We start from the raw sequence: 54,671 nt of genomic DNA, 5'->3' as shown, positions 1-54,671 counted from the left end.
GCTCCTGATCCGTCGACCGAGCCCCCGCTTCATCCATGGCCCTCCCCACGCTCCCCACGCTGTTCGGCATCGGCATGCTCGCCGTCGGCCTCGCCGTCACCCTCGTCAGCCTGCGGTACGTCTGGCGGTCGAGCGCGCTCGTGCGCGCCGACGCGGTGTCGCGGGTCGACGGCGTCGCCGAGGGGTCGCTCGTTCGGCTCTCGGGCACCGTCGACGCCGCCGGCGACACCCTCGACGCGCCGTTCAGCGGCGTCGACTGCGTCGCCCTCCGACCCTCGGTCGAGGAACGGCGGATCGGCGCCTTCCTCCTGCCGACGTACGTGACCATCCACGACCCCGCCCGGAGCCGACCGTTCGCGGTGCGGACGGCCCACGCGACGGTCCCCGTGGACGCGCCGCTCCGGACGGTCGCCCTCGACTCGACGGTCGTCGCGACGGTGGGGCCGGGCGAGTCTCCGCCGGAACGGATCGGCCGATACGAGCGGGAGACCGAGGGACTCCCGCGAGAGACGCCCTACCGCCCGCCGCCGTCGATCCTGGCACCCGTCGCGAACGCCCTCTCGATCGGCGCGCGCCGCTACGCCGAGCGCCGGGCCTCGCCGGGCGACGCGGTGACGGTGGTCGGCCGGGTCGCCGACGGCCGGATCGACCCCCTCGTCGTCGCCGACGGCCCGCCGATCCGGACCCTGCTCCGCCTCTCGAAGACGTCGCTCGCCGGCCTCCTCGTCGGTGCCGCGGGCATCGCGCTCGGTGCCGGCCTCCTGCTCGCCGGCTAGGCCTCGCCGTCCGCGGGCGGTTCGGCTGCCACCGGTCCGTCGAGGGGTTCGTCCCGGCGGGCCCGGAGGTCGGTCTTCGCGAACTTCCCGGTCGCGGTCTTGGGGATCGACTCGACGAACTCGAAGCGGTCGGGCACCCACCAGTCGGGGTAGGAGTCCCGGAGGCGATCCGACACCGCCTCGATCAGCGCGTCGCGGTCGGCGTCGCCGGCGACGACGTAGGCGACGGGGCGTTCTCCCCACCGCTCGTGGGGGACGCCCACCACCGCCGCCTCGCTCACGGCCTCGTGGCCCATGATGGCGTTCTCGACGGCCTGCGAGGAGATCCACTCCCCGCCGGACTTGATCACGTCGGCGGCGCGGTCGACGAGTTCGACGTAGCCGTCCGGGTCGACGGTGACCACGTCGCCGGTGCGGAGCCAGCCGTCCTCGAAGGCGTCGTCGTCGCCGTCGAGGTAGCCGTCGGCGACCCACGGGCCGCGAACCCGGAGTTCGCCCATCGACTCGCCGTCGTGGGGCACCCGCTCGCCCGCGTCGTCGACCACCTCGAACTCCAGCCCGGGGAGGATCAACCCCTGTTTCGTGCGCTTCTCCAGCCGCGTCTCGTAGTCCGCGTCCCGGAGCTCGGGTTTGAGGTGGGAGACGGCGCCGACGGGCGCGGTTTCGGTCATCCCCCACCCGTGGACCACCTCGACGCCCAGGTCGTCGAACGCGCGGATCAGGCGCTCGGGCGGCGCTGCACCGCCGATGACGATTCGGTCGAGCGTCGAGAGGTCGGCGTCGTGATCCTGCAGGTAGTCGAGGACGCCCAGCCACACCGTCGGGACGCCCGCGGTGAGCGTGACGCCCTCGCGCTCGATCAGCGCGACCAGGTCCGCGGGGTCGGGTGAGGGGCCGGGGTAGACGTGTTTCGCCCCCGCCGCCGTCGCCGCGTAGGGGAGCCCCCAGGCGTTGATGTGGAACATCGGGACGACGGGCATCACGACGTCCGCGTCCGCGATGTCCAGCCCCATCGGCGTCATGATCGCCATCGTGTGACTCCAGAGCATCCGCTGGGTGTACTCGACGCCCTTCGGATCGCCGGTCGTCCCCGAGGAGTAACAGAGGCCGGCGGGGTCGTCGCCGTCGAGGGCCGGCGGGTCGTAGTCGCCGCCGTGGCCCGCGACGAACTCCTCGAAACTCGTGACCGAGTCGACGGGGAGGTCGGGCACCGCACCCATCACGACGACCTCCGCGACGCTCTCGAAGGCCTCGGGGTCGTAGGCCGCGGTGAGCGCGTCGGTCAGCGACGGGTCGACGAAGAGGAGCCGGTCGCCCGCGCTCTCGACGATGCCCCGGACGTCGTCCGCGGGGAGCAGCGGGTTGATCGTGTGGAGCTGTGCCCCGACGTCGGGGACCGCGAAGTAGGCCTCGAAGTGCCGGTCGTGATTCCAGCACAGCGTCGCCACGCGGTCGCCGCGGCCGACCCCCGCCGCCCGGAGGGCGGCAGCCAGCCGGGTCACGCGGTCGGCGGTCTCCGCGTAGGTCCGTCGTTTCGTCCCGTCGGCCGTGCGCGCCACGACCTCACGGTCGGGATACAGCTGTGTCGCCCGCCGCAGGAACGGCCGGAGCGTCTGGCCCGTCATACGATGTCGTCCACCACGGGACGAATAAAGCCTGTCGCCACGCCGCCGTCAGGCCAGTTCGGACAGCGCGAGCAGGATGCTCGGCGCGACGAGCAAGACGAGCCCCACGACGATCAGCAGCGCGGGCACGACGAGCAGGCCCATCTCGGTGAACAGCCAGAGGCCGACGCCGGCGAGTATGGCCAGTAGCCCGAGGATGCGCAGGAGCCACGTGACGACCCCTTCGAGCCCCGAGTCGGCGACCACGTCGACGACTTCGAGTGCTTCGTCCATGCCCCCGGATTCCGCCCTGAGCCACTTAGGGACTGTGGCCCGGCGCGTACCCGGAACGTTTTGGGCCGCCCCGCCGATGTGACCGCATGGCCCGCCCTCCCGACACCGGCGCCCTCGACGAGTACGACGGGGTCCGGGAGTTCGTCCGGCAGGCGTTCGTCACCGGCGCCGCGGTGACGCTCCCGCTGATCGTCACCCTCCTCGTCCTCGGTGTCGTCGTCGACTTCGTCTCCAAGCAACTCGACCCACTCGTCGGGCTGGTCACCCGCCTCACGGGGGTTCAGCCCGCGTCCGAGGGGGCGCTCAAGCTCCTCGCGTTGCTCACCCTCCTCGCGCTCATCTTCGGTATCGGCGTCTGGACCGAACGCCGCCCCGAGCGCTCCGGGTTCGGCGCCTTCTTCGATACGCTCATCTCCCGCATCCCGGGCGTCGGCTCGCTCTACCAGAGCATCGACGAGATGAGCGGTCTCCTCCTCGACAGCGACACCGACAGCTTTCAGGAGGTGAAACTGGTCGAGTTTCCCGAGCGGGGCTCGTACGCCTTCGCCTTCCTGACGGCGGACACGCCCGACGTCGTCCGGGACGCCGCCGGCGAGGAGGAGATGCTGACGCTCTTTCTCCCGCTGGCACCCAATCCGGTCATGGGTGGGTACGTCCTCCACGTCTCCGAGGAACACGTCTTCGACGTCGACATGACCGTCGAGGAGGGCATCCAGTCCATCGTCACCAGCGGCGTCGCGACCGGCCGGCGCTCCGAGGAGGAGCTCACCGAGGGGATGCTCGAACGGTTCAACCGCCGACTGGAGGCCGCGGACACCGTCGTCGGCATCGACGAACTGGAGGCGTACGCCGCCGACGCCTCGGAACAACTGGAGGAGACGGCCCGCGAGACGATGCAGGCCGCACGCTCGAAGACCGGGGGCGACGAAAACGAGGACGACGAGGGGGCCGGCGACGGAGCGGCGGACGGCCGCCGTCGCTGACTCGTCCCCGTCGGTCGGTTAACGGAGCCACGAGAGGAATCCCCCGCCATCGTCGTCGTCGTCGCCGTCCCGGTCGGCCGGCGGGACGACGCCACGCCGCCGCCCCTCCGCGGCCAGTTCGGCGTCGATGTCCGACTGCGTGAAATCGAAGAAGGCCTCGTCGGGCAGGTCGACGTCGATGACGTCGAGCGTCGTTCGCTCGCCCTGGTTGTCGAAGGCGCGCCAGTCGTCCCGGCCGTACGGCGCCCCGACGATGATGTGGACCGTCCCCTGCCCGAAGGTGGCGAGGTCGGCGTCGCTCGGCCGGAGGACGCCGTTCGGGTGGGAGTGGACGGATCCGACCGACGACACGTCGTTCGGCTTCATGGTCGTCTTCACCGTCGCACTCACCGGGTTCGAGGTCGTTCCGGGGATGACGAGGACGTCAGTGATAACCTGCCCCGAGCGGTCGAGGCCGAGTTTGCGGGCGTCGTCGGCGCGGAGAAAGCCCATGTACTCGTCGGGATGGGTCTCCTCGCAGGCCTCGAGGACGAACTCCAGGGTTTCGCGCGCGATGCCCAGGAGTTCGCTCGACCGGAACAGTCGCATACCCCAAGTGGGGGCCGTCTCCTTCTAAGGATTCCGGGTGACGACCACAGTTCGGGACGAACGTACCGGTGGAGGGTCCGGCGTGGCGTCCGACCGAGCGGACCGCCGGCGGCCGCCTCGCCCGGACGCCGCTGGCCGCCCCGCTGACCGTCGTCGCGGTCCGCTCCCCGGGGCGGGGAGCGGGCACGACCGGCCTGCTCGCCCTCGGCTTCGGACTCGACGCCGTGACCCGCGCCCGCGGACCGAACGCGGCGCTCGGCGCCGACGCGACGGACGGGTGACCCCTCGGCCAGCCCCGTAGTCGGGTCGGACGCCACGCGCTCGCGGTGCTGGTCGACATCGTCGACGTCGCCGGCGCCAACGCACCGGCCCGCCCGGACTACGCGCCGAGTCCTCGGAGGGTCGTGCCGACGACGAACCCGAGCGTCCCGAGCGTGAGGGCCGCGAGCGTCCCCCCGGCGAGCCCGACTGCCAGCGTCGCCACCGGCCCCGGCGGCGGCCCGACGACGCCCACGCCGCCGCGGTTCACCAGCAGTCCGAAGACGGCCGCGAACGCCGACCCCCAACTCACGGCCAGGGCGGCGGTGGCGTACGCCTGGCCGGCGACGAGCGCCCCGAGCAGTACCGCGTAGCCCTCCCACCAGAGCGCCACGTGGAGGGGCCAGCCGTAGCCAGCGACCGCGTTCAGCGCCCCGAAGTACAGCAGCGATCCGCCGAGGAGGACGCCAACGAGCACGCTCCATCGCTTCGTCTTGCTCTCGTCGGTCCCCAGGAGGAGGGTGCGGGTCGACGTCGGGAACACGCGTCACCGTCCGGGCGCGAGGACAAAAAACGCCGGTCGGGGACGGTGCCGCGGCGTTCTCGGCCGCCGGGAACCGACCGCTCGAATTATGTATTCTGAACGATATCTTCGGGTATGGCGAAGGATTCCACGGCGACCGGATCGGAGAAGACCATCGAAATCGCAGGCCACGGCCGGGGACCCAAGCGCACCCGCGTCGAGACCGACGCCGCCGAGTTCGTCGTCGGCGAGGAGGCCAGTCCGCTGGAGCATCTCCTCGGGTCGCTGGCGGCGTGTATCAACGTCATCGGTCACCTCGTCGCGACGGATCACGGCATCGACGTCCGCGACATCGACGTCCACGTCGCGGGCGACATCGACACGGCGAAGTACAGGGGCGAGGCGACGGCGCCCCGTGCGGGCTTTCGGTCGATTCGCGTCGACGTGACCGTCGACGCCGACGCCGGCGACGAGGCCCTGGAGCGGTGGCTGGCCGACGTCGAGGAGCGGTGCCCCGTCGCCGACAACCTCTCCAACGACACGGCGCTGGAGTCGAGCGTGGGGCGGGCCTGATCCCGCCGCCCGACCCCAGTTCGGGGCGGTCGCCGTCACGGGGTGGCGACCGCTCGTCTGGACCCCCGGCCGACGGTGCGGGCCGCCCGTATCGCCGCTGGGGGCTCGTCGGGGCCGGCGCCGACGGCCGACCACGCGGGGGCGTCGAGCCGTGAGGCTGTTCGCCTCGGCGCGGGAGCGCCGCCGGGTTCTCGTCCACCTGCTGGTCGGCAGCCTCCTGTTTCTGGGCGCGATGGCTGCGCTCCGCGAGCAGTTGTCGTTCGTAACCGACGCCGCGGCGATGCGGGCGTACGTCCGCGGCTTCGGCGTGTGGGCGCCGCTCGCCCTGATCGCCCTCCAGGCGCTGCAGGTTGTGCTGGCGCCCGTCCCCGGGCAGGTGCTCGCGGCCGTCGCCGGCTACCTCTTCGGGCCGTGGTGGGGGACGCTGTTCAACGTGATCGGGATCGGACTGGGGAGTGCGGTCGCCTTCTGGCTGTCGCGTCGCTTCGGCCGCGCATACGTCGAGCGGACGGTCCACGCCGACGTGCTGGAGCGCTTCGACGCCCTCGTCGAACGCCGCGGGCTCCCCGCGCTGTTCGTCCTCTTCCTGATTCCGGGGCTGCCGGACGACGCGCTCTGTTTTCTCGGCGGACTGACGCCGATTCCCCTCCGGCGGCTGGTCGTCGTCGCCGTGGTCGGGCGGGCGCCGGCCTTCTTCCTCGTCAACGTGTTCGGCGCCCGCCTCGCCGCCGGCGACCCCCTCGGGGCGGGCGTCCTGTTCGGCGCCGTCACGGTCCTCGCGGTCCTGGGGTACCTGTACCGCGAGCGGATCGTCGACGCGCTCGACGGCTGGCTCGGGTGAGCCGGCGACGCTCGGACCGAGACGTTTTGCCCCTGGAGCGGGTCGAACAGGGAGATGCGCTCCCGGCGGCGGGCCCTGGCGGTCATCGCGGTGGCGGAGCTGTTGGCGATGTCGCTGTGGTTCAGCGCGACGGCCGCGGCGCCGGAACTCGCCGCGGCGTGGGGACTGACGCCGAGCGAGACGGCGTGGCTCACCGTCGCCGTCCAGTTGGGGTTCGTCGCCGGCGCCTTCCTCTCCTCCGCGCTCACCCTCTCCGACACCCTCCGTCCTCGCTCCCTCCTCGCCGGGTCGGCGTTCGCCGGGGCGGCCTGTACGGCGACCATCGCCGGCGTCGTCGACACGGCGGCGCCGGCCATCGCCCTTCGATTTCTCACCGGCGTCGCCCTCGCCGGCGTCTACCCGCCGGGCATGAAGATCGTCGCGGGCTGGTTCCGGGGGGGCCGCGGGTTCGCCATCGGCGTCCTCGTCGGCTCCCTGACCGTCGGCTCGGCCCTGCCACACCTCCTCCGGGCACTCGGCGGCGTCGGCCGTCCGCGGGTCGTCCTCTACGGCGCGGCCGGCCTCGCGGTCCTCGGAGGGTTGCTCGCCCTGTTCGTCGAACCGGGGCCCCACCAGGCGCCCGCGGCCCCGTTCGATCCCGGGGCAGTCGGTCGCATCCTCCGCGATCGGCCCACGATGCTCGCCAACGGCGGCTACTTCGGGCACATGTGGGAGCTGTACGCAGTCTGGACGTGGATCCCCGCGTACCTCGTCGCGAGCATGGCCACGAACGGCGGCAGCGGCGGATCGTCGGGAGTGGCTTCGCTGCTGGCCTTCGGAACCATCGCCATCGGCGGCGCGGGCGCGGTGGCCGCGGGGGCGGCAGCCGATCGGGTCGGCCGGACGACCGTCACCAGCGTGAGCATGGCCGTCAGCGGCCTCTCCTGTCTCGCGGCCGGGCTCCTGTTCGGTTCCTCGTTGGTCCTGCTCGTTCCGTTCGTCCTCGTCTGGGGCTTCGCCATCGTCGCCGACTCCGCGCAGTTCTCCGCGGCCGTCTCCGAACTGGCGGAGGAGTCCTACGTGGGCACCGCCCTCACCCTGCAAACCGCCATCGGCTTCCTCCTCACCACGATCTCGATCCAGCTGGTCCCGATGGTGGTCGAGACGGTGGGGTGGCGGTGGGCGTTCGCGCCGCTGGCGGTCGGGCCGCTGCTGGGCACGCTGTCGATGCTCCGGCTCCGGGGGTTGCCGGAAGCCGCGAAACTCGCCGGCGGGCGCGGGTAGGGCTACTCCTCGGACAGGCGCCCGGGGTTCCACTCGCCCTCGAACTCCTCGTGGAGGAAGGGCTTCGCGCTCTCGCCGGCGTAGGTGGCGACGAGTTGGCCGTCGCCCTCCAGGTGGTACTTGTAGGTGGTGAGGCCTTCGAGGCCGACGGGGCCACGGGCGTGGATCTTGCCCGTGCTGATGCCGACTTCGGCGCCGAGGCCGAAGCGGTAGCCGTCGGCGAACCGCGTCGACGCGTTGTGGAAGACGCTCGCTGCGTCGACGCTCCGCATGAAGTCGCCGGCGCGGTCGGCGTCCTCGGTCACGATGGACTCCGTGTGCTTCGAGCCGTGGGCGTTGACGTGATCGATGGCGTCGGCCAGCGAGTCGACGACCTTGATCGAGAGTTCGAGGTCGCCGTACTCCGTCTCCCAGTCCTCGTCGGTGGCGGGGTCGACGTCGACCACCTCGCGGGTCGCGGCGTCGCCGCGGAGGGTGACGCCCGCCTCGCGGTAGCGGTCCACCATCGCGGGCAGGAAGTCGTCGGCCACCGACTCGTGGACCAGCAGCGTCTCGACGGCGTTGCAGACCGCGGGGTACTGCACCTTCGCGTCGAAGGCGACGTCCTCGGCCATCGAGCGGTCCGCCTCGCGGTCGACGAAGACGTGACACACCCCCTCGGTGTGGCCGAGGACGGGAATGCTCGTGTTGTCCTGGATGTAGCTCACGAACGCCGAACTCCCGCGGGGCATGAGGAGGTCGATGGAGTCGTCCATATCGAGCATCGTGTCGACGTCCTCGCGGGCCTCGATGAGCTGTGCCCAGCCGTCGGGCACGTCGCTCGTCGCCTCGACGACGAGTTCGTACAGCACGCGGTTGGAGTGGCTGGCCTCGCTCCCGCCCTTCAGGATCACCGCGTTGCCGGACTTGAGGCTGAGCGCGGCGATCTGGACCAGCGCGTCCGGTCGGGACTCGAACACCGTGCCGATGACGCCGATGGGGACGCCCACCTTGTAGAGTTCGAGGCCGTCGTCGAGACGCCGGGCCGAGAGCGTCTTGCCGAGCGGGTCGTCCTGTTCGGCGACGCTGCGGACCATCTCGGCGATGTCGTCGAGTTTCGACGGCGAGAGTTCGAGCCGGTCGACCAGCGCACGGCTGTACTCCCCGGCTTCGAGGAGTTCCTCGGCCTCCTCGACGTCCGTCGCGTTGGCGTCGAGGATCCGCTCGTGGTTCGCCTCGATGGCGTCGGCGACGTCGTGGAGCGCGGTGCGTCGCTCCTCGTCGGACAGTTTCGCCAGGTCGAGGGCGGCGGTCCGTGCTTCCGCAACCTTCCGCTCGGTGGCTCGTTCAGTCATCGATGACTCCGTTCACGGGGACGAATAGCGTCCCCACGGGTTTCTCGGTGGCGATTCTCTCCAGCACGTCCGGTTCGGCCGACCCCGCGATGATCGCGGGGATGCCGTGTTCGCTCGCGTCCCGGGCGCCCTGGACCTTCGTCCGGATGCCGCCGAACTCGCCTTTCGAACTCGCGTCGATGAGTTCCTGCACCTCGGCGTAGTTGCGGCCGACGGCCTCGATGAGCTGGGCGGAGTCGTCCTCCTTCGGGTTGCCGGTGTAGACGCCCCCCACGTCCGTGAGCGTCACCAGCAGGTCAACGTCGATGCCGACCGCGACCGACGAGGAGAGCATGTCGTTGTCGCCGATCCGGATCTCCTCGGTGGCGACGGCGTCGTTCTCGTTGATGATGGGGACGACGCCCCAGTCCAGCAGCGTCTCGATGGTGTTCCGGAAGTTGGTGAACCGCTCGGGGTTCTCCAGGTCGTGATCCGTCAGGAGGATCTGCGCGACCGTCCGGTCGTAGCGCTCGAAGCTCTCGGTGTAGCGGCGCATCAGGTGGCTCTGCCCCACCGTCGAGAGCGCCTGTGACTCCTCGACCGTCTCGGTGGGGTGGTCGATCCGCCCCTTGCCGGCGCCGATGGCACCCGACGAGACGAGGATCACCTCCTTCCCCCGGGAGCGGAGGTCCTCGATGTCGTCGACGAGTTTGTCGAGTTTCCCGTCGTCGAGGTTGGACTCGTCGTCGGTCAGGGAGTTCGTGCCGGCCTTGACGACGACGCGGTCGGCGTCGGCGGCGAGTCGACGGGTCCGCTCGACCGCCTCGCCCTCGACGGCTTCACTCATCGTCGAACCCGCCGGCCAGTTCGCGGGAGCGGTCGGCCGCCGCGTGCAGGGCCTCGCCCACCGCGGCGTCCGCGTCGCTGTCCCAGAGGACTCGCATGCCCTCGATGGTCGTGCCGCCCTCGGTGGCGACGGCGTCGATCAACTCGTCGAGGCTCTCCTCGGATCGCAGGACCGTCTCCGCCGCCCCCTTGAAGGTCTGTGCCGCGAGCGTCCGGGCGTCGGCCGGGTCCATGCCCTCGGCGGCGGCGCCGTCCTGCATCGCCTTGATGAGGTAGTAGACGAAGGCCGGGCCGCTTCCGTTGAGCGCCGTCGCCACGTCCATCAGATTCTCGTCGACCACGACGAACTCGCCGAGTTCGTCGAGGAGGGCGCGGACGTCCTCGTCGACCTCGTCCCAGGTGACCGCCGCGGCCATGGTCCGCGTCTCGGCCGCCAGGTTGGGCATGATCCGGACGACCGTCGCGTCCGTGTGTTCCGCCACGAAGTCCGTCGGGACGCCCGCGGCGATGGTGACCAGCGTCTGCGCCGGCGCGAGGTCGAGTTCGTCGAGGACGGCCCCCACCACGTCGGGCTTGAGGGCGACGAACACCACGTCCGCGCCGGCCGTCGCCTCGGCGACGTCCGTCGTCGTCTCCGCGCAGTACGGCTCGATGGCTTCGAGGGCGCTCGTGTCCAGGTCACACGCGGTCACCCTGTGGGTGCCGGCCTCGGAGAGCCCCTTCACCAGGGCGCTCCCCATGTGGCCACACCCGATGACGCTCACGGTAGTCATGTCGTATCCCCCTATAGACGCCGACTCCGATATACGGGCTTTGATTCGCTCCGTCCGAACCGCCGGGGTTCAGGCGCCGTCGGCGCCGACGAACTCGGCCGCGCGACGCTCGCCGAGGGCCATGAGTTCGTCGATGAAGCCGGGGGTCCGGTCCACCTTCGTCGCGGCGGTGTAGGTCCGATCCATCTCGATGCGGCGGATCTCGGTCCGCTGGAAGTCGCTCTCAGGCAGGTGGCCCTCCTCGATCCAGTCGTTGACCCGTTCGACGACGCGGAGTTCCTGGTTCAGGGAGAGGTTACCGGCGAGTTCGTTCCGGCGGTCGGCGATCTCCTCGACCGACGTGGGTTCACCAGCCCGTTCCTGCGGGTTGATCTGGATCACCCAGAGCTCCTCGGGCTTGCGTCCGGCGTCGACGGTCAGCAGGTCGTCGACCGGCGGGTTCTGCGAGAACAGGCCGTCCCAGTGGTAGTGATCGTCGATCTCCACGGCGGGAAAGAGCGTCGGGAGGGCCGACGACGCCAACACCGCCTCGGGCGTCACGTCCTCGTTGGTGAACGTCTCGAAGACGCCGGCGTTGATGTCGACCGTCCCGACGACCAGTTCGGGCGCCGTCCGCTCACAGAGGTCGGGGACCGCCTCGAAGTCGATGTGACGCTCCAGAACCCGTCGGATGCGTTCCTGTCCCATCCGCGCCCCCGGGGCGAGGTAGGGACTGACCCGAGGGATCGGGACGCCCGTCCGCTCGACCCGCGACAGCCAGACGGTCCAGTCGTTGAGCAGGCGATCGAGGGCGGTGTCGGCCGCCAGGTCGGCCCAGAGGGCGTCGAGCAGTTCGATGGCCCGGCGCTCGTCGGCGGTGACCAGCCCGTACCACGCGGCGAGGGCGTTGAACGCGCCGCCGGAGGTGCCGCTGATCCCGACCAGTCGGTAGTCGTCGTCCCACTCGCGGAGGAGTCGCTTCAGCACCCCCGCGGTGAAGGCGGTGTGGCTCCCGCCGCCCTGACAGGCGATGGCGACCCGCGTCCGCTCACTCATACGTCGTCGAGTAGCCCCCGTCGAAGAGCAGGTCGCCGCCGTTGAGGTGTTTGGCGTGCCTCGAGAAGCCGAAGACGAACAGGTTCGCGACCTCGGCGGGAGTCATCAGCTCCTTCGTTCGCGCCTGTCCCAGCATCACGTCCTCGACGACCTCGCGTTCGGAGATGCCCCGCTCCGCGGCCGTGTCCGCGATCTGGTTCACCATCAGCGGCGTCAGCACGTAGCCGACGCTGACCGAGAACCCCCGGAGCGACCCGTCGCCCTCGGCGGCGATGGAACGCGTCAGCCCGTTCAGCCCGTGTTTGGCCGTGATGTACGCCGCCTTGTCCTGCGTGGCGTAGTGGCCGTGGACCGACGACATGTTGCCGATGGCGCCCCGGCCGTCCGCCTCGCGGATGTGCGGCATCGCGAGTTTCGCGACGAGGAAGGGCGCCCGGAGCATGATATCGAGCAGGAGGTCGTACTTCTCCATCGGGAACTCGGGGATGGAGGCGATGTGTTGCATCCCGGCGACGTTGGCGACGTACCGGAGGTCGCCGCGCTCGGCGGCCGCGTCGACCATCGCCGCCACGTCGTCGTCGTCGGTGAGGTCGGTCCGAACCGGCAGGACCTCCCCCTCGGCCCCGACGTCGGCCGCGAGATCCTCCGTCCCCGCCAACCCCTCGTCGTCGACGTCTGCACCGACGACGGTCAGGCCGTTGGCCGCGAGGGCGACGGCCGTCGCTCGCCCGATGCCCGACGCCGCGCCCGTCACGACGGCGACGGTCTCGGCGGTGAACCGCTCGTCGTCGAGGACGAGGAGGTCGTCGGCGGTCAGTTCAGGTTCGCTGAGGTCGAACTCGTCGGCGGACATGTGCGTCCGGTTGGCCGCCGGGGCGTATAACGGTGGGTGTGGGATCGCGGCCGCGGCGACCCCGTCGCCCGCGCCGAGTACCCCCGGTCGGGGAGCGCGTACCGCGTGTCGGGGCAACTGGCCGAAAACGGGATGGGAGCGGCGCCAGCGGGGACGGCCGACGCGTCTCCACCCACGTGCCGGGCGGGAATAACCCTAATCCGAACGAAGTTTCTGTACGGTAGTTGGTAGTTGACGTCGGCCGGACTTTTGGTGGCCGCGACGAACGGGGAGGCATGTCGATCGCCGAGGCGACACGCGAGGCCGTGAGGGAGCGACCGTTCCTGCTCGACGCGCTCCGGGCGGGCGTCGTCAACTACCGCGCGGCGGCGGCGACGCTCGACCTCGACGCGAGCGACGAGACGGTCGCCGCCGCGCTCCGCCGGTTCGCCGACGACCTGCCCGACCGCGACCCCGAGTCCCGCGACGCGCGGGTGACCGTCGAACGGGGGGTGGGCGTCGGCGACGGCGCCGACGGCGACGCCCTGGCGACCGTCGGTGACCGCGCCGTCGTCCCCGACGCGGGGTCGGCGACGGCGCTCGTCGCGACCGGCGACGTGAACGCCCGGGCGCTGACGGCGATCCTCGGGCGGTTGGACGCCGCGGGAGTCGAGGTGACGGCCGCCGCCGTCGGGGGCGCGTGTCTGGTCGTCGTCGTCGACGGGCGGGCGGGCGGCCGGGCACTCCGCGTCGTCGAGGCGGCGCTCGACGCCGTGCCCGCGTGAGCGTTTATGCAACTATTAATGCCTCGGCGCGGAAGCCACCCCCGATGACGCTGTCCGTGACCAACACGCTGACCGGCGACCGCGAGGAGTTCGAGCCAGCGGGCGAGGAAGTCCTGTTGTACGTCTGTGGGCTGACGGTCTCGGACGACGCCCACCTCGGCCACGCCCGGGTGTGGACCCACGCCGACGTGATGCACCGGTGGCTCTCTCACCTGGGGTACGAGGTGCGTCACGTGGAGAACTTCACCGACGTGAACGAGAAGATCGTCGCCCGCGTGGGCGAGGACGACCTCGGGGAGTCGGAACTCGACGTCGCGGAGGGGTTCATCTCCTCGATCCTCGCGGACATGCGCGGGCTGAACCTGAAGCGGGCGACGGTCTACCCGCGGGTCTCGGAGCACGTCCCCGAGATCGTCGACCTCGTGGAGCGCCTGATCGACCGCGGCTACGCCTACGAGACGAACGGGTCGGTCTACTTCGACGTGACGGCCTTCGAGGAGTACGGCAAACTCTCCAACCAGCGCCCCGAGGAGATGGAGGCCCAGGGCGATCCGGACGAGCGATCCGAGAAGCGCCACCCCGCCGACTTCGCGCTCTGGAAGGCCGACGGCGTCTCGCCGAGCGACGTGGCCGAACACCGGGCGGACGACCGACCGCTCGGCGCGGACCCCCCGAGCGGCGAGACGTGGGACTCGCCGTGGGGCGAGGGCCGACCGGGCTGGCACGTCGAGTGCTCGGCGATGAGCATGGCCCACCTCGACGAGACGATCGACATCCACGTCGGGGGGCACGACCTGGTCTTCCCCCACCACGAGAACGAGATCGCCCAGAGCGAGGCGGCGACGGGCCAGCAGTTCACCCGCTACTGGCTCCACACCGGCCTCCTGGAGACGAAAGGCGAGAAGATGAGTTCCAGCCTCGGCAACTACTTCTACGTGGCCGACGCGCTGGCGGAGTTCGGCCCGAACGTCGTCCGCACCTTCTATCTCTCGACCAACTACGGGTCGAAACAGACCTTCAGCGAGGCGGCGATGGCCGAGGCCGAGGAGCGCTGGGAGCGCCTGGAGCGCGCCCACGAGACGGCGGTCGACGCCTGCGACAGCGTGGACGCGCGGACGAAACTCGAGGACGGAACCCTGCGCTCGGCCGTCGCGACGGCCCGCGAGGAGTTCGCGGCGGCGATGAACGACGACTTCGGCGTTCGGGAGGCGACGAGCGCCCTCCTGGAACTCGCCTCGGCGGTCAACCGCCACGTCGACGGGAGCGACGAGTACGACTACGTCGGCCTCCGGGAGGCGGTCGAGGCGTTCGAGGAACTCGGCGGGGACGTCCTCGGCCTCGACTTCGGCGACGGGGCGGACGGCGACGTGCGACTGGCCGACGACCTGATCGAACTCGTCCTCGACGTGCGCGAGGCGGAGCGCGAGGCCGGGAATTACGAGCGCGCGGACGCGCTCCGCGACGACCTGGAAGCGCTCGGGATCACCGTCGAGGACGGCGACGACGGGGTCACGTACCGGTACTGAGTCGGGACGCCCGCCGCTTCGGCGACGGGCGGCGCCGCGAGCCGCCCGACCGGGGCGTGCCGCCCGCGCACCGCCGTCAGAAATGGCGGTCGAGGATCCGCTCGGCCGTCCGGGCCGCGAGGGCCTGTCCCGTGTTCGTGGGGTTCGCGCCACCCACGCCGTTCGAGAGGGCGGAGTGGTCCGCAACGAACAGCCGGTCGACGTCGTAGGCTTCACACGCCTCGTCCAGCACGTAGCCCATCCGCATCGTGCTGTGGACGTGCAGGGCGGTCGGCGGCGAGTCCGACCGATGGACGTGTGCGGCACCGGCCTCCCTGAGGATCTCGGCCGCGATGGTCGCGAGTTCGTCACGGCGCTTCCGGTCCCCCTCGCTCGGCTCGTAGTTCACGACGGGGATCGGGCCGTGTTCGTCCGCCAGTCCCGGCGTCACCGTGACGCCGTTTCGCCGGTGCGGGCGGTCGTCGCTCACGACCAGCATCTGGAGCATCCGGCGGTAGTCCGCGAGAAGCCGTTTGAGCTCCGGGCCGGCGAGCCGACCCATCGTGTCCCAGGGCGCGTCCGCGGGGTCGTTCTGGAACGTGAACCCGGACGCGCTGGCTCCGAAACCCAAGATCGCGCCGACTCCGGGCGTCGTGCCGACCGTCTGTAACATCCCCAGACCGGGATAGTCGAACCGGGCGGCGATGTCCTGCCCCTCGTGCTGGTCGATCGTTCCCTTCCCGAGTCGTTCGTCGAGGTCCGCCTCCCTCCACAGGCCCATCACGTTGTCCCCGAAGTGGATGGTCAATCCCCGACCCACCCACTCGTTGTCCGGGAGATCGGCGTTCTTCCAGAGGCGTGGCGTCTCGATGGCACCCGCCGCGAGCACCACCACCTCGGCGTCGACGCGTTCGGTTCGGCCCGACCACGTGTCCCGAAAGTCGACGCCGGTTGCGGTGGGCGCGTCGCCGAGCGCCGTCTCCGTCCGGACGTCCGTGACGAACGCGTTCGGACGGATCGTCACGTTCCCCGTCTCGAGTGCCGCCGGCACGAAACTGACGTTGCTCGACCGCTTGGCCTTCTCCTCGTACGGGGCGCCACGGGGGTGTGGGTTGCCCGCGATGTTCCCGAGGGAGAGCGTATCTCCCCGGACCTCGGGGTAGGTGACGGGGCCGTCGTACCCCGCGTCGACGTGGAGTTTCGGATCGGGCCGTCTGATCGCGTTGGGTTGGGGTCGGTATCCGGACGTCGTGACGTTCAGGTCGTGGAGGAGCGGCCACCCGGCCGCCGCCGCGCCGCGGAAGAACAGTTCCTCCTTCGCGGTGACGGGGGCGGGCGTCACCTCGCACATCTCCTCGATCTCCCGATAGTACGGCAGCAACTCCGCGTACGCTATCGGCCAGTGTCCCTGTTCGTCCATCGACGCGGGGTAGGCGCGGGGATGACAGCCGGTGTAGTGGAGCGTCGTCCCCCCGACGCCCGCACACTGGAGGATCGCGCCGTCGCCGGGGAACTTCCGGAACCAGAAGCCCCGCTCGTGGTCGGCCGGCCCGAAGAGCAGCTTGTTCACCATCTCGAACTCCCGGGTCGTGAACTGCTCGTCGAGCAACTCGCCGCTCAGGTCCGCGACGCTGGACGACGCCTCCCCGCCCGGCCTCTCGCTGGGCGCCGGCCACTGCTCGTTCCCGTAGAAGGGTCCGGCCTCGAGGACGAGGACGGACAACCCAGCCTCGGCCAGTTTCCACGCCGCGACGGGGCCGTCACCGCCCGCGCCGACGACGACGACGTCGTAGTCGTTCCCGACCATCGGTCACTCCGGGAAGGGCTCCGCGTAGTCGCTCGTGTCGTAGTCGTTCTCGCGAAAGGACCCGGGCTCGCGGAGGATTCGAACCGACGACTCCTCGTCTACGGTCGTCCAGGCGTCGCCGTCGCCGAGCGGGCCGTCGTCGCTTCCGAGATAGCCCCGAAGCGCCGCGTATCCGGGGCTGAACCCCGGATATCCGGTCTGTCGCCAGCTCTGAACCGCCGCGGGATCGTTCGGATGGACGCGCTCGCTCGGCGGCTGGGTGAACTCGTCGTACCCCTGCCACTCGCTGTAGTAGATCATCTCGGTGAACCCGACGACGAGCTGGCCGACGAGCCCGCCGTCGAACTCGAACAGTTCGCCGTCGAACTGCGAAATTTCGAGTTCGAGTTCGTCGAGGAGCCCGACCGCACGGAGCCGGTCCCGCCGCGACAGCTTCGAGAACGCGCCGGCCGCCGCCCGAACCTCCCGGGGGGACGCCTCGCCGGGATCCAGCAACGAGACGGGGCGGTCGTCGTCCAGTTCCCCCGTGTTTCCGCCCCGGTCGAGGAGGGCGAGCGCCGCGACGTCGAGGAGTTGCGCTATCGGATCGGCGAGCGGCACGTTGCCCCGCGGCCCGAGGTACGGCAGGCCGAGTTGAAACCCGTCGTCGACGTACGTGACGACGAACTCCTCGAGGTCGACTCCCAACCCCCCGGGGACGTGGTCGGGGCCGAGTTCGGGGTCGAGTTCCGGCGTCTCCGGCACCACCGCGTCGACGACCGCCCGAAACGTCACGACCGTGTGTAACTCGACGTCCTCGGAGCCAGAGACGAGGTCGGCGAGGAGTTCGAGTGCCGACGCGGACCCCCGCAAGACGGCGTCGATCCACCGGCGGATCCGACGCACCCGTTCGTCGTACATGCCCCTCTATTCGTCAGCGAGGTAATAATACTTCGTCGTCGGCGCGGGCGGCCCCCGCACGTGCGACGGCACCCGTCGTCGGGGGCGGTCAACGGTCGTCGTCGTTCCGCGGGGTCGTCAACTCGGTCGCTCGGTCGAAGCCGAGAAACAGCAACGCGCCGCCGGCGACCCCGGTGGCGGCGAAATCGAGCGTCCAGTGCCACGGGTAGGGTGACGGCGGGTCGCGAACGCTCTCGGGGAGCGCCTCGAGTGCGGGCACGTACCAGAACAGGTACGCGACGAGGTAGAACCCGCCGATGGTCATCCACAGCCAGTCGACGCGCCGGAGCCAGTTTCGAACGGACATACTCGGGTCGACGTTCGCAGTCGTGCTAAGCCTACCCCTCGGGAGGGGGACGCGATCGGTCGGCTCGCGACCGCACACGCCACAGGAGGTACCCGACGACCAGCGACAGCACCGCAACCGCTCCGAGTGCGGCGGGTCGAGCCCACCGCTCTCGGCTCGGCCGGGGGTCGCCTCGCTCCTCCCACGACAGGCGCCGGCCCGAGACGTACTCGTCGACGGTGTCGTCGTCGACGACTTCGAAGCTGGCCGCCCCGAGGGAGTCGAACGGCGCCAGGAGCGACCGCAGCACGCCGACGAACCGGTTCGCGTCGTCGACCGTCGCCCACTCGTACAGTTCGAGGAACTCGCCGCCCCGCGTGCCGGCCAGCCAGAGCTTTCGTCGGAAGCCGGGCATCCCGGCGAAAAACGGGGTGGCGACGTTCGCGACCGGATCGAACAGTACGCCCCTGAGCGTCTCGCCCGAGGGTCCGTCGACACCGCGCAGGCGAAAGACGAGGACGACGCCGTCGGTCCGGTCCCCGTCGGCTGCCGGATGCAGCGCCGTCTCGCGATAGCAGACGAAGCGGCTTCCGTCCGGGAGTTCGAGGACGTCCCCGAGCCGGGATCGCGGAAAGCGGATGCGGCCCCCGAGGAGGTGGCCGATCGATCGAAGCAGCGATCGCAGGAACACGAGCGCGGTGGTGGGAGTCATGGGTCTTCGGCGGTGGCGCGGTGGCCGCCGTCGACGGACGGCCTCGGCCGCGTCTACCGCCCGATAGGGTCGCCATCGTCTTAGTTCGTCGCTCCCCTCGGAGTCGCCGTTGGGACGGCGATCACGCCGAGTGGGTTCGGTTCACGAGACCGATCCCCCCGAAGGCGCCCACGACCCCCCACAGACCGGAACCGAGGACTCCCACCACGACCCCGATCCACAGGACGACGCCGAACTCCCGAGCGGCCACGTCCGCGGGACTGACGAGCACGAGTGGGGTCGGTAGCGGCCGCCCGCCCAACGCGTAGCCGACGCCGGTCCCGACGTACCGCCCGAGAACGGCGGCAGTCAGCGACACGCCCGCGACGGTCCACGCGGAGACGGGGAAGCCGCCGATCCGTTTGCCGGCGGCGTACACGACGGCCAGCGGAAGGAGCGAGTGGAGAAACGGGGAGACGGCCCCGACGAGAACCGCCGCGGACGCCGCTCCGACGCCGAGGGAGTCGCGCAACGCGGGGAGGAGAGCGCTCGACAGGCTCGCACTACCGGTCGCGGCGAAGACCGACGCTGCCAGGGCGAGTGCGGGACGCGTGGTCGGACGGTCGGATCCGGTCACGGGAACCACACTAGGTCGTCCGTCGGTTCGCACGGCACGAACTTCAACTCGGCGCTCCAGGCCGTCCGACGCCTATCGACCCACCGTCACCGGCGCCAGGCTCTCGAACCGGAACACGGTAAAGGGGGTGTAGGACTCCTCCTCGCCCCGGTTGAACGGCGGCGCCCGGTGGAGCTGGGTCACGGTGAAGTAGACGTGTCCGTCCGGGCCACAGCAGAAGCCGTCGGGCCAGAGGAACCGCTCGTCGTCACGGGCGACGACCTCGTAGTCGCCGGAGGGACGCGTCACGCCGATGGCGTTGTTCGTCATGTCCGTGATGTAGACGTTGCCCGCGGTGTCGACCGTGATGCCGTCACAGACCTCCTTGTCGCCGTAGCGTTCGATGCGTTCGTCGAGTTCGTCGTCGGTGAGCGACTCGTCCAGCAGGTCCGCAGCGCGGATCCGATACACGCTCTCGGTCGTGATGCCACAGTAGTAGACCCACTCGAAGGCGGGATCGATCGTGATGCCGTCCAGCCCGGCGCTGATCGGTTCGAACTCGCCGTCGGCGTTCTCCTGCACGACCGGTTCGCCCTCGACGATCGGTGTGACGCCCTCCTCGGGCAGGACGCTCGGGTGGTCCTCGATCACTCGCCGGGTCCGGCCGGTGTCCAGGTCCAGCGCGACGAGGGCCGGGTTCCCCGGATCGCCCGGTTCGTCGCTCGATCCCAGGTCGGCGATGTAGACGGCGTTTCGAACCGCGTCGTACGCGAAATCCTGCATGAACGAGCGGTCGGTCGCCGCGTGAGCGGGGACGTGGTCGACGCGTGCGAGGCGGTCGGTCGTCGTGTCCCACGAGACGAGTTTCGGGAGGTGACCGTTCGCCACGTCGCCGATGTCGAGGATGCGGACCATCCCGTCCGGGTCGGCGCGGAGGCCGATCAACTCGTGGATGCCGACGCCGTCGTCGCCGGGGGGCGTGCTCCACGCCTCGTTCGGGAACGGCCGGACCTCCCCGTCGTCGACGTACTCGACGACGCGGTACTCCGGTTCCTGTTCGTAGGGAAACGGGTGGTTGCTCACGAGCAACCGGCCGTCGGGGGTCATCGCGGGGTTGCCCGCCCGGGTGTCGAACCGGGCGTAGGGTTCCGTCTCGACTTCGATACCGCCGTCCGTCGGGGAAGGTGGCGTCTCGGACATGGCTGGGGTGCCCGCTCGGCGTCGGTGTGGCAGCGAACGCACGCCGGCGGGGGGTGTCGGCCCGTTGGCGCCCGGCCCTCATAGTCCCTCGCCGTCTACACGGTGAACAGATCCGTCCCCTCGGGCACGGCGAAAAGGCCCAGTCGGACGCCGGCGTCCAGCCATCCGTAGCCGTAGGAGAAGGCGGCAAGGGCGTTCACGGGGTCGCCCGACTCGCGGAAGTGACGGCCGTCGTCGAGGTAGGACTCCGCCATCTCGCGACACTCCGCGGCGGCGGTGCCGAGGGGGGTGTCGGCCGGTGGGCGCGTCTCCGCCTCGTCGAGGGCGTCGGCCAGCATCCGCTCGTAGCGGTCGGTCTTCTCCTGGAGGTCGGCGGGCATGGGCGACCGTGGGCGGGGACGAGACAAGAAGGTGGGTGACGACGCTCGGTCGCGCGCACGCCCGACAGCGCAAGCTAAATGGGTCCCACCACCCTACGGCGTGTATGAGCGAGAGCGACGGCGCCGACCACCGGCGCCTCATCGTCGCGGGGAGCGGGATCGCGGGGCTCACGGCCGCCATCTACGCCGGCCGGTCGAACAACGAACCGCTGGTGTTCGAGGGCGACGAACCCGGCGGGCAGTTGACGCTGACGACCGACGTGGACAACTATCCCGGGTTCCCCGAGGGGATCAGCGGGCCGGAACTGGTCAGCAACATGAAAGAGCAGGCCCGCAAGTTCGGCGCCGAGGTGAAAAACGGCGTCGTCGAGTCCGTCGACGTCCTCGACGACGCGGGGCCGGGCCACACCTTCCACGTCACCATGGCCGGCGGCGACGAGTACACGGCCGACGCGTTCATCGCCGCCTCGGGCGCCAGCGCCCGCACCCTCGGCATCCCCGGTGAGGACGAACTCATGGGGTACGGCCTCTCGACCTGTGCCACCTGCGACGGCGCCTTCTTCCGCGACGAGAAGATCGTCGTGATCGGCGGCGGCGACGCCGCCTGCGAGGAGGCCGTCTTCCTCACGAAGTTCGCCTCCACGGTGTATCTCGTCCACCGGCGCGACGAGTTCCGCGCCGAGGACTACTGGATCGACCGCGTGATGGAGAAGGTCGACGAGGGCGAGATCGAACTGAAGCTGAACACGGAGGTGACGGAACTCCACGGGAGCCAGTCCGAGGGCGTCGACCACGTGACCATGGTCTCGAACCCGGCGGGCCACCCGACGGACAGGCTCGACGACCCGGAGACCGAGGAGTTCGACTTCGACGCCGGCGCCGTCTTCTACGCCATCGGCCACACGCCGAACACGGGGTATCTGGAGGGGCTCGACGTGGAGATGGACGACGAGGGGTATCTGGAGACCGCCGGCGGCGACGGCGGCGGGCAGACGGCGACGGGCGTCCCCGGCCTGTTCGGTGCCGGCGACGTCGTCGACTACCACTACCAGCAGGCCATCACCGCGGGCGGCATGGGCTGTAAGGCCGCCATCGACGCGGACGCCTACCTCGAGGACCTGGAGCGGGAGCGCGCGGCCGCGGAGGCCGAGGAGGAACCCGCGGCGGCCGGTGACGACTGAGCGGCGCCGTCGACCGCCCGGTCGGACCGACCGCCGTCGGCGTATCTACGCCCAGTGGAGGAGATAGAGGAGGTAGAGGCTCGCCCCGGTGACGACCGTTCCCCCGAGGGCGAACCCCACGAGAGCGAGGGTCGACGTCGTGTACAGCGCGAGTTGGAACAGTTGCAGGCCGACGAGGCCGGCGAATACGGCCAGGACCGTCCACAGGACGAGTCCCAGTAGCGTCCGACCCGCCCCGAGAAGTTCGTCGCGGACGATAGCCCGAACTTCCGTTTCGTCGAGTCCGTCGGAGGGCGCCATGGTGGTATCCCAACCGCCCAGCACAAACAACGTATCGACTGGCCGGGGGGAGTGCCCGCGTCCCACCACGCCCTTATACCGTGCGCCCGCAGTAGCGGCATGGTCGAGACCGAGACGTACACCATCGAAGGCCCGGACGGCGACACGGACGAACTGGAACTCCCCGAGGGGCTGGTCGACGTGCTGTCCGAACAGGGCGAAGATCCGACGACGGTCGTCGCCGAAATCGGGCTCCTCTCGTTCGTCCAGCGCTCGCACGCCATGGTTCACCACGCCGAGGGCGACGTGCCCGCGGACCTCGAGGCGATCAACGAGAGGGCCGAGCGCCTGTTCGAGGAGCGCTTCGGCATGACCTTCGAGGAGGCGACCGGTCACAGCCACTAGACGACGAGGAGCGGCGTCATGGCGAGGACGCCGACGGCGACGCCGGCGGCGAGTTCGCGGCGACCGCCGCCCGGCAGCCCCGACCCGATGTCGAGCGCCTCGGGGATGAACTCGGTGACGACGAGGTAGATCATCGCCCCGGCGGCGAAGCCGAAGCCGATCGGCAGGAACTCCCGGGCGATCCGAACGAACAGGAAGGCGACGACCGCGCCGATTGGCTGGGGGAGGCTGGAGAAGACGGCCCACCAGACCATCTTCCACTTCGAGACGCCGAGCGTCCGTAGGGGAATCGAGATGGCGATCCCCTCGGGAACGTTGTGTATCGAGATGGCGACGGTCATGAACACCGCGAGCAGGGGGACGGCGAAGCCGAACAGGCCGACCGTCTCGCCGGCCGCCGACCGGAGCCCCAGATCCGCGAAGGAGACGCCGACGGCGACCCCCTCGGGGAAACTGTGGACGGTCAGCACGCCGAGGATGAGCAGCAGTTTCCGGAAGTCGGCCTCCTCGTATTTCTTCGGATGCACCTCGTAGCCCTCGATCACCTCGTGGGCGACGACGACGAGAACGACGCCCGCGATCAATCCGGGCACGATCTCGAGCGGCGAGTCGGCGGCCGACAGCCCCTCGAACACCAGCCCGAACACCGACGCCGAGACCATGATCCCGGAGGCGAGTCCCCACAGCGCCACGTTCCAGCGGTCGCTCACGTCGTCGACGAGGAAGAATGGAATCGCCCCGAGACCGGTCGCGAACGCCGTCACCAGTCCGGCGACGAAGACGAACGTCAGGTTCCCGAGCAGAGCCATCCGTCGATCCTCGGCGGGCGACTCGGTTAAATATTATCATATTCCCGATACATTTGGCCGGCCTAAAACGCCGGGAGCGAGCCCACGACTTTATGCGGACTCCGACGGAATTCGGCATCGATGGGAGAGCTATCCCCGCTGTTCGCGCCGGAGCGTGTCGCCGTCGTCGGGGCGACGGAGCGCCCGGGGTCGGTCGGTCGAGCGCTCGTCGAGAACCTCGCCGACTTCGACGGCGACGTCGTTCCCGTCAACCCGAACTACGACGAGGTGTGTGGACTGCCGGCGGTCGACGGCGTGGGCGAGTCGGGCGCCGACCTGGCGGTGGTGGCGGTGCCCGCGGCGGCGGTCCTCGACGTGGTTCGCGAGGCCGGCGAGGCGGGCATCCGGAACGTGGTGGTCGTCTCCGCCGGGTTCGGCGAGGCGGGCGGCGAGGGCGCCGCCCGCGAACGCGACCTGGTCGCCCTCGCCGAGGAGTACGACCTGAACGTCGTCGGCCCGAACTGCCTCGGAATCGTCAGCACCCCGGTGGGGCTGAACGCGACCTTCGCCCCGCGGTCGGCGCCCGCCGGATCCGTCTCCTTTCTGAGCCAGTCGGGCGCGTTCGTCACCGCCGTCCTCGACTGGGCGGCCGACCACGGCGTCGGCTTCAAGGACGTGGTGTCGCTCGGCAACAAGGCGGTCCTCGACGAGTCCGACTTCGTGGCGGCGTGGGGCGACGACGAGGGAACGGACGTCGTCGTCGGCTACCTCGAGAGCGTCGAGGACGGCCGCCGGTTCGTCGACGTCGCCCGGGAGGTGACCCCCGAGACGCCCGTCGTCGTCGTCAAGTCGGGGCGGACCGAGGCGGGGGCACAGGCCGCCTCGTCGCACACGGGCGCGATGGCCGGCCGTGACCGCGCCTACGAGGCGGGCCTCCGGGAGGCGGGGGTGATCCGCGCCGACACCGTCCAGGACCTCTTCGACGCCGCGCGCGTCCTCGCCGGGCAGCCCGTCCCCGAGAGCGACGGGGTGGCCGTCGTCACCAACGCGGGCGGGCCGGGCGTGATGGCCACCGACGCCGTCGGCGAGGAGCCCCTGTCGCTCGCGGAGTTCGGCCCCGACACGCTGGACCGACTCCGTGACCGCCTGCCCGAAGGGGCGAACGTCTACAACCCCGTCGACGTCATCGGCGACGCGGACAACGAGCGCATGCGCGCGGCCGTCGACGCCGTCCTCGCGGACGACGCCGTGGGGTCGGCCGTCGTCATCGCGGCCCCGACCGCGACGCTCGATTTCGCCGACTTGGCGGTCGACGTGGCCGACCTCCAGGCGCGTCACGGCCTCCCCGTGACGACGTGTCTGATGGGCGGCGAACGGGCCCGGGCGGCTGACGACGCCCTCGACGCGGCGGGCATCCCCAACTACTTCGACCCCGCGCGGGCGGTCGGCAGCCTCGGCACGCTCGCCCGGTACCGCGAGATCCGGGAGCGGGAGCGCCCGTCACCGACCACCTACGACGTGGACCGGGAGGCCGCCCGGGCGGTGCTGGAGCGGGCCCGCGAGCGGGGTCGGACCCGCCTCGGCGTCGAGGCCATGCCCCTGCTCGACGCCTACGGGATCCCGACGCCAGCGGGCGAGGTGGTCGAGTCGCCGGTCGACGCCCTCGAGGTGGCCGAAGGGATCGACGGCGACGTGGTCATGAAGATCGTCAGCCCCGACATCCTCCACAAGTCCGACATCGGCGGCGTGAAGGTCGGCGTGCCACAGGAGGAGGTGTACGACGCCTTCGAGGACCTGGTCGCCCGGGCGCGCAACTACCAGCCGGACGCGACGATACTCGGCGTGCAGGTCCAAGAGCGGGTCGAGATGGAGTCGGGCGTCGAGACCATCGCGGGCACGAACCGCGACCCGCAGTTCGGGCCGCTGGTCCTCTTCGGCCTCGGGGGCGTCTTCGTCGAGGTGATGGAGGACACCGCGGTTCGGCTCGCCCCCCTCGCCGAGTCCGAGGCGCTGTCGATGCTCGACGGGATCAAGGCCTCGCCGCTCCTGTCCGGCGCCCGGGGCCGCGAGCCCGTCGACAGGGCGGCCGTCGCCGAGACGCTCGGCCGCCTCTCACAGCTCGTCACCGACTTCCCCGCCATCCTCGAACTCGACGTGAACCCGCTCGTCGCCCGCCCGGACGGCGTGCGGGCCGTCGACCTCAGACTCACCGTCGATCCAGACAACCTATGAACACCCTACTCGTCACCGCGACCGGAGAGAGCACAGGCAAGACGGCCATCGCCGTCGCGCTCGGCCGCCACGCACAGGCCCGGGGCCGGAGCGTCGGCTACATGAAACCGAAGGGGACGCGCCTCCAGAGCCAGGTGGGCAAGACGCTGGACCGCGACCCCATGCTGGCGCGCGAACTCCTCGACACCGACGACGAGATGCACGAGATGGAGCCCATCGTCTACTCGCCGACGTTCGTCCGGTCGGCGCTGGAGGGCCGGGAGCGCCCCGACGAACTCCGCGAGCGCGTCCGCGAGGGCTTCGACGCCGTCGCCGAGGGGCGGGACCTGGTGATCGTCGAGGGGGGCGGCCGCGTGACCACCGGGGGCGTCGTCGACCTGACCGACGCCGACGTGGCGGAACTGCTCGACGCCGAGGTGGTCCTGGTCGCGGAGTACGGGACGCCGACGGACGTCGACGAGACGCTCGCTGCGGCCCGACGGCTGGGCGACCGGCTGGCGGGCGTCCTCTTCAACCGCGTGGCCGACGCCGCCTACGACGAGGTGGAGAGCCTCGTCGCGCCGTTCCTCGAGGGGAAGGGGATTCCCGTCCTGGGCGTCCTGCCCCGCGAGTCGGAACTCGCGGGGGTCAGCGTCGCCGACCTGGCGGGCGAACTCGGCGCCGAACTCCTGACCGACGTCCCGACCGACGGCGTCGTCGAGCGGTTCCTCGTCGGCGCGATGAGCGGCGAGGAGGCGCTTCGCTTCTTCCGCCGGACGAAAGACGCCGCGGTCGTCACGGGGGGTGACCGGTCGGACATCCACACAGCCGCGCTCGAAGCGCCCGGGGTGAAGTGTCTGGTGCTCACGGGCGGTCGACGGCCGCCTGCGGCGGTCCTCGGCACCGCCGCCGAGAAGGGCGTCCCCATCCTGCTTTGCTCGGCCGACACGCTCACGACGCTCGAACGCGCCGAGGAGGTGGTCCGGAGCGGCCGCACGCGCGACGAGCGCACGGTCGAGGTGATGGGCGACCTGCTGACCGATCACGCCGACGTGGACGCGCTACTCGGGGTCGGCGAAGGGTGATCAGGGCCGCCAGCCCCGATCCGTCCGGTTGAGCCGCTCGGCCCCCGACTCGGTGACGACCACGAGGTCCTCGATCCGCACGCCGAAGCGGTCGGGGAGGTAGACGCCGGGTTCGACGCTGAAGACCATCCCCGGTTCGAGTTCCACGTCGCCGCCGGCGACGACGTCGGGCGACTCGTGGACGTCGAGGCCGACGCCGTGGCCCGTCCGGTGGACGAACCGGTCGCCGTAGCCCGCGGCCTCGACGACCGACCGGGCGGCCCGGTCCACCGCGCCCGTGGACGCGCCGGGTTCGACGGCGTCGACCCCCGCCGCCTGGGCCTCGCGGACGACCCGGTGGACGTCCTCGAACGCCGCGGGCGGGTCGCCGTCGAAGACGACGGTCCGGGTCTGGTCGCTGACGTAGCCGTCCACCCGCGTCCCGAAGTCGAGGACGACGGGGTCGCCCGGTCGAATCTCCCGGTCGCCGCTCGCGTGATGGGGGTCGGCGCCGTTCGGCCCCGCGGCGACGATGGTGTCGAAGGCGACGCCCGTGCCGCCGTGTGCCGCCAGTCGGTCCTCGACGAACGCCGCGAGGTCGGCCTCCGTCCGCCCAACGGCGTCGACGCCGAGGGCACGCACGTCCTCCATCGTCGCGTCGGCCGCCCCGGCGGCCGCCCGGAGGGCGTCGAGTTCCGCGTCGTCCTTCCGCCGGCGGAGGGGAGCCAGCACCTCGCTCGCGAGGCCGAAGGAGGCCTCGGGCAACCGCTCCCGGAGGGAGTGAGCGACGGCCGCCCACATCCGATCGGCGAGGAGGACGCGAGACGGCGAGAGGGTATCGAGGAGCGGGTCGAGGACGGGGTCGGGTCCCGTCTCGTCGGCCCAGGTGCGCACGTCGTCGACCCACGTGGCCGCCCGGACGGGGCCGGCTTCGAGGCCGGGGACCACGAACGTGGGGTCGCCGTCCGCGGGCACCACGAGCAGCGTGAGCCGGTCGCTTCGCTCGGCGTCCACCCCGCTCAGGTAGTACAGATCCCGCCCGGGCGAGAGGGCGAGGGCGTCGGCGCCGAGGGCACGCAGTCGCGACTGGGCGCGGCGAGTCCGGCGTTCGAACGGCGTCGTCATGCCCCTCCGTTCCGCGGCCTCGGATAAAGTCGCGTCGCCCGCGCGTCGGCGGTTCTCCGAGCCGGAAGACGACCCCCTGCATTTTTGTCACCTGACTGCGGGGTATCCGGTATGCCCTCCTGGTACGCCCTCGCGGCCCTCTCGGACGCCCGTGACGCGACCGAAGACCTCCTCCTCCCCCTGGATCGGGGGCGCTGGCTCCGCCTCGCGCTGATCGCCCTCTTCGTCGGCGTGGGCGGCGGCGTCCCGTCCGGCGGCGGCAACACGAGCGTTCCCTCCGGGTCCGAGATGCCGTCGGACGTGTCCCCGCCGTCGATGCCCGACGTCGGGTCGGCGGTGGCCATCGTCGCCGGACTGGTCCTCCTCGTCGTCGCGCTCTTCCTCCTGTGGAGCCTCGTCGGCGCCGTGATGGAGTTCGTGCTCGTTCGCGGCCTCCGCGACCGCGAGGTGTCGATCCGCGGCCCCTTCAGCGAGGAGTTCCGCCCCGGCCTGCGCCTGTTCGCCTTCCGACTCGCCGTCGGCCTCGTCACGCTGTTGCTGCTCGCCGTCCCCTTCCTGCTCGTCCTCCTCGGCGGGATCGGCCTCTCGCCGATACTCCTCGTCCTGTTCGTGCCGCTGCTCGTCCTGTTCGTCGTCGTCGGCATCGCCACGAGCGTGTTCCTGGGCCTGACGACCGACTTCGTGGTGCCGACGATGCTTGTCGAGGACCGGGGCGTCGTCGACGCCTGGCGACGCATCTGGCCGACGATCCGTGCCGAGTGGAAGCAGGTCGCCCTCTACGTCGTCGCGAAGTTCGTCCTCGGCATCGCGGTGAGCATCGCCGTCTCCATCGTCGTCCTCCTCGCCGCCGTTGTCGTGGCGATCCCGTTCGCCCTCGTGGGCGGTGCCCTGCTCCTCGCGCTGTCGGCCGGGGGCGCTGGCCACGTCGTGTGGGTCGTCGTCGTCCCGCTGGTGATCCTGTTCGTCCTCGCGCTGATCGTCGTGAGCCTCCTCGTGCAGGTGCCCGTCCTCACCTTCGTCCGGTACTACTCGCTCTCGGTGCTCGGCATGTTGGTTCCCGAACTCGACCTGGTGGGTGTGGACCGCCCGGACGAGGACGGGAGCGATGGAGAGGACGACGGTGACGACGACGGGAGCGACGGTGACGACGGTGACGAAGACGGGAGCGACGGTGACGACGGCAGAACCGACGGTGACGACGGCGGTGACGACGACGGAACCGACGACGAAGGAACCGACGACGACGGCGGGGACGCCGTCGACGAGGGGACGACCGATCGCGGGGTCGGCGCCTAGCGGTCCTCCTCCTGGAGGCGCTCGGTCGTCTCGATCAGCGGGTGGCGCGCGTAGTCGACGACCGAGATGTCGTCGATGGTCTCCAGGCCCTCCTTCTCGGCGGTGCGTTGCATCCCGAGTTCGAGTTCGGCCCCGGCGTCGATGACGATGACGTAGGCGTCCATCTCTTCGATGTCGAGGCGGTTCGCCGCCATGACGCGGTGGTGGCCGTCGGCGAGGAGGAGCGTGCCGTCGTTGTCGATGACGACCAGCGGTTCGGCCAGCCCGTGTTCGAGTTCGTAGCTCCGGCCCTGTAACTCGTCGGCGTAGACCCGCGCCTGCGTCGGCGTGAGGTCGGCCAGTTCGACCCGTCGCCGCTCCTCCGCGGCGTCGATGTCGTGAATCTCCTCCAGCGTGTGCAGGAGTTTGTCGACCTTCTTGGGCGTCGCCCGCTCGATCTGACTCCGGATGACGTCCGTGTTCGAGATGATGCCGACGAGGTTGCCCGCGTCGTCGACGACTGGCAGTTTCTGGATGCCCGAGCGGAGGATCACCCGCGCGGCGTCGTTGACCTTCATCTCCGGATGTGCGACCACGAGGTCGTCGGACATCACGGTGAACACCAGCGCGTCGTCGTCGGCGAGCAGTAGGTCACGGGCGCTGATGAACCCCTCGACCTGCCGGCCGTCGGTCACCGGGAAGCCGGTGTGGCCGTCGCTCTCGACGATCCGCCGCGACACCTCGGCGACCGAATCGTCGGGCGAGACGGTCGCCACGTCACGGGTCATGTACTCCTCGACGGTCGCGTTGTCGGCCATCGGCCCGTCGTACGCGGCCGACTCTCAAAAGGGTGGTCGTCGCGGCCCGACGGCAGTCAGCCCTCGTCGGCCAGGGGGAACTCGAAGGCGATGTCGGCGGCGGTCGGGTCGCGGCGCGGGGCGCTCGGGGGGTTCTCCAGCACCTCGAACACTCGTTCGGCGATCACCTCGTCGACCACCCGCTGCAGCGAGTCGGTCGACTCCTCGTCGACGGAGCCGAGGATGCCGAGCGGAATCTGGGCGCCCGCCATGTCGGCGTGGCCGCCGGCGCTGCCGATGGCGCCGAGGGCGTCGCGCAACACCTCCCCGAGGTCGACCTCCGTTCCCCGGGCGCGTCCGGAGACGTACACCGTCTCGTCCATGAACCCGTAGACGACGGTGATGCAGACCCCCTCCATGTCGAGCAGTTTGTCGGCGGCCTGTGCCAGGGCGTCCCGGTCGCGGATGCGACCGACGCCGGTGGTGAGCACGTCGCCCCGCACGTCCCGGTTCCGGATCGCCGCCGCCAGCGTCGACAGCACCTCGGGGCTCATGCTCGGGGACTCCACCCGGTCCAGGACGGACTCGTCGACGTGGTCGTGGAGGTAGGCGGCGGCCTCGAAGTCCGCCTCGACGGCCTCGCGGGTGAACTCCCGGGTGTCGATGCGGATGCCGTACAGGAGCGCGGTCGCCACCTCGCGGCCCGGATCGAGGCCGAGGCGGTTCAGATACTCCGCGAGGAGCGTACTCGTCGCCCCGACGTCGCTCCGCAGGTCCACGTAGCGTGCCTCGACCGGCGCCCGCGGCGGGTGGTGATCCACGACCACGTCCACGGGGGTGTCGGGGTCGAGGCCGTCGTTCACGCCGGGGCGGGAGTGATCGACCAGCGCCACGCCGCCGTACTCCTCGAGGTCCTCCGTCGCCGCGAGGTTGCGGAGGTCGAGCTCCAGCAGGTTCACCAGCGCGCGGTTCTCCTGGTGGGAGATGTCGCCGTAGTAACACGGGTCGGCGTCGACGCCCACCGAGCGGGCGATTTCGGCCAGCGCGAGCGCCGACGCGATGGCGTCGGGGTCGGGGTTGTCGTGCATCACGACCGCCAGTCGGCCGTCGATCCCACGCAGGACGCTCAACAGTCGCCACACCCGCTCGGCGTCGTCGCCCGTCACCGAGTCGAGGAGGCGGTCGGTGACGACGCCGCGGGTGTCGATCACCCGGTCCGCGACGGCGTCGAGCGCTCGCGGGTCGCCGTCGTCCCCCGTCGACGCCACGAGCAGGGCGTCGGGGAACGCCTCTCGGGCCCGCTCGGCCGCGGCGACGTTGCGCTCGGGGTCGTCGCCGAGGACGAGCACCACGTCGGCCGACTCCGGGTACGTCTCCGGATCGGCGGGGTCGCCCGTGACCACCTCCGCGTTCGCCTCGATCGCGTCCGTCGGGGCGTCCTCGGGAACGACGACCCGGAGTTCGCCGCCCCACGTCGAGACCACGCCGACGACCGTCTCCCCGGCGTGACCGCACCCGAGCACCAGCCGCCTGACCATGTTCGTGGGTTACGGCGGGCGCCCAAAACCCTACCGTCCCGCGTCGCCGATGGAATTAACCATACGTGTGACGTGACACCATGCAACATGAGCGAGCACCGCGACCTCGTCGATCCGTCGCTCGAGGAGCAACTGGTGAGCGCCTGTCGAACCGCGGTCGGCGACAGTCTCCGGAGCATCGTCTACTTCACCCCGGACGAGTACGAACAGGTGTACCTTCGCTCTGATCTGGAGGCGGACGCTGACCTCTCGCGCTGGGTGGAACACGAGGCGGTGGGCTTTCGCGCCCAGACGGCCTACGAGGGGAGCGAACTCGGCGAGTACCAGTACACGCTCCGGGTCTTCGAGAACGGGTTCGTGACGCGCGTCGTGAAGGGCGACCACGGCGTGTTCATCACCACCGACGGCATCACGGTCGACCGGTCGAAGGAAGTGACGCGAGCGGTCGGATCGACGCTCGGCTGACCTACGCGAACAGCGCCGTGGCGGCGCTCTGTGCCGTCTCGACGACGGGGCCGAACGCCGGCAGGAGCAGGAGCGTGCCGACGGCGGCGACCATCACCGCGGCGTAGAGGCCGAGCGGCGTCGATCCGAGGTCGAAGGAGCCCGAGGGGTCCTCGATCCACATCGCCTTCACGACCCTGGAGTAGTAGAACAGCGACAGGGCACTGTTGATCGCACCGACCGCGGCGAGCCACCAGAAGCCGCCCTGGATCGCCCCGTAGAAGAGGGCGTACTTCGAGAGGAACCCGCCGAAGGGCGGCAGGCCGGCCAGCGAGAACATGAACACGGTCATCGCGAGGCAGGCGACCGGCGCCCGGGTCGCCAGCCCGTTGTAGTCCTCGAAGGTGCGGCCGACCTCCCAGTGTTCGACCATCGCGATGAACAGGAAGGCACCGGTGTTCATGAACCCGTAGACGAGCAGGTGGGCCATGCTCGCGCCCATCACGTTCCCGTTGGGGCCGCCGCCCGAGAGGGCGGCGAGGCCGATCAGCGCGTAGCCGGCGTGGCCCACCGAGGAGTACGCCAGCATCCGCTTGACGTTCTCCTGGGTCGCCGCCGCGAAGTTGCCGACCGTCATCGTGATGACGGCGAGGACGGCGAACAGGAGAGGCCAGTCGATGCCCATGGGCACGACCGACTCGATGGGGAAGGCGACGGCGAAGACGCGGAACGCGACGGCGAAGCCGGCCGCCTTCGACGCCGACGAGAGGAAGGCGCTGATGGGTGCCGGGGCGCCCTCGTAGGCCTCCGGCGCCCAAAAGTGGAAGGGCACGGAGGCGGTCTTGAACGCGAAGCCGCCGGCGATCATGACCACGCCCACGCCCGCGATGCCGACGAGGTCACCCGCGGATCCGATGGCTCCGGCGACGTCCGACAGCAGGAGCGAGCCGGTGGCGGCGTAGACGAGCGAGATGCCGAAGACGAACACCGCCGAGGAGACGGCGCCGACGAGGAAGTACTTCAGCCCCGCCTCGACGCTCCCCCGGTTGTCCTTGAGGAAGGCCACGAGGGCGTACGAGGGCAGCGACGCGAGTTCGAGGCTGACGAACACCGTCGCCAGCGACCCCGCCGACCCCATGAGGCTCATCCCCGTCGCGGCCAGCATCACCAGGGAGTAGAACTCCGCCTGGTAGGCGTGGCCACGCAGGTAGTCGTAGCTCGCGAGCGACACCATGGCGGCGACGCTCGCGAAGAGAACCGTGAAGAACAGGCTCAGTCCGTCGACGACGAGGGAGCCACCGTAGAGTTCGATCGCGCCGCCCTCCTGGCCGGTGCCGGCGAGCAGGAACCAGCCGGCGACGGCAAGGGCCGCGACGCTCCCGAGCACCGAGATGCCGGCGAGCGCCGTGGGTCGCGTGGAGTCGGGGTCGATGCTGTCGGCCAAGAACAGGACGAGCGCCGTCAGGCCGAGCAGCAGCGTCGGCGCGACGGCCGTCCACGTCGGCAGTTGTGTCTGGATGGGGATCACGAGAGGTCACCTCCGAAGTCGAGGAGGGGATCGACCGCGTCCTGGATCATCCCGAAGAAGAGGTCGGGCGCGACCCCGAGGAGGATGATGGTCGCGAGCAGGACGGCGAGCGGCGCCGTCTCGTGGAGCGCGGCCGGGCCCACCTCGTAGTCGGTCTCCAGGCGGAACGAGCCGAAGAGGGTCCGCTGCATCGCGAAGAGCAGGTAGCCCGCGACGACGACGATGCCGAACATCGCGACGGCGGTAAAGAGCGGCATGGCCGCGTGCACCGTCGACGCGAAGGCGCCCTTGAAGATGAAGAACTCGCCGGCGAAGCCGGCCATCAGGGGCAGGCCCATGTAGCCGAAGGCGCCGGCGACCAGGATGCCGACGGTGACCGGCATCCGGTCGGCCATCCCGGACATGTCGCCCACCATCCGGGTGTGGGTCGCGTTGTAGATGACGCCGACCGACATGAACATCAGCCCGGAGATGAGGCCGTGGGCGATCATCTGGAACGTCGCGCCGCCGACCCCGTAGGTGGTGTAGGCGACGAGGCCGAGGATCACGTAGCCCATCGAGGAGACGGAGGAGTACGCGACGATGCGCTTGAGGTCCTGCTGGGCCAGCGCGAGCATCGCACCGTAGATGACGCTCACGACGGCGATCAGGGCGATGGGGACGACGAAGGCCGTCGCCGTCTCCGGCAGCATCGTGAAGTTGAACCGCAGCAGTGCGTAGGTCCCCATCTTCAGAAGGACGCCCGCCAGCATCACCGACACCGGCGACGGCGCCTCGACGTGGGCGTCCGGCAGCCACGTGTGGAAGGGGACGACCGGCACCTTCACCGCGAAGCCGAGGAACATCGCCACGAAGGCGACGCTCCGCAGCGTCGCGGCCGGAATTCCGTACAACGACCCGAGTTCGCCCGCGCGCAACGCCTGCGCGATGGCGGGCATGTCCAGCGACGACACCGAGTCGCCCAGGCCGAACACCAGCGCGACGAAGCCGATGAACATCGCCAGCGACGCGACGTTGGTGTAGACGAAGAACTTGATCGCGGCGTACTTCCGCCGCGGGCCGCCCCAGACGCCGATGAGGAAGTACATCGGCAGGAGGACGGCCTCCCAGAAGACGAACCAGACGAAGAAGTCGAGCGCGGTGAACACGCCCAGCAGGTTCGCCTCCATGAACAGCATCAGCCCGTAGAACTGGGACTGGCGGTCGTCGATCGGGGTCCACGCGCTCACGATGGCGAGCGTCGTCAGGACGGTGGTGAGCACCACCAGCGGCAGGCCGATGCCGTCGACGCCGACGTGCCAGTTGATCGTGTACCCACCGAGTTCCAGCCACGGGATCATCGTCTCGAACGCGAGGTCACCGCCGGTGAGGGCGTTGCCCGTCGCGTCGAAGCGACTCCACATGTAGAGGCTCCCCGCGACGGGGAGCAGGCTCAGCGCCGCCGCGAGGCGGCCGGCCCACTCGTCCGGGGCCAGCAACACGGCCATCGAGGCGACGAACGTGATGGCGATCAGCGCTTCGATTATCATGCGAACCACCCTCCCATGACGCCGAAGACCACCAGCAACGCCGTCAGCCCGAGGGTGAGGAGCGCGGCGTAGTTCGTCACCAGTCCGGTCTGGAGCCGCCGGATGCGGCTTCCGGCGAACAGGCTCACCGACGAGACGCCGTCGACGACGCCGTCGACGACGCCCTGGTCGAACTTATCCGCCAGCCGTGCGAGGGGCAGGACGACCGACTCGGCGATCCAGACCTGGTATTCGTCCTGGTAGTAGTTGTTGTACCACAGCGTCTTGATCGAGCCGAGTTTTTCCGTGTGCTCGGCGGGGCTGGGCTTGTTGTAGAGGACGTGAGCGAGCCCCGCTCCGGCGAGCGCGAGGCCAAGCGAGACGGCCGCACCGACTGCGACGGTCGTCGTCTCCCCGCCGATGTAGGCCGACGAGTACGGGAGCACGTCGCCGTAGTGGTGGGCAGTCAGCGCCTCGAAGCCGCCGTCGAGCCACTGGTGCAGGAAGTCGATGCCCGTGATTCCGAGCAGTTTCTCGACGGGCACCATGTTGACGACCCCGGTGGTGGCGGCGAGGATTCCGAGGACGACCAGCGGCCCCTTCACGTTCCAGCGGACGCCGTGTGGGTCCGCCGCCGTCTCCGTCCGGGGCTCACCGTGGAAGGTCAAGAAGACCATCCGGAAGGTGTAGAAGCCGGTGAAGAAGACGGCGACGAGGCCCATCGCGTAGCCCGCCAGCAGGAGCGGCGCCCCCCCGAGCCCGTGAATGAGCGTCTCGTAGAGCACCTCGTCCTTCGACCAGAAGCCCGCGAAGGGGAAGATGCCCGCGAGCGCGAGCGAACCGGCGAGGAACGTGTAGTACGTCACCGGCATCTCCTCTTTGAGCCCGCCCATGTTCCACATGTCCTCGTCGTGGTGCATGGCGATGATGACCGAGCCAGCGCCGAGGAACAGGAGCGCCTTGAAGAAGGCGTGGGTCATGAGGTGGAAGGTGGCGGCGACGTAGCCGCCGGCGCCCAGCCCCAGCATCATGTAGCCGTACTGCGAGATGGTGGAGTAGGCGAGGACCTGCTTGATCTCCCGCTTGACGACGCCCATCGTCGCGGCGAAGAGGGCGGTGAACCCGCCGACCAGCGCGATGATGCCGAGAGCGGTGGGGGAAAGCGCGTAGAAGCCGTACATCCGCGCCACCAGGTAGACGCCGGCCGCGACCATCGTCGCGGCGTGGATGAGCGCGGAGACGGGCGTCGGACCCTCCATGGCGTCCGGGAGCCAGGTGTGAAGCGGGAACTGCGCGGACTTCCCGATCACGCCGCCGAGGATCAGCAGGCCGAGGATGGTGAACCACGTCTCCGGCGCGAAGCCGAAGGTGGTCACCGCCTCGGCGGACCCGGCGAGGGCCTCCTCCGCGAGCACCGGGAACGCTCCCTCGCCCGCGAACTTCGCGGTGCCGAAGGTGGCGAAGACGGCGACGACGCCGACGAGGAAGAAGTAGTCGCCGAACCGGGTGACGAGGAACGCCTTCTTCGCGGCGCTCGGCGGCCCCGACTCGCGGAACCAGAAGCCGATCAGGAGGTACGAACAGAGGCCGACGAGTTCGAAGAACATGAACGCCATGAGCAGGTTGTCGGCGACGACGAACCCGAGCATGGAGGCGGTGAAGAGGCCGAGGCCGGCGTAATACCGGGGGAGCCCGGTCTCGCCCTCGTCGTTCATGTAGCCGAGGCTGAAGACGTGGACCAGAAGCGAAACCAGCGAGACGATGAGCAGCATCATCGCCGCCAGCGGATCGAGCAGCAGGCCGAACGTGAGGGTGGCCGTCTCCTCGCCGACGCCCGTGGCCCACTCGTAGAGGGTGGCGTTGTAGACGTTGCCGTCGCTGACGGTCAGGAAGACCCACGCCGACAGCACGAGCGACCCCGCGGTGGCGGCGATGCCGCCGAACGCGCCGCCCTTGGGGAGGTACTTCCCGCCCGCGAGCGACACGAGGAACGAGAGGAACGGGAGGAGGACGATGGCGGGCGCGTAGTCGAATGCTCCGACCATCTTACCACCTCATCTCCTTGGCCAGCGTCACGTCGATATCGCCGAAGTTGCGATACAACACGAGGATGATGCCGATGCCCACCGCGACCTCCGCGGCGGCGAGCGCCAGCGTGAACAGGCTGAACGTCTGTCCCGTGACGTTCCCCCAGTAGGCCGAGAAGGCCACGAGGTTGATGTTGGCCGCGTTCAGCATCAGTTCGACCGACATGAGGAACAGCAGCGCGTTCTGTCGGGTCAGGATGCCGAACAGGCCGATGCAGAACACGGCCGCGGCGAGCAGGAGGTACCACTGGACCGGGACCATCAGCGGTCACCTCCCTCGTCCGCGTCCGTCTCCGTATCGTCACGGAGCCGGTCGCGGACCTGCCGGCCGCCGTCGGCGAGGAGCGCGACGGCACTCCCTTCCTCCTCGCGTTTCGCGAGCAGGAGCGCCCCGTCGAGTGCGGCGTCCAGCACCACCGCGATGAGGATGAACGCGACGATCATCCCCTCGCCCGGGACTGCGCCCATGTCGAGGTTGAACATCGCGTACCCGATGCTCGCGGTGATCGGGGCGTCCGCGGCGAACCCCTGTGGGTCGCCGAAGGAGGCACGGACGATCGCCGCGGCCAGCACGACGAACAGCGCGACGGCCGCGAGGCCTGGAAGCAGGTGCGAGCCGGTCCTGAGTTTCGGCTTCGTCGTCACGTCTCACGCACCTCCGTGGAAGTCGATTCCGCTGCCGAGGTCGATTTCGTGAGCATCACGGCGAACGTGATGAGGATGAGCACCCCGCCCACGTAGACGAGGATCTGCATGGCGGCGAGAAACTCCGCCTGCATCATCACGTAATGTACCGCGACGCTCAACAGGGCGCCGCCGAGGAGGAGTGCGGAGTGCCACACGTCCTCGACCAGGACGACGCCCAGGCTGCAGCCCAGTGTGATCAGGGCGAACAGCGCGAACGCGATCGTTTCATACACCATTGCTTGAGTTTGCTTGAGGTATTCCTTTGAACGTTTCGAGACGGCGCAGTGCCGGCCCGGACATCACTGGTAGTCGATCTCTCCGTCGCCCTCGCCGATCCACGCGCTCCGGTCGGGATTGCGGGATTCCAGCGGGTCGATGCCCTTGTACCACGGGACGTTCTTCAACTGTTCCTTGTTGTAGACGAAGTCGTCTTTGGTGTCGGCCGTGAACTCGAAGTTCTGGGTGAGCAGGATGGCGTCCACCGGACACACCTCCTCGCAGAGCCGGCAGTAGATGCACTGCCCGATGTGGAGGTTGTACTGTTCGCCGTTGCGCTGGTCGTCCTGGACGATCTGGATCGTGTCGTTCGGACAGACGTTCTCGCACTGTCGACACCAGATGCACCGCTCCTGGCTGAACTTGTGGACGCCGCGGAACCGCGGACTGACCTCCGGCGCCACGTCCGGATATTCGACGGTGAACGTCTTGCCGTCCAGCGCGTGTTTCATCGTCGTCGCCATGCCTTTCAGTATTCCAATCATTACGCGATCACTCCGACGAGGATTGCGGTGAGCACTAGGTTGGCGAAGGAGAGCACGAGCATCCCCTTCCAGCCGATTTCGATCAACTGGTCGATACGCACGCGCGGGACCGCCGACCGGGCCCACTGCGTGAACAGGAAGAACGCCCACATCTTGATGACCATCCAGACGAACCCGGGCAGGACCGGACCGGCCGGCCCACCGAGGAAGAGGACGGCGATCAGCGCGCCGCCCAGGAAGATGTGGATGAACTCCCCGAGGTAGAACAGCACGAAGTAGACGCTGGAGTACTCGGTCTGGTACCCGGCGACGATTTCGGTCGGCGCCTCGGGGATGTCGAACGGGTTCCGACCGATCTCCGCCAGGTTCGCCAGCACGAACAGCACGAACGCGAAGGGGTTGACGAAGGCGTACCACGCGGGAATCGCCACCCCGGCGACCGACACCAGCGTCTCGGTCTGTGCGGCGACGATCTCGCTGGTCTGGAGCGTGCCGGCGAAGATGATCACCGACGCCGCCGTGACGACCAGCGGGATCTCGTACGCGAGGTTCTGTGCGATGGAGCGCAGCGACCCCAGCAGCGAGTACTTGTTGTTCGAGGCGTAGCCGGCCATGACGAGGCCGAGCGACGCGATGGAGGCGGCGGCGAACGCGAAGACGATGCCCGTCTCGGGGTCGGCGAGCTGGAGGCCGCTCCCCAGCGGGATCACCGCGAAGCCCAGCAGCGCGGAGAACGGCAGGACGATCGGCGCGATGTCCCACGCCGGGCGGTCGACGCCGTCCGGAACGATCAGTTCCTTCGACAGCAGGCGCACCGCGTCGGCGACGATGATCAGCAGGCCGAAGGGCCCGATCCGGTTGACCGCGATCCGGTCGGTGAAGGCGGCCGTGATCTTCCGCTTGGCCCACGGCCCGGCCAGCGCCGTCATGCCGAGCATGATGTTGGCGATGAGGAAGGCGCCGATCAGGCCGCCCACCACGTCGCCGAGGGTGCCCGAGAGACCGAGCGCGCCCGAAATCGTCTCGGGCAGCGTCGTCACGGGACCGGCCGCGGAGGCGTTGGCCGTCGCGTTCGCGGTCCCGGTCGGGGTGGTCGTCCCCGACTGGAGCAGTAGCCCGTCCATCAGCGGTCCACCTCGCCGAGAACGATGTCGAGGCTACCCAGGGAGGCGATCAGGTCGGGGATGTACTCGCCGTTCGACATCTCCGGGAGCGTCTGCAGGTTCGAGAAGCACGGGCTCCGGATCTTGAATCGGGCGGGCTTCTCGGTGCCGTCCGCGCGCATGTAGATGCCGAGTTCGCCCTTGGCGCCCTCGACGGCGCGGTAGATTTCGGCGTCGTCGTCCGGGCGGATGGTCCGGGGGACGTTGGACTGGATCGTCCGGTCGTCCTCGGGCCAGTCCTCCAGGAGGTCGACGCACTGTTCGATGATCTTCGCGGACTCCTCGACCTCTCGCAGGCGGACGAGGAGACGGCTGTAGTTGTCACAGCCGTCCTCGACGGCCACGTTCCAGTCGAGTTCGTCGTAGTAGCCGTAGGGGTCGTCCCGTCGCAGGTCGTAGTCGACCCCCGACCCGCGGGCGACTGGCCCCGTGGCCCCGTAGCTCTTCGCCACCTCGGGTGGCAGGACGCCCGTGTCGACGGTGCGGACCTGCAGGATCTCGTTGGCCGAGATGAGGTCGTGGTACTCCTCGAGGGCCTCCGGGAGGTCGTCGAGGAAGTCCCGGACCATCTCGAAGAACTCGTCGCGGGGTTCGGGCAGGTCCCAGACCACCCCGCCGAGGCGGAAGTAGTTGAACATGAGCCGCTGGCCCGTGAGTTCCTCGAGGATGTTCTGGGCCTTCTCGCGGTCCCGGACGGCGTACATGAAGATGGCGGTGAAGTCGCCGTAGACGTCGAGCGCGAAGGTGCCGACCGCGAGCATGTGCGCCGCGATCCGGCAGAGTTCGGCGCCCATGGTCCGGATCACCTGCGCGTACTCGGGCACCTCGATGTCCGCGAGGTCCTCCGCCACGCGGGCGTAGGCCCACTCGTTGAGCAGGCCGGCCGAGATGTAGTCCCAGCGGTCGGGGTAGGGCATGATCTGGTAGCGGTAGGTGCCCTGCTGACAGATCTGTTCCTCGCACCGGTGGAGGTAGCCGATGTCGGACTCCACGTCGACGACCTGCTCGCCGTCGAGGACGGTCTTGAGGTGGAGGACGCCGTGGGTCGCCGGGTGGTGCGGGCCGATGTTCAGGAACATCGTGTCGCCCGCGTCGCTCGCGTGGTCCTCCTGGAGCGGGTTGGCGTGTTCGCGGAGGGGGACGACCTGGGGTCGGTCCTGGTCGTAGTCCCGGCCGAGGGGGTGGCCCTGCCAGGTTTCGGGCAGGAGGATGCGCCGCAGGTCGGGGTGGTCCTCGTACTCGATGCCCACCAGGTCGTAGGCCTCGCGCTCGTGCCAGTCGGCCGTGCGATAGACGGGTTCGGCCGACTCGCTCACGGGATCGTCGGTCGGCGTCGGCACGACGACACTCACCTCGTCGGTCGGGTCGTCGTACTTCCTGAGGTGGTAGATGGACTCGTAGCGGTCCTCGTACTCCTGTGCCGTGACACAGGAGCAGTGATCGAACCCCGCCTCGTCGCGCAGGCGGAAGAGCGTCTCCTGTACCTCGTCGGGTCGGACGACGAAGCCCGGCGCGTTCAGGTGGTCGTCACGGTCGAGGACCAGATCGCCCAGCAGGTCCTCGAGTTCCTCGGCCGTCGTCTCTTCGACCGTGTCCGGCGTGGATTCTTCCAGACTCATGGCGAGTCGGCCCAGTTGTACCGCATGACGAGGTCGTCCTCGTCGATTTCCTCGGCGAGTTTGTCGACCACTTCGTCGCGGTCGAGGTCGCCGAACTGTTCGAGTTCGTAGGGCTTGACCGTGACCGGCGAACTCTCGCCGTTGGCGATGCGTTCTTGCAACTTCGCGACGCCGTAGACCAGCGCCTCGGGTCGGGGCGGACAGCCCGGAACGTGGATGTCGACCGGGATGACCTCCTCGGCGCCCTTGACGACGTTGTACCCCTCCTGGAACGGCCCGCCGGAGATGGTACACGACCCCATGCCGACGACGAACTTGGGCTCGGGCATCTGGTCGTAGACGCGCTTCATCCGCGGGGCGAACTTCGAGACGATGGTCCCCGGGACGATGATCACGTCGGCCTGCCGCGGCGACGCCCGCGGCACGCCGGCCCCGAAGCGGTCGAGGTCGTGTTTGACCGCGTAGGTGTGCATCATCTCGATGCTACAGCAGGCGATGCCGAACTGTAGCATGAACATCGAGGAGCCACGCACCCACTCCATGAACCGGTCGAACTTCGTGAGGATGAACGGCGACGAGCCGAAGGCCTCCCGAAGCTTCGAGTTGAACCGGTTGTCGGTGCCCCCGGACCCGATCCGGGCGTCGCGTGTCTCGCTCCCTACCTGACTTGTGTCGGTGACGAATCGTTCCTGTTCGCTACTCATGATTGTCTCTCGGTTTTACGGCGGGACGCGCGCGGACTCTTGACCCACTCGACCGCACCGTTCCGCCACGCCCAGACGAGGCCGACGACGAGGACGCCGATGAACACCAGCATCGGCACGAGGGTCTGTGTCAGCGTCGCCCCTTGCTCCAGCGCGGACCGATAGATCATCGTCCACGGGAAGATCAGGACGGTTTCGACGTCGAAGACGACGAACAGCAGCGCGACCATGTAGTACTGGATGTTGAACTGGACGTGCGCCGTCCCCGTCGGCACCTCGCCGCTCTCGTAGATGACGGTCTTTCCCTGTTCGGTGACGGTCGGCCGGAGGAGCGCCGACACCACCATCATGCCGATGGGGATGCCGATGCCCACGAGGCCGAGCGCACCGATTGCTATCCACTGATTCATACCTTGGTTCCTGTCGTCCTGGCGATTAGGAGTGCTCCCCCATAAGCGTTGATTTATGCCATTCGGTCCTGTCGGCCGATTTTGCGGCCGTATTCGGCCGATTCACGGCCTGTCACGGCGGCCGCCTCGAACTACTCGTGGCGGTCCCGGAAGCCGTCGATCCCCAGGTCGTGGAGATCCCGGGAGACGTCCGCCACGTCCGCCCGCAGCGCCGCGTGTTCGGCGTCGAGTCGGTCGACGAGTTCGCCGTGTTCGCGCGCGAGGATCTGGACCGCCGACAGCGCCGCGTTGTACGACTTGCCCGCGTCGACGGCGACGATGGGCGCGCCCGTCGGCATGCCGATCACGGAATCGACCGACTTCTCCTGGACCGGCACCCCGATCACCGGCAGCGGGTAGGCGATGGACGCGGTCATGTTCGGCAGGTCCGCCGACTTCCCGCCCGCCCCCGCGATTATCACGTCGAGGCCGCGGTCCGCCGCCGTCTCCCCGTACGCGTACATCAGGTCGGGAGTGCGGTGGGCCGAGACGACGTAGCTCTCGAAGGTGAAGCGCGCCTCGGGGGCGTCGTGGTAGTTCGTCTGCTCCGCGAAGCCCAGTTCCCGCAGGGCGTCGTAGGCGCCCGCCATGGTGTCGAGGTCGGAGTCCGAACCCATGATGATCCCCACCTCCGGGGTCGTCTCGGGGTCGGCGTCCGCCTCGGCCTGTGCGTGCAGGTCGTCGACGAGGTCGCTGACGTCGGTCATTGGAAGCCGAGTTCGTCGCGCAGTTCGCGTGTCGATTCGAGGAGGGCGGTCGGCTCCGACCCTCCCGTCTCGTCGGTCACGGTCACGTGACCCATCTTGCGGAGCGGGCGCACTTCGTCCTTGCCGTACCAGTGGAGGTGGGCCGCCTCGCGTTCGAGGACGCGCTCGACGTTCCCGAGGCGCGCCGGACGGGGCTCCTCGACCGTCCCCAGGACGTTGGCGCTCACCGTCGGCGCGCGCTGGCGGGTCGAGCCGAGCGGCCACCCCAGTACCGCGCGGGCGTGCTGCTCGAACTGCGAGGTGACCGCGCCCTCGATGCTCCAGTGGCCGGAGTTGTGGGGGCGGGGCGCGATCTCGTTGACCAGGATCTCCCCCTCGCTCGTCTCGAACAGTTCGATGCCGAAGACGCCGCGCCCGTCGAGGGCGTCGAGGACGTCCCGGGCGACCGCCTGGGCGCGCTCCGCGACCGCCTCGCTGGTGCGCGCGGGAACGACCGTCTCCCGCAGGATCTCCGCCTCGTGGACGTTCTCCCCGACGGGGAAGGTCCGCACCTCGCCGTCGCCCTGGACGCCGATGACCGAGAGTTCGCGCTCGAAGTCGACGAACGTCTCCGCCAGCGCGGCGGGATCCTCGGCCGTTCCGACGGCCTCACGCAGGGCGTCCGCGGCCTCGTCGGCCGCGTGGACGGGGACGTTGCCCCGGCCGTCGTAGCCGCCCTCCCGGGCCTTCAGCATGACGCCGCCGAACTCCTCGACTGCGGCTTGCAGGTCGGCCACGGAGTCGACGCGGCGGTACGCGGGCACGGGAATGCCCGCCTCGCTCAGCATCTCCTTCTCGGCGAACTTGTCCTGGATCGTCCGCAGCGTCTCGGGCGTCGGGTGGACCGGCACGCCGGCCTCGGCGCTCGCGGAGGCGAGGTGGTCCGGATCGGCGAGTTCGATCTCGTAGGTCAGCGCGTCGGTCCGCTCGGCCAGCCGACCGATCGCCTCGGGGTCGTCGAAGCCGCCGACGATCTGGTCGCGGGCGACGGGCGCGGCCGGGCAGTCCGGCGTCGGATCGAGGACGACGACCTCGACGCCGAGCGGTGCGGCCGCCTCGGCGAGCATGCGACCGAGTTGGCCGCCGCCGACGACGCCGAGCGTCGGTCCGGGGACGGTTGTCGTCATGGGTGACCCTGATAGCGAGCCGCGCTTAAACGTTGTCACCCGTGCCGAGACGCCGGCGCTCGCCCTGCTGACTTCCGGCACTAATCGTGCCGGAAACACCGCCGTGCTCGCTACCGCTCGCGCGGCGAGCTTCAGACACTCCCGTCAGTCGTGTCTGAAATCGCGCAGGACTCGCTGGCGCTCGCCCTGCTGACTTCCGGCACTAATCGTGCCGGAAGCACCGCCGTCCGGTGAACGCCATCGCCATCCCGTGGTCGTCGGCGGCGGCGATCACGTCCTCGTCGTTGACCGACCCGCCCGGCTGAACGACCGCCTCGACGCCCGCCTCGGCGGCCTCCTCGACGCCGTCCGGGAACGGGAAGAAGGCGTCCGAGGCCATCACGGCCCCCGCCGCGGACTTCCCCTCGGCGTGTTCCTCGGCCTTCATCGCCGCCAGTCGGACGGCGTCGACGCGGCTGACCTGTCCCATGCCGATGCCCACCGTCTCCGTGCCCGACGCGAAGAGGACGGCGTTGGACTTGACGTGTTTCAGCGTCCGCCACGCGAACAGCATCGTCTCGAACTCCGCCTCCGTGGGGTGGCGCTCGGTGACTACCTCCAGGTCCTCGCGGGTCGGCGCCCAGTCGTCGCGCTCCTGGACGAGGCGGCCGCCGGTCAGCGGCTTCTCCGCGAGCGTCGCCTCCCGGTCGCTCAGCGCTCCCACGTCCAGCACCCGGAGGTCCTCCTTCTCGGCGAGGACGTCCAGGGCGCCGTCGGTGTAGCCGGGCGCGACGACGACTTCCTTGAACGACTCGACGATGGCGTCGGCCGTGGCGGCGTCGCAGGTGCGGTTGAGGGCGACGATGCCGCCGAAGGCGCTCATGGCGTCCGTCGAGAGGGCGTCGTCGTATGCCTGGGCGAGGGTGTCGGCCGTCGCACACCCCGCCGGATTGGTGTGTTTGATGACCGCCGCCGCGGGCTCCTCGAACTCCCGGATCAGGTCGAGGGCGGCGTCGGCGTCGTTGTAGTTGTTGTACGAGAGCGCCTTCGCCCCCTCGTTCAACTGGTCGGCATGGACGACGCTCGCGTCGTCGCTCGCGGCGTCGGCGTACAGCGCGGCGTCCTGGTGGGGGTTCTCGCCGTAGCGGAGCGTCCGACTGCGGTCGTCGGAGACGACGCGGCGGGCGGGGAACTGCCCCGCCTCGTCGCCCTCGACGGTGACGCCGTCGTCGCCGACGGTGACGCGGTCCTCGGCGAACCACCTGACTGCGCGGGGGTAGGCCTTGAACTCCGCGCCGTGGAGGACCCGGCGCTTCAGGTCGTCGGCGTCGTCGCCCTCGTGGACCGGTACCGCCTCCTGGGTGACGATGGGGCCGGCGTCCAGGTCCTCGGTGGCGACGTGGACGGTGCAGCCGGTGGTTCGGACGCCCGCCGCGAGCGCCTGTTCGTGGGCGTCGTCGCCGCGGAACGACGGGAGCAAGGAGGGGTGGACGTTGAGCGTCGTCGGCAGGGCGTCGAGCAGGTCGGCCGAGAGGACGCGCATGTAGCCGTCCATACAGACTAGGTCGAACTCGTAGTCGTCGAGGCGGTCAAGCAGTCGGGACTCGTGGTCGGCCGTCGACTCGTCGTCGCCGCGGGCGACCACCTCCGTGGGGATGCCGCGGTCGGCGGCCGAGGACAGGACCGGCGCCGACTCGCCGTCCGTGCAGACGACGGCCACCTCGGCGCCGCCGGGCGCCAGATCCGCGATGTGCATCAGGTTCCGTCCGCGATTGCCGGCGAGACCCGCGATTCGGAGCATGGTCGAGGGAGGCGCGCGCGTGGGAAAAACAGTTGCGACATCGTCGGGGGGATCGGTACGCTTTTGCGTCGTCCACGGCCAGTCCCGGCTATGACGGATCTGCCACGGAGCGACCCGCTCGCGGCTGTCTCTCCGCTCGACGGGCGCTACGCGCGGTACACCGAACCGCTGGTGCCGTACGCCAGCGAGTCGGCGCTCATGCGGGCGCGGGTTCGCGTCGAAGTCGAGTACCTGCTGGCCCTTGCCGACCTCGAGGCGACGCCCCTGACCGTCGACGCCGACGGGCGGGCGGCGCTGCGCGACTGCTACGAGTCGTTCGGCGCCGACGACGCCCGCCTGATCAAGCGCCTCGAAACCGAGGGCGCCGAGGGGTACGACGCCACCAACCACGACGTGAAGGCCGTGGAGTACTTCCTGCGGACTCGGACCGACGAGTCGCTGCACCCCTGGATCCACTTCGGGCTGACCAGCGAGGACGTGAACAACCTCGCGCACCGACTGCTGGTCGGGCCGGCCGTCGAGGACGTCCTCCTGCCCGCGCTCTCGGACGTCCGCGAGGAACTGACGGCGATGGCCCACGAGTACGACGACACGCCGATGCTCGCCCGCACCCACGGCCAGCCGGCGACGCCGACGACGTTCGGCAAGGAGATGGCGGTGTACGCCGCCCGCCTCGGGCGGACGATGGGCCGCGTTCGGGACGCGGCGGCCGGCCTCTCGGGCAAACTCGCCGGCGCCTCGGGTACCTACGCCGCCCACGTCGCCGCCTACCCCGACGTCGACTGGCGGGGCTTCTCCCGGGCGTTCGTCGCCGACCTCGGCCTGGAGCACACGCCGCTGGCGACGCAGATCAACCCCTGTGACGACCTCGCGACGCTGTTCGACGCCCTCCGCGGCGTCAACAACGTCCTCCTGGATCTGGACCGGGACGCGTGGCGCTACGTCTCGGATCGCTACCTCGGGCAGCGGGCCGTCGAGGGCGAGACGGGATCCTCGACGATGCCCCACAAGGTGAACCCCATCGACTTCGAGAACAGCGAGGGCAACCTCTCGAAGGCGAACGCGGATCTGACCTTCCTCGCGGACTACGTCACCACCTCCCGCCTCCAGCGCGACCTCTCGGACTCGACGGTCAAGCGGAACGTCGGCGCGGCGCTCGGCCACTGTCTCATCGGCTACCGCAAGGCCGAGACGGGACTGGGAACGGTCGTCCCCAACGAGACGGTCATGCGCGAGGACCTGGAGGCGACGCCGGAGGTGATCGGCGAGGCGGTCCAGACGATCCTCCGCCGCGAGGGCGACACCGAGGCCTACGAGCGGGTGAAGGAACTCACCCGGGGCGAGCGGGTGAGCCTCGAGGACTTCCGGTCCCTGTTCGACGACCTGGACGTCGACGAGTCGGTGCGCGAGGAGCTTCGGGCGCTGACGCCGGCGGGGTACACCGGCGTGGCGGCGTCGCTCGCGGGACTCGAGGAGTAAGCTCCCTCGGGTTGCGCAACCCCTTTTACTCGTGGCGCCGTACGTGTCGGCATGACGTTCCAACCCGGGAGCGACCTCGACGCCGAGGACGTACAGGCGCGTGTCGACGCGGCCATCGAGGAGAACGACGTGGTGCTGTTCATGAAGGGCAACCGGCTCATGCCCCAGTGTGGGTACTCCCAGCGGGCGCTCGAACTGATCGACCAGTACGTCGACGACTTCGAGACGGTGGACGTGTTGCCGGCGCTGCCGGAGTTCCGGGACGCGCTCGAATCCCACAGCGGGTGGGAGACGACGCCCCAGGCGTACGTCGAGGGGGAGTTCGTCGGCGGGAGCGACGTCCTCGCGGAACTCGACGAGCGGGGCGAACTCGAGGCGACGCTCGCGGGCGAGTGATCCCCCGACGTGTTCGTCGCGCAACGGGAACAGTAGGTCATATAAGCACACGTCCCCTACGGACGGGTAGACGGGCGTAGTGGTGCCACCTCGCCGAGAACAAACTATGTCAGGCCGCGTATATCGACTCCATTCGACGCTCGAACTGCCACTCGAAGACGTGCAGGACTACTTCGAGGGGGACCCCGACCTCCCCCCCGAAATCGCGGACGTAACGCTCACTCGACGAAACAACACGCTCATCCTGAAGGCCGTCGCCGAGGACGAGGACCTGAGCAAGTACACCCCGACGGCCCAGCTCAAAGCCAGCGTCACCGAGACGCGGGTCTACGAGGAGGAACCGCCGCGCGCCGGCGGTCCCTGGCAGGAGGAGGAGGAGGAGATCCCCTCGGAACTCGTCGAGTTCGCCTGCTTCAAGGGCGACCGCGAGACGGTACTCCAGAACACCGCGCTCCAGTACCCCATGTTCCTCGTCCTCCGGGACATCGCCAGGATGGCCGAGAAGGGCACGCTGACCGCCATCGTCGAGGAGGACGACGAACTCAAGGCGACGCGGATCGTCGAGGGCGAGGAGCGCCCCGCCTCGGTCGAAGTCGTCGAGAATCCCAGCCAGTCCCAGGCCGAGAAAAACGGCGTGAACTGGCGGGACAACCAGTTCATCAGCGACTGATCGCGTCGCGCCGAGACGGGTCGACGGTTCGGTAGCCGACGGGTCGGCGCGGACGGGCACCGGGCACGACGTCTCACTCGAGACGACCCACGCCACGGGAACCGCCAGCTTTTATTCTCGACGTTCGGTACGGTCGACATGGACCAGTTGCGGCAGTCGCTTCTCGACGCGCCGATCATCGAGAAAGGGGAGTACGAGTACTTCGTCCACCCCGTCAGTGACGGCGTGCCGATGCTGCGGCCCGAACTCCTGCGCGAAATCGTCATCAAGATCATCCGCAAGGCAGACCTGGAGGACATCGACAAGATCGTCACGCCCGCGGCGATGGGCATCCACATCTCCACGGCCGTCTCGCTGATGACCGACATCCCGCTCGTCGTGATCCGGAAGCGGCAGTACGGCCTCGACGGCGAGGTGTCGCTGTCGGCCCAGACGGGCTACTCGGAGAGCGAGATGTACATCAACGACGTGGAGGCGGGCGACCGGGTGCTCGTCCTCGACGACGTGCTCTCGACGGGCGGGACGATGAAGGCCATCCTCGACGCCCTCGAACACATCGGCGCCGAGGTGATCGACGTGGTCGCGGTCATCAAGAAGGCGGGGCCGAACGACCTCGACGACGCCGGTTACAGCGTCAAGACGCTCATCAACGTCACCGTCGAGGACGGCGAAGTCATCATCGTCGATCCGCACGGCGACGGGTAATCGACACACCTCGCTGGCGTCGGGCGATTCTGCTGACCGATGGGTATTAGTGCGCACCGCCGTTTTGAGAAGGTATGCCGTCTGGTAACGACCGCCGGGGTACTCCGGACACGGCGGAGCGTCGGGGACGTCGGGGACGCCGCGACGTGTTGAAGCTTCTGGGGGTGACGGGCGTCGCCGGTCTCGCGGGGTGTTCGGGGGACGGGAACGATTCGGGCACGGGGAGCACCGATCGGAGCGTCGACGGGACGTACGTCTCGGCGTCGAGCGTCGACGCGCAGTCGCTCAACTGGCTGACCATCGCGGACGCCACGTCGGGATCGTTCGTCACGGCGACCCTCGATGGCATCTGGGCGATCAAGCCCGACCGGGAGATCTTCCCGCTGTGGGGCGACTACTCGACCGACGACGGGCGCGTCTACGAGATCGAGCTCCGGGACAACCTGGAGTGGGGTGCCGGCTACGGGCAGATGACCGCCGAGGACTGGGTCTACATGATCGAGAACGTCTTCCAGGCCCGGCCGAACTGGAGCGGGTATCCCAACGCCGACGCCTGGTTCCGGATGAACCCCGAGTCGGGGCAGCCGGAACCCATCCCCGTCGAGCAGACGGGCGAGTTGACCTTCGAGATCCGGCTGTTCCAGGTCGACCCCTCGCTGCCGTTCAAGCCGATCCTCTGGCGCCAGCAGTGCATTCCCAAGGAAATCCTGGAGAAGTACGTTCCGAACCGGGACACCGAGGGCCTCCAGCAGGACGAGGAACTCAACACGCTCGCCTACACCGGCAACCTCGGGCCGTACACGTACGACACCTGGGAGCGCTCGGCCCGCTACACCGTCACCCGCAACGAGGACTACTACCTGCAGGACGTCGACGAGGTTCCCGAACGCTTCCGGGGAGCGCCGTACTTCGAGCAGCAGACCGTCCGGGTCATCAGCGAGGAGAGCACGCGCCTCGGGGCGCTCGAATCCGGCGAAGTCGACTCCGCGGGCATCCCGCCGGACAAGGCGAACCGCTTCGAGAACCTGCCGAACGTCACGGTCAACGTGACGCCCCAGCCGTTCCTCCGCCTGATCGTCTACAACATGCGCGCGAACGGGTGGGAGCCGTTCCGCTCGAAGGCGGTTCGACGCGCACTCGCCTTCGCCGTGAACAAGGAGACGGTCGTTCAGAACGTCCTCCGCGGGTACGCCGACGTGGCCCAGACGATGCAGCCCAAGTGGTCGGACTGGTACGACGACAGCGAGGTTCGGGAGTTCGGCGTCGGCGACCGCTACGGGCCGGAGGCCACCCGGTCCCGGCTGGGATCCGCGCTGTCGGACACCGAGTACGCCTACGACGGGGAGCGACTCGTCGACGGCGACGGCGAGCAGGTGACGCTCTCGATTTACTACGACTCCGGGCAGCCGACCGAGGGCACCATCGCGGAGTACATCGCCCAGGAATTCGGGGAGAACGCCGGCATCGACGTGCAACCGCAGGCCGTCTCCTCGTCGACGTTCCAGAGCAACTACGTCCGGACGTCGGCGCCGGAGGGCGTCGATCCGGAGTGGACCGCGGGGGTGTTCAACGGCGGTCCCCGGGACGTGGCCACCAGCGCCGAGCCGTGGGACATGTCGATCAACCTCCAGTTCAACACCTATCCCTTCACGCCCGCCTCCAGCAAGGGCTTCTTCGAGAAGCGCGGCGGCATCAACTACTACGGCTACTACCCCGAGGCGAACATCGCGGAACTGTACGAGGAGGCGTCGGCGACGACGGACGAGGAGCGCCGCCGCGAACTCTTCGGGCGGGCGTTCGGCCTCATCAGCGAGGAACAGCCCTTCGGCTTCCTCGCCATGCCGTCCAGCGTGACGGGGTACGCGTCGAACGTCCGGGGGTACGGCGAGGAGTTCAACACGGGCTGGGACTCCCAGACGTGGTACTTCGCGTGATCCGGGGGGCATCGCATCGGTGAGCATGCGCTGGTACGTGGTCCGACGGGTGGTGTGGGCCGTCGTCGCGACTTACCTCATCCTCTCGCTGACGTGGGGGCTGCTCGCGGTCACGCCGAACCCGGCGGCCGAACAGATGCAGTTCCAGGCCGCCGCCAGCGGCGGGTCCGCGGAGGCCGCCGAGGAGGCCTTCGAGGCGCGGCGCGGCCTCGACCGCTCGCCGTGGGTGCGCTACCGCGAGTACATGCTCAACATGGTGACGCTCAACTGGGGGTGGTCACAGAGCCGCTCTCAGCCGGTCACCGAGGCCATCGCCAGCGCGCTGCCCTACACGGCGGTCTACTCCGTGCCGACGACGATCCTCTCGGTCCTGCTCGGCCTCGCCATCGGCCTCTACTCCGCGACCCACCAGTACACCCGCTCTGACTACGCCGCGACCTTCTTCGCCTTCTTCGGGTACGCCATCCCCAACTTCTGGTTCGCCATCATCCTCCTGTTGGTGTTCGGCGTCCAACTCGGGTGGTTCCCCGTCGTCTTCGACTCGGACGTGCCCTTCCTGAGCCTCGCGATGGCGCGCCAACTCGTCCTGCCGGTGGTCGTCCTGGTGACGGGCACCATCGCGGGCGTCATGCGCTACTCGCGGGCCGAGGCGCTGGAGTACGTCGAGGCCGAGTTCGTCAAGACGGCGAAATCGAAGGGGGCGGACGGCTACCGCATTCTCACCCGCCACATCCTGCGGCCGGCGGCGGTGCCGCTGATGACCATCCTCGTCGGCGACATCCTCGGCATCTTCCTCGCGGCGTCCTACCTCGTCGAGGTGGTGTTCGGCATCCCCGGCCTCGGTCAACTGTCGTACAACGCCATCATCGCTCAGGACACGTCGCTGGTGCTGGGGACGACGCTCATCTTCACGTTCATCTCGGTGATCGGCAACCTCGTTCAGGACGTGGCCTACACCGTCCTGGATCCGCGGATCGACTACGGTGATCGCTGATGGGGGGTGAAGACACCTTCGAGTCGGTCGACTGGACGGAGACGGACAGTCGGCTGTCGACGCTGTCCCGCCGTGACCGGTGGGCGCTCGTGACCGCCCTCGGCGTCGTCGCCGCCTTCCTCTACGACTACGCGGTCCTGCCCGAGGGTCGGCCGACGATCACGGTCCCGGTCGCCTGGGACGTCACGCAACTCGACTGGCTGTTCGTGTCGACGCTCCTCGCGCTCCTGTTTTACGTCGCCGTCCCGCTGTACGACAACCGCCGGCTGACCGCCTACTACTGGCGGGAGTTCCGCAAGAACCGCATGGCCGTCCTGAGCCTCGGCTACCTGCTCGTCGTCTTCCTGATCGGCGTCGTCGGACCCCTGTTCCTCGACAAGCCGGTCCTCGCGCTGGACCAGGCCTACCAGCCCCCCGTCTTCACGAGCATCGACGCGTCGGTGCCGGTGGACTGCCTCGGCGACGTCGCGAACGGCCGGTGTCACGGGACCATGGCCCACCCGCTCGGCACCACCGGCGACGGGAAGGACATCCTCGTCCTGGTCATCTACGGCATGCAGGTGAGCATGAAGGTGGGCCTCATCTCGACGCTGCTGGTGGTGACCATCGGAACGACCGTCGGCACCGTCGCGGCCTACGGGAGCGGCCTGGTCGACGAACTCCTGATGCGCTACGTCGACATCCAGTTGGTCTTTCCCGCCTTCTTCCTCTATCTCCTGCTCACCTACCTGTTCGGCGGGAGCCTGTTCATGTTCATCGTCATCTTCGGGCTGACGGGGTGGGGATCGATCGCGCGGCTGGTCCGCTCGGAGGCGCTCCAGCGGGCCGAGGAGGAGTACATCACGGCCGCCCGGAGCGCCGGCGCGGGGACGCTTTATGTCATCCGTCGGCATCTCGTCCCCAACGTCTCCAACAGCGTCATCACGGCCGCCACCCTCCTGATCCCGGGATTCATCCTCTTCGAGGCGTCGCTCTCCTTCCTCTCGCTCGGCGACCCCACCGTCCCCTCGTGGGGGCAGGTGATCGCCAACGGACGGAGCGACCTCTCGACGGCCTGGTGGGTGTCGACGTTCCCCGGCGTGTTCCTCTTTACGACCATCCTCGCGTTCAACTTCATGGGCGACGCGCTGCGCGACGCGCTCGACCCGAGGCAGGAAACATGAGCGACCCGCTCCTCTCGATCCGCGACCTGCGAACCGTCTTCCACACCGACGAGGGCGTCGTCCGCGCCGTCGACGGGGTGAGCTTCGACGTCGACCGCGGCGAGACGGTCTGTCTGGTCGGCGAGTCGGGGAGCGGCAAGACCGTCACCGGCGAGTCCATCACGCGACTGATCCGGACGCCCCCCGGGGAGATCGCGGACGGCGAAATCGTCTTCGACGGGCGGGACCTCACGACCCTCTCGGAGGGCGCGCTACGGGACCTCCGGGGCGACCGCATCGCGCACGTGTTCCAGAACCCCCAGGGGGCGCTCAACCCGGTCTACACGGTCGGCTGGCAGATCGTCGAGGCGATCCGACTCCACGAGGACGTCTCCCGCGAGGCCGCCCGCGACCGGGCGGTCGACCTCCTCGACCGGGTGGGCATCCCCGAGGCCACCCGCCGGTTCGACGACTACCCCCACGAGTTCTCCGGCGGCATGAAACAGCGCGTCGCCATCGCGATGGCGCTCGCGACCAACCCCGACCTGCTGATCGCGGACGAACCCACGACGGCCCTCGACGTGACCATCCAGAACCAGATCCTCGAACTGCTCGGGGAGCTACAGGCGGAGTTCGACATGAGCGTCCTGCTGATCACCCACGACCTCGGCGTCGTCGCGGAGGTGGCCGACCGCGTGGTCGTGATGTACGCCGGAAAGGTGATGGAGCGGGGCGACGTCTTCGACGTGTTCGAACGGCCCGCCCACCCCTACACCCGCGCGCTGCTGGACTGCCTGCCGGGCCGCGGCGACGGCGCCACCTCCATCGGCGGTCGGCTCCCCTCGGCGACCGATCCCCCCGACGGCTGCCGGTTCCACCCCCGGTGTGCGTACGCGGTCGACGCCTGCGCGGCGGGCGACCAGCCCCCCGACACCCCCGTCGACGGCGACGCCGACCACGTCGTCTCGTGTGTCCACTACGAACCCGGCGGCGACCCGTCGGTGGTCCGGGGCGACGACGAACCGACCGTGGCGGCGGAGGACACGCGCACCGCCGACGGCGGACGGTCGGTAGACGACGGGGAGGCGGGCGTCGACGCCGGCGAGGGGGACGGGAGCGGAGACGGGGGGACGTCCGACCGATGACCCGACCCCTGCTCGACGTCGAGGGGCTGACCAAACACTACCCCATCACCGAGGGCGTCCTCCGGAACGAGGTGGGGCGGGTGCGCGCCGTCGACGGCGTGAGCTTCACCGTCGACCGGGGCGAGACGCTCGGCCTCGTCGGCGAGTCGGGGTGTGGGAAGTCGACGGCGGCGACGGCGGCGCTTCGCTTGGAGGAGCCGACCGACGGCCGGGTCGTCTTCGACGGCGA

Annotated in this window: 58 protein-coding genes and 1 pseudogene (2 of these 59 running past the window's edge); 24 read left to right on the top strand and 35 right to left on the bottom strand. The window is 69.6% G+C overall.

Translation table 11 applies throughout. The features are described 5' to 3' along the window. Both NBT67_RS04475 and NBT67_RS04470 read left to right on the top strand, forming a co-directional pair. On the top strand, positions 1-8 hold the final stretch of the coding sequence (locus NBT67_RS04475) for an iron-containing alcohol dehydrogenase (RefSeq protein WP_251343608.1). Its footprint begins 1,225 nt before the window's first position; the window shows 8 of its 1,233 coding nt (coding positions 1,226-1,233); its start codon lies off the left edge, out of view; the stop codon is at positions 6-8. 27 nt (positions 9-35) lie between these two features. Then, a complete protein-coding gene (locus NBT67_RS04470) occupies positions 36-776 on the top strand; it encodes a hypothetical protein (RefSeq protein WP_251343607.1) in 741 nt (246 codons plus the stop codon). Here NBT67_RS04470 and NBT67_RS04465 read toward each other — a convergent pair. Both NBT67_RS04465 and NBT67_RS04460 read right to left on the bottom strand, forming a co-directional pair. Next, the gene (locus tag NBT67_RS04465; protein WP_251343606.1) at positions 773-2,401 is read right to left on the bottom strand and encodes a long-chain fatty acid--CoA ligase; all 1,629 of its coding nucleotides are present in this window, start codon (positions 2,399-2,401) and stop codon (positions 773-775) included. The genes NBT67_RS04470 and NBT67_RS04465 overlap by 4 nt on opposite strands. A 48-nt stretch (positions 2,402-2,449) precedes the next feature. After that, on the bottom strand, positions 2,450-2,674 hold the full coding sequence (locus NBT67_RS04460; RefSeq protein WP_251343605.1) for a hypothetical protein: 225 nt from the start codon (positions 2,672-2,674) through the stop codon (positions 2,450-2,452). An 86-nt stretch (positions 2,675-2,760) separates the two neighbouring features. Between NBT67_RS04460 and NBT67_RS04455 the strand changes: the two genes are divergently transcribed. After that, positions 2,761-3,657, top strand: coding sequence for a DUF502 domain-containing protein (locus NBT67_RS04455; protein ID WP_251343604.1), 897 nt, complete (start codon positions 2,761-2,763; stop codon positions 3,655-3,657). 18 nt (positions 3,658-3,675) lie between these two features. Here the strand turns inward: NBT67_RS04455 and NBT67_RS04450 are convergent, their stop codons facing one another. Beyond that, a complete protein-coding gene (locus tag NBT67_RS04450) occupies positions 3,676-4,245 on the bottom strand; it encodes a JAB/MPN domain protein-containing protein (RefSeq protein ID WP_251343603.1) in 570 nt (189 codons plus the stop codon). A gap of 68 nt (positions 4,246-4,313) precedes the next feature. On the opposite strand from NBT67_RS04450, the gene NBT67_RS04445 reads away from it, so the two are divergent. Then, positions 4,314-4,526 carry a hypothetical protein gene (locus tag NBT67_RS04445; RefSeq protein WP_251343602.1) on the top strand — a complete coding sequence of 71 codons (213 nt, stop codon included), beginning with the start codon at positions 4,314-4,316 and terminating at the stop codon, positions 4,524-4,526. 98 nt (positions 4,527-4,624) lie between these two features. On the opposite strand, the gene NBT67_RS04440 is transcribed toward NBT67_RS04445, so the two are convergent. After that, on the bottom strand, positions 4,625-5,047 hold the full coding sequence (locus tag NBT67_RS04440; protein WP_251343601.1) for a hypothetical protein: 423 nt from the start codon (positions 5,045-5,047) through the stop codon (positions 4,625-4,627). Positions 5,048-5,161: 114 nt separating this feature from the next. Here NBT67_RS04440 and NBT67_RS04435 point away from each other — a divergent pair, with 114 nt between their 5' ends. The 3 genes from NBT67_RS04435 (at position 5,162) to NBT67_RS04425 (ending at position 7,703) form a co-directional block, all read left to right on the top strand. Then, positions 5,162-5,599 carry an OsmC family protein gene (locus NBT67_RS04435; protein WP_251343600.1) on the top strand — a complete coding sequence of 146 codons (438 nt, stop codon included), beginning with the start codon at positions 5,162-5,164 and terminating at the stop codon, positions 5,597-5,599. A 151-nt stretch (positions 5,600-5,750) separates the two neighbouring features. Beyond that, the gene (locus tag NBT67_RS04430; RefSeq protein ID WP_251343599.1) at positions 5,751-6,440 is read left to right on the top strand and encodes a TVP38/TMEM64 family protein; all 690 of its coding nucleotides are present in this window, start codon (positions 5,751-5,753) and stop codon (positions 6,438-6,440) included. 54 nt (positions 6,441-6,494) lie between these two features. Next, positions 6,495-7,703, top strand: a complete 1,209-nt coding sequence (locus tag NBT67_RS04425) for an MFS transporter (protein ID WP_251343598.1) — start codon at positions 6,495-6,497, stop codon at positions 7,701-7,703. A 2-nt stretch (positions 7,704-7,705) separates the two neighbouring features. Here the strand turns inward: NBT67_RS04425 and NBT67_RS04420 are convergent, their stop codons facing one another. The 5 genes from NBT67_RS04420 to NBT67_RS04400 form a co-directional block, all read right to left on the bottom strand. Beyond that, complete coding sequence (locus tag NBT67_RS04420) at positions 7,706-9,037, bottom strand: glutamate-5-semialdehyde dehydrogenase (protein WP_251343597.1); 1,332 nt, start codon at positions 9,035-9,037, stop codon at positions 7,706-7,708. Then, on the bottom strand, positions 9,030-9,863 hold the full coding sequence (proB, locus tag NBT67_RS04415) for a glutamate 5-kinase (protein WP_251343596.1): 834 nt from the start codon (positions 9,861-9,863) through the stop codon (positions 9,030-9,032). The genes NBT67_RS04420 and proB overlap by 8 nt, the downstream gene beginning before the upstream one ends. Continuing rightward, positions 9,856-10,635 (bottom strand): pyrroline-5-carboxylate reductase, encoded by a 780-nt coding sequence (proC, locus tag NBT67_RS04410; RefSeq protein WP_256474690.1) that lies wholly within the window; start codon positions 10,633-10,635, stop codon positions 9,856-9,858. Before proC ends, proB begins: the two co-directional genes overlap by 8 nt. A gap of 69 nt (positions 10,636-10,704) precedes the next feature. Further along, positions 10,705-11,670 (bottom strand): patatin-like phospholipase family protein, encoded by a 966-nt coding sequence (locus NBT67_RS04405; protein ID WP_251343595.1) that lies wholly within the window; start codon positions 11,668-11,670, stop codon positions 10,705-10,707. Next, the gene (locus tag NBT67_RS04400; RefSeq protein WP_251343594.1) at positions 11,663-12,523 is read right to left on the bottom strand and encodes an SDR family oxidoreductase; all 861 of its coding nucleotides are present in this window, start codon (positions 12,521-12,523) and stop codon (positions 11,663-11,665) included. Before NBT67_RS04400 ends, NBT67_RS04405 begins: the two co-directional genes overlap by 8 nt. Positions 12,524-12,798: 275 nt before the next feature. Between NBT67_RS04400 and NBT67_RS04395 the strand changes: the two genes are divergently transcribed. Next, positions 12,799-13,287 carry a DUF7523 family protein gene (locus NBT67_RS04395; RefSeq protein WP_251343593.1) on the top strand — a complete coding sequence of 163 codons (489 nt, stop codon included), beginning with the start codon at positions 12,799-12,801 and terminating at the stop codon, positions 13,285-13,287. A 44-nt stretch (positions 13,288-13,331) separates the two neighbouring features. Beyond that, the gene (gene cysS / locus NBT67_RS04390) at positions 13,332-14,813 is read left to right on the top strand and encodes a cysteine--tRNA ligase (protein ID WP_251343592.1); all 1,482 of its coding nucleotides are present in this window, start codon (positions 13,332-13,334) and stop codon (positions 14,811-14,813) included. 76 nt (positions 14,814-14,889) lie between these two features. On the opposite strand, the gene NBT67_RS04385 is transcribed toward cysS, so the two are convergent. The 7 genes from NBT67_RS04385 to NBT67_RS04355 all read right to left on the bottom strand — a co-directional run bounded on the left by NBT67_RS04385 (position 14,890) and on the right by NBT67_RS04355 (position 20,711). Then, complete coding sequence (locus NBT67_RS04385; protein ID WP_251343591.1) at positions 14,890-16,599, bottom strand: GMC family oxidoreductase N-terminal domain-containing protein; 1,710 nt, start codon at positions 16,597-16,599, stop codon at positions 14,890-14,892. Positions 16,600-16,602: 3 nt separating this feature from the next. Continuing rightward, complete coding sequence (locus NBT67_RS04380) at positions 16,603-17,499, bottom strand: hypothetical protein (RefSeq protein ID WP_251343590.1); 897 nt, start codon at positions 17,497-17,499, stop codon at positions 16,603-16,605. Between the two features lie 88 nt (positions 17,500-17,587). Further along, on the bottom strand, positions 17,588-17,845 hold the full coding sequence (locus tag NBT67_RS04375) for a hypothetical protein (RefSeq protein WP_251343589.1): 258 nt from the start codon (positions 17,843-17,845) through the stop codon (positions 17,588-17,590). 31 nt (positions 17,846-17,876) lie between these two features. Continuing rightward, positions 17,877-18,536: a hypothetical protein gene (locus NBT67_RS04370; RefSeq protein WP_251343588.1), complete on the bottom strand. Its 660-nt coding sequence runs from the start codon at positions 18,534-18,536 to the stop codon at positions 17,877-17,879. Between the two features lie 121 nt (positions 18,537-18,657). Then, complete coding sequence (locus NBT67_RS04365; protein ID WP_251343587.1) at positions 18,658-19,152, bottom strand: hypothetical protein; 495 nt, start codon at positions 19,150-19,152, stop codon at positions 18,658-18,660. Between the two features lie 72 nt (positions 19,153-19,224). Further along, positions 19,225-20,331: an L-dopachrome tautomerase-related protein gene (locus NBT67_RS04360; RefSeq protein ID WP_251343586.1), complete on the bottom strand. Its 1,107-nt coding sequence runs from the start codon at positions 20,329-20,331 to the stop codon at positions 19,225-19,227. Positions 20,332-20,426: 95 nt separating this feature from the next. Beyond that, positions 20,427-20,711 carry a DUF357 domain-containing protein gene (locus NBT67_RS04355; protein WP_251343585.1) on the bottom strand — a complete coding sequence of 95 codons (285 nt, stop codon included), beginning with the start codon at positions 20,709-20,711 and terminating at the stop codon, positions 20,427-20,429. A 104-nt stretch (positions 20,712-20,815) separates the two neighbouring features. On the opposite strand from NBT67_RS04355, the gene NBT67_RS04350 reads away from it, so the two are divergent. Further along, on the top strand, positions 20,816-21,892 hold the full coding sequence (locus tag NBT67_RS04350) for an NAD(P)/FAD-dependent oxidoreductase (RefSeq protein ID WP_251343584.1): 1,077 nt from the start codon (positions 20,816-20,818) through the stop codon (positions 21,890-21,892). 45 nt (positions 21,893-21,937) lie between these two features. Here NBT67_RS04350 and NBT67_RS04345 read toward each other — a convergent pair whose 3' ends face one another. After that, complete coding sequence (locus NBT67_RS04345; protein WP_251343583.1) at positions 21,938-22,192, bottom strand: hypothetical protein; 255 nt, start codon at positions 22,190-22,192, stop codon at positions 21,938-21,940. Between the two features lie 99 nt (positions 22,193-22,291). Here NBT67_RS04345 and NBT67_RS04340 point away from each other — a divergent pair, with 99 nt between their 5' ends. Further along, positions 22,292-22,576: a DUF7545 family protein gene (locus NBT67_RS04340; protein WP_251343582.1), complete on the top strand. Its 285-nt coding sequence runs from the start codon at positions 22,292-22,294 to the stop codon at positions 22,574-22,576. Here the strand turns inward: NBT67_RS04340 and NBT67_RS04335 are convergent. Next, positions 22,573-23,385 carry a ZIP family metal transporter gene (locus NBT67_RS04335; protein WP_251343581.1) on the bottom strand — a complete coding sequence of 271 codons (813 nt, stop codon included), beginning with the start codon at positions 23,383-23,385 and terminating at the stop codon, positions 22,573-22,575. The genes NBT67_RS04340 and NBT67_RS04335 overlap by 4 nt on opposite strands. 120 nt (positions 23,386-23,505) lie before the next feature. Between NBT67_RS04335 and NBT67_RS04330 the strand changes: the two genes are divergently transcribed. Together NBT67_RS04330 and NBT67_RS04325 are read left to right on the top strand one after the other, a co-directional pair. After that, positions 23,506-25,596, top strand: coding sequence for an acetate--CoA ligase family protein (locus NBT67_RS04330; RefSeq protein WP_251343580.1), 2,091 nt, complete (start codon positions 23,506-23,508; stop codon positions 25,594-25,596). Further along, positions 25,593-26,660: a phosphotransacetylase family protein gene (locus NBT67_RS04325; RefSeq protein WP_251343579.1), complete on the top strand. Its 1,068-nt coding sequence runs from the start codon at positions 25,593-25,595 to the stop codon at positions 26,658-26,660. The genes NBT67_RS04330 and NBT67_RS04325 overlap by 4 nt, the downstream gene beginning before the upstream one ends. Here the strand turns inward: NBT67_RS04325 and NBT67_RS04320 are convergent, their stop codons facing one another. Further along, complete coding sequence (locus NBT67_RS04320) at positions 26,661-27,764, bottom strand: M24 family metallopeptidase (protein ID WP_251343578.1); 1,104 nt, start codon at positions 27,762-27,764, stop codon at positions 26,661-26,663. 111 nt (positions 27,765-27,875) lie between these two features. Between NBT67_RS04320 and NBT67_RS04315 the strand changes: the two genes are divergently transcribed. Continuing rightward, positions 27,876-29,060: a DUF7544 domain-containing protein gene (locus NBT67_RS04315; RefSeq protein WP_251343577.1), complete on the top strand. Its 1,185-nt coding sequence runs from the start codon at positions 27,876-27,878 to the stop codon at positions 29,058-29,060. Here NBT67_RS04315 and NBT67_RS04310 read toward each other — a convergent pair. Further along, entirely contained in the window at positions 29,057-29,857 is an 801-nt protein-coding gene (locus tag NBT67_RS04310; RefSeq protein ID WP_251343576.1) for a CBS domain-containing protein, read from the bottom strand. The genes NBT67_RS04315 and NBT67_RS04310 overlap by 4 nt on opposite strands. Before the next feature lie 56 nt (positions 29,858-29,913). After that, positions 29,914-31,374, bottom strand: a complete 1,461-nt coding sequence (locus NBT67_RS04305; RefSeq protein ID WP_251343575.1) for a DHH family phosphoesterase — start codon at positions 31,372-31,374, stop codon at positions 29,914-29,916. A gap of 87 nt (positions 31,375-31,461) precedes the next feature. On the opposite strand from NBT67_RS04305, the gene NBT67_RS04300 reads away from it, so the two are divergent. After that, positions 31,462-31,839, top strand: a complete 378-nt coding sequence (locus tag NBT67_RS04300) for a DUF7522 family protein (protein WP_251343574.1) — start codon at positions 31,462-31,464, stop codon at positions 31,837-31,839. A 1-nt stretch (position 31,840) separates the two neighbouring features. On the opposite strand, the gene NBT67_RS04295 is transcribed toward NBT67_RS04300, so the two are convergent. The 14 genes from NBT67_RS04295 to purH form a co-directional block, all read right to left on the bottom strand. Further along, entirely contained in the window at positions 31,841-33,343 is a 1,503-nt protein-coding gene (locus NBT67_RS04295) for an NADH-quinone oxidoreductase subunit N (protein ID WP_425498918.1), read from the bottom strand. Then, positions 33,343-34,875 carry a complex I subunit 4 family protein gene (locus NBT67_RS04290; RefSeq protein WP_251343572.1) on the bottom strand — a complete coding sequence of 511 codons (1,533 nt, stop codon included), beginning with the start codon at positions 34,873-34,875 and terminating at the stop codon, positions 33,343-33,345. Before NBT67_RS04290 ends, NBT67_RS04295 begins: the two co-directional genes overlap by 1 nt. Further along, complete coding sequence (gene nuoL / locus NBT67_RS04285) at positions 34,872-36,899, bottom strand: NADH-quinone oxidoreductase subunit L (RefSeq protein ID WP_251343571.1); 2,028 nt, start codon at positions 36,897-36,899, stop codon at positions 34,872-34,874. Before nuoL ends, NBT67_RS04290 begins: the two co-directional genes overlap by 4 nt. A 1-nt stretch (position 36,900) precedes the next feature. Then, entirely contained in the window at positions 36,901-37,203 is a 303-nt protein-coding gene (nuoK, locus tag NBT67_RS04280) for an NADH-quinone oxidoreductase subunit NuoK (protein WP_251343570.1), read from the bottom strand. After that, positions 37,203-37,586, bottom strand: a complete 384-nt coding sequence (locus tag NBT67_RS04275; protein ID WP_251343569.1) for a proton-conducting membrane transporter — start codon at positions 37,584-37,586, stop codon at positions 37,203-37,205. The genes nuoK and NBT67_RS04275 overlap by 1 nt, the downstream gene beginning before the upstream one ends. Beyond that, positions 37,583-37,864, bottom strand: a complete 282-nt coding sequence (locus NBT67_RS04270; RefSeq protein ID WP_251343568.1) for an NADH-quinone oxidoreductase subunit J — start codon at positions 37,862-37,864, stop codon at positions 37,583-37,585. The genes NBT67_RS04275 and NBT67_RS04270 overlap by 4 nt, the downstream gene beginning before the upstream one ends. A gap of 63 nt (positions 37,865-37,927) precedes the next feature. Next, positions 37,928-38,389: a NuoI/complex I 23 kDa subunit family protein gene (locus tag NBT67_RS04265; RefSeq protein WP_248896717.1), complete on the bottom strand. Its 462-nt coding sequence runs from the start codon at positions 38,387-38,389 to the stop codon at positions 37,928-37,930. Beyond that, complete coding sequence (locus NBT67_RS04260; RefSeq protein ID WP_251343567.1) at positions 38,389-39,513, bottom strand: complex I subunit 1/NuoH family protein; 1,125 nt, start codon at positions 39,511-39,513, stop codon at positions 38,389-38,391. Before NBT67_RS04260 ends, NBT67_RS04265 begins: the two co-directional genes overlap by 1 nt. After that, positions 39,513-41,171 carry an NADH-quinone oxidoreductase subunit D gene (locus NBT67_RS04255; protein ID WP_251343566.1) on the bottom strand — a complete coding sequence of 553 codons (1,659 nt, stop codon included), beginning with the start codon at positions 41,169-41,171 and terminating at the stop codon, positions 39,513-39,515. Before NBT67_RS04255 ends, NBT67_RS04260 begins: the two co-directional genes overlap by 1 nt. After that, positions 41,168-41,875, bottom strand: coding sequence for an NADH-quinone oxidoreductase subunit B (locus NBT67_RS04250; protein ID WP_251343565.1), 708 nt, complete (start codon positions 41,873-41,875; stop codon positions 41,168-41,170). The genes NBT67_RS04255 and NBT67_RS04250 overlap by 4 nt, the downstream gene beginning before the upstream one ends. After that, a complete protein-coding gene (locus NBT67_RS04245; protein ID WP_251343564.1) occupies positions 41,872-42,285 on the bottom strand; it encodes an NADH-quinone oxidoreductase subunit A in 414 nt (137 codons plus the stop codon). Before NBT67_RS04245 ends, NBT67_RS04250 begins: the two co-directional genes overlap by 4 nt. Positions 42,286-42,416: 131 nt before the next feature. Beyond that, a complete protein-coding gene (gene purE, locus NBT67_RS04240; RefSeq protein WP_251343563.1) occupies positions 42,417-43,031 on the bottom strand; it encodes a 5-(carboxyamino)imidazole ribonucleotide mutase in 615 nt (204 codons plus the stop codon). Further along, positions 43,028-44,197 (bottom strand): 5-(carboxyamino)imidazole ribonucleotide synthase, encoded by a 1,170-nt coding sequence (locus tag NBT67_RS04235; protein ID WP_251343562.1) that lies wholly within the window; start codon positions 44,195-44,197, stop codon positions 43,028-43,030. Before NBT67_RS04235 ends, purE begins: the two co-directional genes overlap by 4 nt. A 202-nt stretch (positions 44,198-44,399) precedes the next feature. Beyond that, positions 44,400-45,977: a bifunctional phosphoribosylaminoimidazolecarboxamide formyltransferase/IMP cyclohydrolase gene (gene purH, locus NBT67_RS04230; RefSeq protein WP_251343561.1), complete on the bottom strand. Its 1,578-nt coding sequence runs from the start codon at positions 45,975-45,977 to the stop codon at positions 44,400-44,402. Positions 45,978-46,067: 90 nt separating this feature from the next. On the opposite strand from purH, the gene purB reads away from it, so the two are divergent. From purB to NBT67_RS04185, 9 genes and pseudogenes are all read left to right on the top strand, one after another. Further along, a complete protein-coding gene (gene purB, locus NBT67_RS04225) occupies positions 46,068-47,456 on the top strand; it encodes an adenylosuccinate lyase (RefSeq protein WP_251343560.1) in 1,389 nt (462 codons plus the stop codon). A gap of 51 nt (positions 47,457-47,507) precedes the next feature. Continuing rightward, a complete protein-coding gene (locus NBT67_RS04220; protein ID WP_251343559.1) occupies positions 47,508-47,852 on the top strand; it encodes a glutaredoxin family protein in 345 nt (114 codons plus the stop codon). Positions 47,853-47,958: 106 nt separating this feature from the next. After that, complete coding sequence (locus NBT67_RS04215; protein ID WP_251343558.1) at positions 47,959-48,522, top strand: DUF7110 family protein; 564 nt, start codon at positions 47,959-47,961, stop codon at positions 48,520-48,522. Positions 48,523-48,660: 138 nt separating this feature from the next. Beyond that, positions 48,661-49,227 (top strand): hypoxanthine/guanine phosphoribosyltransferase, encoded by a 567-nt coding sequence (gene hpt, locus NBT67_RS04210; RefSeq protein WP_251343557.1) that lies wholly within the window; start codon positions 48,661-48,663, stop codon positions 49,225-49,227. 146 nt (positions 49,228-49,373) lie between these two features. Continuing rightward, positions 49,374-51,161 (top strand): ABC transporter substrate-binding protein, encoded by a 1,788-nt coding sequence (locus NBT67_RS04205; RefSeq protein ID WP_251343556.1) that lies wholly within the window; start codon positions 49,374-49,376, stop codon positions 51,159-51,161. Positions 51,162-51,186: 25 nt separating this feature from the next. After that, a complete protein-coding gene (locus tag NBT67_RS04200) occupies positions 51,187-52,155 on the top strand; it encodes an ABC transporter permease (protein ID WP_251343555.1) in 969 nt (322 codons plus the stop codon). Further along, a complete protein-coding gene (locus tag NBT67_RS04195; protein WP_251343554.1) occupies positions 52,155-53,318 on the top strand; it encodes an ABC transporter permease in 1,164 nt (387 codons plus the stop codon). The genes NBT67_RS04200 and NBT67_RS04195 overlap by 1 nt, the downstream gene beginning before the upstream one ends. Next, positions 53,315-54,442 carry an ABC transporter ATP-binding protein gene (locus tag NBT67_RS04190; RefSeq protein ID WP_251343553.1) on the top strand — a complete coding sequence of 376 codons (1,128 nt, stop codon included), beginning with the start codon at positions 53,315-53,317 and terminating at the stop codon, positions 54,440-54,442. The genes NBT67_RS04195 and NBT67_RS04190 overlap by 4 nt, the downstream gene beginning before the upstream one ends. Continuing rightward, positions 54,439-54,671 (top strand): annotated as a pseudogene (locus NBT67_RS04185) (ABC transporter ATP-binding protein) (its annotated part continues 979 nt past the right edge of the window); the annotation flags it as partial. The gene NBT67_RS04190 and the pseudogene NBT67_RS04185, both read left to right, overlap by 4 nt.

It is taken from the genome of Haloplanus sp. GDY1, assembly GCF_023703775.1.
Lineage (GTDB): Archaea > Halobacteriota > Halobacteria > Halobacteriales > Haloferacaceae > Haloplanus > Haloplanus halophilus.
The sequence above is the reverse complement of the archived record's forward strand: the minus strand, read 5'-3'. Positions and strand labels throughout refer to the sequence as shown.

Coding starts and splice junctions, on each gene's coding strand:
- proC (WP_256474690.1), bottom strand. CDS start 10,635: ATGACTACCGTGAGCGTCATCGGGTGTGGCCACATGGGGAGCGCCCTG.
- NBT67_RS04250 (WP_251343565.1), bottom strand. CDS start 41,875: ATGAGTAGCGAACAGGAACGATTCGTCACCGACACAAGTCAGGTAGGG.
- NBT67_RS04200 (WP_251343555.1), top strand. CDS start 51,187: ATGCGCTGGTACGTGGTCCGACGGGTGGTGTGGGCCGTCGTCGCGACT.
- NBT67_RS04215 (WP_251343558.1), top strand. CDS start 47,959: ATGTCAGGCCGCGTATATCGACTCCATTCGACGCTCGAACTGCCACTC.
- NBT67_RS04435 (WP_251343600.1), top strand. CDS start 5,162: ATGGCGAAGGATTCCACGGCGACCGGATCGGAGAAGACCATCGAAATC.
- NBT67_RS04245 (WP_251343564.1), bottom strand. CDS start 42,285: ATGAATCAGTGGATAGCAATCGGTGCGCTCGGCCTCGTGGGCATCGGC.
- NBT67_RS04235 (WP_251343562.1), bottom strand. CDS start 44,197: ATGACGACAACCGTCCCCGGACCGACGCTCGGCGTCGTCGGCGGCGGC.
- NBT67_RS04305 (WP_251343575.1), bottom strand. CDS start 31,374: ATGGTCAGGCGGCTGGTGCTCGGGTGCGGTCACGCCGGGGAGACGGTC.
- NBT67_RS04335 (WP_251343581.1), bottom strand. CDS start 23,385: ATGGCTCTGCTCGGGAACCTGACGTTCGTCTTCGTCGCCGGACTGGTG.
- NBT67_RS04420 (WP_251343597.1), bottom strand. CDS start 9,037: ATGACTGAACGAGCCACCGAGCGGAAGGTTGCGGAAGCACGGACCGCC.
- purH (WP_251343561.1), bottom strand. CDS start 45,977: ATGCTCCGAATCGCGGGTCTCGCCGGCAATCGCGGACGGAACCTGATG.
- proB (WP_251343596.1), bottom strand. CDS start 9,863: ATGAGTGAAGCCGTCGAGGGCGAGGCGGTCGAGCGGACCCGTCGACTC.
- NBT67_RS04300 (WP_251343574.1), top strand. CDS start 31,462: ATGAGCGAGCACCGCGACCTCGTCGATCCGTCGCTCGAGGAGCAACTG.
- NBT67_RS04460 (WP_251343605.1), bottom strand. CDS start 2,674: ATGGACGAAGCACTCGAAGTCGTCGACGTGGTCGCCGACTCGGGGCTC.
- NBT67_RS04190 (WP_251343553.1), top strand. CDS start 53,315: ATGAGCGACCCGCTCCTCTCGATCCGCGACCTGCGAACCGTCTTCCAC.
- NBT67_RS04470 (WP_251343607.1), top strand. CDS start 36: ATGGCCCTCCCCACGCTCCCCACGCTGTTCGGCATCGGCATGCTCGCC.
- NBT67_RS04425 (WP_251343598.1), top strand. CDS start 6,495: ATGCGCTCCCGGCGGCGGGCCCTGGCGGTCATCGCGGTGGCGGAGCTG.
- cysS (WP_251343592.1), top strand. CDS start 13,332: ATGACGCTGTCCGTGACCAACACGCTGACCGGCGACCGCGAGGAGTTC.
- NBT67_RS04375 (WP_251343589.1), bottom strand. CDS start 17,845: ATGTCCGTTCGAAACTGGCTCCGGCGCGTCGACTGGCTGTGGATGACC.
- NBT67_RS04455 (WP_251343604.1), top strand. CDS start 2,761: ATGGCCCGCCCTCCCGACACCGGCGCCCTCGACGAGTACGACGGGGTC.
- purB (WP_251343560.1), top strand. CDS start 46,068: ATGACGGATCTGCCACGGAGCGACCCGCTCGCGGCTGTCTCTCCGCTC.
- NBT67_RS04350 (WP_251343584.1), top strand. CDS start 20,816: ATGAGCGAGAGCGACGGCGCCGACCACCGGCGCCTCATCGTCGCGGGG.
- purE (WP_251343563.1), bottom strand. CDS start 43,031: ATGACCGACGTCAGCGACCTCGTCGACGACCTGCACGCACAGGCCGAG.
- NBT67_RS04400 (WP_251343594.1), bottom strand. CDS start 12,523: ATGTCCGCCGACGAGTTCGACCTCAGCGAACCTGAACTGACCGCCGAC.
- nuoL (WP_251343571.1), bottom strand. CDS start 36,899: ATGGTCGGAGCATTCGACTACGCGCCCGCCATCGTCCTCCTCCCGTTC.
- NBT67_RS04360 (WP_251343586.1), bottom strand. CDS start 20,331: ATGTCCGAGACGCCACCTTCCCCGACGGACGGCGGTATCGAAGTCGAG.
- NBT67_RS04320 (WP_251343578.1), bottom strand. CDS start 27,764: ATGACGACGCCGTTCGAACGCCGGACTCGCCGCGCCCAGTCGCGACTG.
- NBT67_RS04465 (WP_251343606.1), bottom strand. CDS start 2,401: ATGACGGGCCAGACGCTCCGGCCGTTCCTGCGGCGGGCGACACAGCTG.
- NBT67_RS04220 (WP_251343559.1), top strand. CDS start 47,508: ATGACGTTCCAACCCGGGAGCGACCTCGACGCCGAGGACGTACAGGCG.
- NBT67_RS04330 (WP_251343580.1), top strand. CDS start 23,506: ATGGGAGAGCTATCCCCGCTGTTCGCGCCGGAGCGTGTCGCCGTCGTC.
- NBT67_RS04380 (WP_251343590.1), bottom strand. CDS start 17,499: ATGTACGACGAACGGGTGCGTCGGATCCGCCGGTGGATCGACGCCGTC.
- NBT67_RS04195 (WP_251343554.1), top strand. CDS start 52,155: ATGGGGGGTGAAGACACCTTCGAGTCGGTCGACTGGACGGAGACGGAC.
- NBT67_RS04270 (WP_251343568.1), bottom strand. CDS start 37,864: ATGGTGTATGAAACGATCGCGTTCGCGCTGTTCGCCCTGATCACACTG.
- NBT67_RS04450 (WP_251343603.1), bottom strand. CDS start 4,245: ATGCGACTGTTCCGGTCGAGCGAACTCCTGGGCATCGCGCGCGAAACC.
- hpt (WP_251343557.1), top strand. CDS start 48,661: ATGGACCAGTTGCGGCAGTCGCTTCTCGACGCGCCGATCATCGAGAAA.
- nuoK (WP_251343570.1), bottom strand. CDS start 37,203: ATGGTCCCGGTCCAGTGGTACCTCCTGCTCGCCGCGGCCGTGTTCTGC.
- NBT67_RS04265 (WP_248896717.1), bottom strand. CDS start 38,389: ATGATTGGAATACTGAAAGGCATGGCGACGACGATGAAACACGCGCTG.
- NBT67_RS04395 (WP_251343593.1), top strand. CDS start 12,799: ATGTCGATCGCCGAGGCGACACGCGAGGCCGTGAGGGAGCGACCGTTC.
- NBT67_RS04340 (WP_251343582.1), top strand. CDS start 22,292: ATGGTCGAGACCGAGACGTACACCATCGAAGGCCCGGACGGCGACACG.
- NBT67_RS04370 (WP_251343588.1), bottom strand. CDS start 18,536: ATGACTCCCACCACCGCGCTCGTGTTCCTGCGATCGCTGCTTCGATCG.
- NBT67_RS04255 (WP_251343566.1), bottom strand. CDS start 41,171: ATGAGTCTGGAAGAATCCACGCCGGACACGGTCGAAGAGACGACGGCC.
- NBT67_RS04345 (WP_251343583.1), bottom strand. CDS start 22,192: ATGGCGCCCTCCGACGGACTCGACGAAACGGAAGTTCGGGCTATCGTC.
- NBT67_RS04325 (WP_251343579.1), top strand. CDS start 25,593: ATGAACACCCTACTCGTCACCGCGACCGGAGAGAGCACAGGCAAGACG.
- NBT67_RS04315 (WP_251343577.1), top strand. CDS start 27,876: ATGCCCTCCTGGTACGCCCTCGCGGCCCTCTCGGACGCCCGTGACGCG.
- NBT67_RS04260 (WP_251343567.1), bottom strand. CDS start 39,513: ATGGACGGGCTACTGCTCCAGTCGGGGACGACCACCCCGACCGGGACC.
- NBT67_RS04310 (WP_251343576.1), bottom strand. CDS start 29,857: ATGGCCGACAACGCGACCGTCGAGGAGTACATGACCCGTGACGTGGCG.
- NBT67_RS04290 (WP_251343572.1), bottom strand. CDS start 34,875: ATGATAATCGAAGCGCTGATCGCCATCACGTTCGTCGCCTCGATGGCC.
- NBT67_RS04405 (WP_251343595.1), bottom strand. CDS start 11,670: ATGAGTGAGCGGACGCGGGTCGCCATCGCCTGTCAGGGCGGCGGGAGC.
- NBT67_RS04355 (WP_251343585.1), bottom strand. CDS start 20,711: ATGCCCGCCGACCTCCAGGAGAAGACCGACCGCTACGAGCGGATGCTG.
- NBT67_RS04385 (WP_251343591.1), bottom strand. CDS start 16,599: ATGGTCGGGAACGACTACGACGTCGTCGTCGTCGGCGCGGGCGGTGAC.